This is a genomic window from Paenibacillus aestuarii (assembly GCF_027789125.1).
GTDB lineage: Bacteria > Bacillota > Bacilli > Paenibacillales > NBRC-103111 > Paenibacillus_E > Paenibacillus_E aestuarii.
In genome coordinates this window covers 57,672-115,342 of the sequence record NZ_JAQFVF010000005.1, presented here as the reverse complement: position 1 = coordinate 115,342, position 57,671 = coordinate 57,672, and the positions used below count along the sequence as shown (strand labels likewise).

Genomic DNA, 57,671 nt, shown 5'->3' with positions numbered 1-57,671 from the left:
ACCCGACATATCCGTATGTGGGTGGGAGTTTACATCCGACGGTCGGCCGTGAGTAGCCCAGCGCGTATGCCCGATTCCAACCGATCCCTTCAACGGCTGCTTGTCCAGCTGATCCGTTAAATTGGCCAGGCGTCCTTCCGCCTTGCTGATCTTGACCTGATCCTGCACCAGTACCGCGATCCCCGCGGAGTCATACCCTCTGTACTCCAGCTTGCTTAATCCGTTCAGCAGAATCGGCTGTACGTCCCGTTGTCCAATATACCCTACAATGCCACACATCGTTATTTTCTCCTCTCTATTCTATGATGGGTTTAAACGCCTACAGCGATCCTCACTTCTTGCTTGCGAATACCCGTGCCCAATTTATAAATATTGTCAGCTTTCATGTCTGCAAAAGCGTTGCGCGTATCGATGATCGGCACGCCCAGCTCCGCAAGTTCACGGTTATTGAAGCAGCGGTGATTCGTGATCAGCACCATGCAGTCATATTTGGCAAAAGCGGACAGATCGTAGCTCACAGATTGTACCGTATTCTCTTCTTTATCGAGGAAGGAGACGGCATGCGGATCATAATATTCCACCTGTGCTCCACTCTCCCGAAGAAGCTCGTACAGCTCCAGCCCCGGCGATTCACGGAGATCATCCACATTCGGCTTATACGCCATGCCCAGAATAAGAATCTTCGAATTACGGATGGATTTCGCATACATATTGAGAACCTGTGAAGCTTTATACCGGACATACTCCGGCATATTATCATTGATGGATTGCGCCAGCTCGATAAACTTGCTGTAGAAGCGGAACTCCTTTGCCTTCCACGACAAATACATCGGATCCAGCGGGATGCAGTGACCGCCGATGCCAGGTCCCGGATGGAACGGCATAAAGCCGAATGGCTTCGTCGACGCAGCCTTAATGACCTCCCAGACATCAATATCCATTTTGTCGCACATCATGGCCATTTCGTTAATGAACGCAATGTTAATACTGCGGAACGTATTCTCCAGCAGCTTGGACATCTCCGCTACTTTCGGCGAGGAGACAGGTACGACGTCCTTCACTACATGGCTGTATAAAGTCACGCCGAGGTCGATGCACGCTTCCGTCGTACCGCCGATAACCTTTGGCGTATTAAAGGTGTTGAATTGGGGATTACCCGGATCGACCCGCTCCGGCGAGAAGCAGAGGAAGAAATCTTTGCCCACCTTGAGTCCTTGCGCTTCTAGCTCGAACTGGATGAGCTCCTCCGTCGTTCCCGGATAGGTGGTGCTCTCCAGGATGATCAAAGCTCCGCGCTTGAGATTTTTCTTGATTTCCCGGACTACACTCTGAATATAAGAGGTATCCGGATCTTGGTTTTCACTGAGTGGCGTCGGTACGCAGATGCTGATCGCATCCAGCCTTTGAACCGTATGGTAGTCGTCAGTCGGAATAAACCGGCCAGACTCGACCGCTTTCGCCACTTCTTCGTTCGGAACGTCTTGAATATACGATCGGCCGTTTTGAAGTGATTCTACCTTCCGGAAATCGAGATCGATGCCGTATACCGTAAACCCGCCCTTCGCCATCTCCATGCATAAAGGCAGCCCTACATAGCCGAGACCGATGACCCCAATTTCGGCCGTTTTTGTCTGAAATTTATATTTTAAATTGTTAAATGTGTTCATGATGATTCCACCCTCCTATGTTTTTACCTTTATTAGCCCACACGGGAAATCAGCTTTTTGATTCTCCACTCCAGCTCCGAAATGGAGAAGGGCTTTGTCACATAATCGGATGCGCCCAATTCAAAGGCACGGTCCATACTTTTCGGCAGCTGCTTATCCGTTAGAACGATGACTTGTCCTTCGCCGGCATAATCCCTCTTGATTTTGTCGATCAACTGGTACCCGTCAAGAATTGGCAGGTTCAGCTCCGTGATCACCAGGTTCGGCATTGTTTTCTCAAATTTCTCGAGCGCTTCACTGCCATCCTTGGCCTCTTCTACCTTGTAACCGTTGATCTCAAGCCGCAGCTTGACGAACTCTCTGCTCACTTCGTCCGGATCGGCGATAAGAATCGATGTCATTCCCTGCTGAAGTCCATGATTCATGAACAAGTGAATATCTCTGCTCTCCCCTTTCCCTTGCAGTGACATATGGAGCAGCTGTGACAACGACTGTTCCGTCAACTCCCCACTCTCCGGGAAACTGGCGACTATCATCTGACCTTCGAGCAAATCCTGCTGTTCCAGGAACTCTTTGAGCACGAGCGATGCATAATGGGCATTGATAAGCTTTTGCCCGGACAGAACGATTCCAAGCAGGCTGCTTTGTTCCAAGTAGAAGCAATGAAGGGGTATTTCCGGCTCAAAGCCGCTCATATAGGACTGCATTTTTTCCAGCACCTTCTGATTGACCGCTGCGCATGGCGCAAGGATCATCCCGCATGGAGCACCCTTTTCATAGGAAGCCTGAACTTGTTCTGCTAATTGCAAAATTGCTTCTTGAATCGGATCATGAACTAATACCGCCATCTTCTCCACTCCTCTTGTCTCTGTTTAGGATTGCTATTTATTAAAATTGGTGCGGACCATCGTTCCCCACGAGTTGTTATTACGCAGGAATTGGACATGTCCGTTTAACCTCCACCAAACACCAATTTGCCGATACCCTGCAAACATTAAGAGAGAATACAAGATCATTTTGTTCAGGTCACCCAGCTTGGGATATCGGCTGAAGGCCGTCTCTTCAATAAACAAGGCCCCCAGGCTTAAAGCAAAGCAGGAAAATAAATTGACTAACGAAAAGATAATGACGGTGTACCAATCCGTCATATTCAACATCCAGTAGCCCAATATAGCTAACAGGCCGCTGAGGCGGAAATACGGATTCAGTGTTTCAAACACAATGTTATATGGAAGTGTCAGCATTCCGAATACTTTGTATTTCGGGCGCAGCACCATGTGAATACCTTCCTCAATCATATTTTTCAGGTTTCCCCGCCCCCAGCGCTTGCGTTGGCTGCTCAAGATCCGGTACGAATCAGGGGCTTGTGTCCAGCAAACGGCATCCGGGCAAAACGCTACCCGGTATGGGATTTTATTGTCTAAGCAATGACGGTGAAGCTTAATCACAATGTTCATATCTTCACCGGGGTAGCCCCCACGGTAACCGCCGACTGCGATGACCATCTCCTTTTGAAACACGCCGAAGGCTCCCGAAATAATAATGAGACCATTGACGGCGCTCCAGCCGATCCTTCCGCCGAGGAAGGCTTTCGTATATTCGACGTGTTGCAGTGCCGGCAGCAGCTTACGAGGAAATTGAACATCCTTAACAATGCCGTCTTCCACCGTGCAGCTGTTAACGATTCGAACATTGCCCCCAACGGCGACCGTCTCTTCGGGGTTTTCCATGTATACCCGGGCAATCCTCGTTAAAGCGTCCTTTTCAAGCAAAGAGTCCGCATCAATCGTTGAGATCAACGCATAGTGGGAAAGGTTGATGCCTGCGTTTAACGAATCCGCCTTCCCTCCATTTTCTTTATCCACCAAATATAGATTGGGATACTCGGGATTATGGTACACCCCTCTGATTTTTCCGGTCTTAATGCTGCTGGAATGCACCGGATGAATGAGCTCCAGCTTGAATTCTTCAAGCATGCACTTTAATGTCCGGTCCTGTGAACCGTCATTGACGACGATCACCTCATATTCAGCATAATTGAGCGCCAGCAGCGATCTTACGTTCTCAATAATGGTTAACTCCTCGTTATAGGCCGGCACCAACAAGGAAACCGGCGGGAGCTGGCTGGAACTGGACAGCTTATTGATTCGATTGTACTGGATCCCCCGCTTGATCGAAAAAATATGCCGAATCGAAAATCCGAAGATAAAATAATAGAGCAGTGTGACGAGAATAACGTAAAAGAGTGCGACGTAGCTGTAATAGAGCAAAAACTCCCTTAGCCCTTTCAAGAATGAATCCAACATCACTTGATATCCGAAAACCCACATGTTTACGCAACCCTCCTATACGACACGATATATACGTTTAGATTTGTGAAATATTTTGTCATAGGTATACATGAGCAGGTTATATTGCATGAGCTTATTCCAATTGTACAGCTGCATATACAGATGCTTGATCTCATCATCAATCAGCTGCTGCATGAATTGCCCGCGTTCCGTACTTTGAACCGCTGCGGCACTCTCACAAAGCGCCACCATACCTTCTTCTCCCATACGGAGCAACCCTTTGGCCGACGCATACACGATTCGCTGATCAGCGTCGCTCAGACTGGTTTTCATCAGCCCGACGTAAGCCGTATTTTTGATGTCGGCCAAAACTTCTATCGTCAATCGGCGAACGTTGAGATTTGGATGACTCAGCAGCTTGCTAACGACGTTTCTCGGCAGCAGACGGGAGCTTTTCAGGTACAAATCCACCGCTTTGATTTGAATATCCTCATGCTCGGAATCTATGAGACGGTAGACTGCAGAGGCCGCTGCTGGATCGGTGTAGATATTCAACCCGATCAGCCCAATCCGAACGTAAGCCGGGTTCTCATGGCTCACATAGCCCGTGTACAAGGAACCGGCATCCACTTCTGAATCGGCTATCATATTCACAATCAGCTCGTAGCATTTCTTGTTGTGCTGAAGTAGCATCTGAACCATGGCTTCGAGCTCCTGCTGGCTGCGGGCACACTTGGCGACAGCTCGGGCTACGACAAACAGAGCCGAATTGAGCGGATGCTCCTTGAGCATGTCCAGTAAAGCCGGCACCGCCTCCTTCACCCGCATGCACCCCAAATGATAAGCGGCATCCAGCTTCACCCGATAAGATCGGCTGTTAAAGCGCTCCAGATGGTGCTGCGCGAGCCCCAAATCTACGCAAAGCCGCACCAGCTTGTGCCGCTGTTCGCCAGAGAAGCATTCCATCATATCATTCAGCTTCTCCTGCATCGCCTCCCTTTCCACCGGGTTCATCGTCCAGGGAGGGACCCTTAACGGCTCCATCCCATCCAGATTGGCTTGAACATAAGTCAAGTAATCCTTAAACTTCGTTTGGAATCGGTCGTTCAGCTTTCTCTTTCTTATGCTTCTCAACTTAATGGCATAAATGATGGCCACACAAACCAGATTAAAAGCCAAAATAATATATAAAGCTTGTATGGCTGCATTAAGATTGGTGTACACGCCTGCACTCTCCTCTGCTTCAGCTGTCCGATTGATCGGTACTGGTCACGGGGCCGTTGATCTTATGCAACGCCTCTTTCATGATGTAGTAGCTTTGTTTCGGCCGTTCTACGTAATTCACCTTATCCTCCCAGCGCTGCCATGTGTATAACGGCATAGCGGTCACCGGAAGCGGCTGCGCCGCAGCTGAGTTATCCCGGCCAACAACTTGATCATTCTTTACAATCCACGGAACAAGACGAACACCTTTCACTTGCGTCACTTCAAATTTGTTCTTGCTCGGCGGATTATAGTTGATAACGCTCAGAGAGCTTGGATCACTGAATCCGAGCAGCATCCATGGTATACGCATTTCGAGCACCTGCCCTTGAACCTGCCACATCGCCTTCGAATTGTATTCAGGACGCGCCGGATCGCTGTAGCCTCTCTCTAAGAGGCCAACCTCTACATCCCCGAAGGGGTGGTTCACCCGGGAGTCGGGATATTCCAGAAGATAATTGACAGCAAGTTTCCAAGGCTTGAAAATCCCCGAGTCATCCTGCTTTTCCTTCGGATCGATGTCCGGCAGTCCGGAATGCTCATATAAGCGGGCATGAATATCGTAGTTGGAAGCGATCGTCATGTGTCCTTTATTTTCATCCGACAGCTCGATTAATGTTTCCAATCCTTCATCTAGTGTCATGCCGTGAAGCTCCGGTCCGTGACGATTGCCACCGGGCAGCGTATCCGCCCCGAAATAGATGCTTTCCTTTGATGGGTCGAATGGCTCAGATAGCTTGGCCATTAAGTAAAGGTAGCCTTCGTCATGCGAGGCCCAAATCTCCTCAAAGCCGGGAGCCTGCACATCGAGCTTCTTCTTCCCATTCCCCAGCTTGTTCCAATCCAAGTCGTCCCCATCGATGTGAATATCATCGTCTTTGCTCGGGAACATCCCGAGTACCCCGAAGAAAGACTCGTTCGTGAGCGTGTTATACCAGTACGCCCGGCGATCCGCTTCATCGTAACGTTGGGTGTTCCACGTCTTCTTAAACCATTCGTCCTGCCACGTGAACAATATCGCTCCGGAATAGCCGGACTCGTGGATCTGCTGCAGTAATTCCGCATCGATCTCTCCCTGCTGCGTCTCGTTATGACCGCCTTGATTGCGGCCGAGCGAGCCCAAGTGGGCTACGCCCAAGGATGCCGGCACGCCATATTCCGTAATCATGACTGGCAGATTGGGATGTGCTTCTTTTAATTTATTCAGATAGGTGTAGTAACTATCGATTTGCCCTTTGCTGTTGGTCATTTCCTGAAACGACTTATCAAAAGTAAAAAAATCCGGATAATACGGATACACATGGTACGAGGCAAAATAGCCCGCCTCCCAATCCGCCGCCTCAATATGCGTTGGATCGACGCTAACCAGATCCTCTTCAACCAACGGCTCGCCCGGATGCGTGAGCGGGTCCGTCGTCACCCAATTGGCGAAGGCCATGGGATGCTGCCAGCCAAACTGAATTTCCGTTTGCGCCGCCGTGTCCACCATCAAGGCCAGCCACTTTTCAAAGGCGTTCGCTCCCGGTTTATTCCGAAAATATTTCCCTGTGTAATCTGCGGTGTCCGCGTGCAAATTATTGGTCCCTTTCACCATCTTCGGATCCCATTCCGTTCCGACAATCCAGCTCATGAGATAAGGACCTGCATTATACTTATAAGCACCTCCTGCTTTTCCTGAGTGCGGTTCGGGTGTGAGTGTCGTTTTTCCATAAACCGCCGCAACCGCATCCTTAATCTCTTGCTCGAATTTTTGCTTGATCTTGGGATCGAAAGCGTCTTGCCCTTCAATCAGCTGTTCCTCGGGGCTCCAAATGCCCTGCAGAAAGAAAAGCGGATTTTTCTGATGCTTCATATTGTATTTGGAAAGCGCCTCGTAAAACTCGGGCATCATGATTGTATACACCCGGATCACATTCGCCCCCATGTCCTGAATCATGCCAAACCATCTCTCATATTCGTCCTCGGAAATGGCCAGCTCACCAGGAAAATGCCCGGGGACCGTTGCCCCCATATTTACCCCCTTGGCGAAATAGGGCTGCCAGGCTTGATTCGTGTATTCTTCTACATTCGTTCCCTGGGTCCTAAACTTTACATGTATGCCGCTAGCCAGCGTCGTGCTTTCGATTCTGACCAAAAGCGGACGCAGCCCATAATAAAGCGCACCGGCTACAATCGCAATGACAAGACCTATCTTAAACAACAATTTGAGCCACTGGCGCATCATATTCACCTTCGATAGTTTGCTTAGTTCTGCTGTCTATTGTCATGGTACGACAGGAAAGTGCAATTGTCTGTTTTCAAAGTATTAAACATTGTGAGCAATTCAAGAGCATTGTTTTCGAAATTTGAATTGTGTTATCAAAGATTTAAAAGATTGTGAGCAGATTGTTAAAAGGGGATAATTTCATGTAAATAGAGTAGTTATTGAAAAAATAGGGAGTAAATTTGGCGGATATTGCGTTTGGCCGTCCCATTCTCCAATCTGTCAAAGCAGAATAAGTTTGACGCGGAGGGCAGAGAAATGCCCTTGGAGGACTGAGTTTGGGAGGCGAATTAGATTTGGTAAACGCTTAGGGGAAGCATTTACCAAGCTTGAGAAGAATAATTAGAGATCGGATTGCGAAAAAACTGTGTAAACAATTGGAGAGGTACCAAAAGGAGAAAACATAGAATTGGCAAGGGGTTTGATTTGGGCTCTTAATCATCAGAACTAGAGAATTGAGATTAAATCAGGGTTTAAAGTTGCCACGACGGATGATGGGTTTATCAACCTGGTAGATCGCTCTCGAAAAGAAAAAGCCGATCGAATATCAGGACAAATGCCTGATTTCGATCGGCTCTGAGGTAAGCTTATTTTGCTCAGTGGCAGATATTAAGTGTGGAGTGGCAAGCTAATTTTGATGCGTACATTTCATCCCGTACAAGTAGCGCCGCCGATCCTACATGCACCGTATGCGAGTCAAAACGCGAGTTTTGTAGAGACTGTTATAGTCAGCTGAAGCCTTGATTTTACTGGACTTTTGACGTACCCAATATGTTCGCTTAGGCTCGTTTTGTTAGTTTAGGAGAAGTTTTTTCATCAATTTTACACCAACTTTTCACCAGTTTTACACCAATTTTTTTACACCAATAATTACACCTGGATTTACACCATATTTACACCAATATTTACACCAATAGTACCAAAAATGGCACATTACTGGATACATGTTCCCATAGAAATCTGTATGGGTTCATTTAAAGGAGACATGAATATCATTTTGGGTGCATGTAGGTTTACAACATGCACCCAAAGAGATACATGTTGTTAAAAATCCGCGAAAATACATTCTTCAAATGTAATTGCACGTTAGTTTCGGGTGAAATACTAAAGAATATAGCACCAACTTTTACCGCTTATCCCCAATTAATGCCTTGTTCACGGAGCTGCTGAATGTAGATTTAGAAAGGGCCTAAACTACTTTTGATTCCTTTTCTACACCAATTTTAGTTAGTTGAAAATAGGTGCATGTAGTTTGGTTCAAACATCATACTTGCAATTGTGCGGCTAAGTCTTCAGCGTATATGCTTAAACTCATGACGAGGCACTGTTTTTTGCGTCAACTTAAACTTCTAAGATAAATTGAATGAATACGTTTTGAATACAATGAGGGTATCTGATCGATACTGAGATGTTTCATTCTAAGAAAAAAGGAATCCTTCCAGTACTCCGGAGAAACAGGACACATCTTTACTCGGAGTCTTTTCACCGCAGAAATATAATAAACAATTTATATTCACTGTCGGATTATGTAAGGGCTTTTGAAGAACGAGCTCCACCTTGGCGAATTGGTTTCTTTGGAGTGGAAGAATACTGATTTGATAAGCAATGTATTGTAATTCGTAATTCATTGAAATTCATATTTCTATTGTGTATCTAACAATGGAGCTCTCGTAAAAAATGTAATTAAAAACAGCCAGGGAAGGAATTTATATTTCCTTCTCTGGCTTGTTAATCTAGTTTATATCAATTAAATAACACAAGTCACTTTACCGCACCTATGTACTTTTTCAAACTATCCTCAACACATTCGGCAATTAATTGTACGAATGGTTTTAAATTTTCCCCCATACTTGCTAATTCTAAAGTTTCATAATATCTCAAACGAGCATCATTTGCGGCTTTAACAATAGCTGGTGGAAATCCATATTTCATTAAAATTAAATTCATTAAAAGCCGTGCTGTACGCCCATTACCATCAGAAAAAGGATGGATGTATACAAAACGGAATTGAAACTCCGCGGCTAGTTCAACTGGGTGCAATTTATCTTTGTGTTCATCATACCATTGAATCAACTGTTCCATTTTTTCCGCGAGCACTGAAAAGTTTGGGGGGATATGCTCAGAGCCTGATATCAAAACGTTGATCATCCGATATCGCCCTGCATTCTCATCGTCAATGTTTTTAAGTACTAGATGATGAATTGATTTTATGACATACTCAGTCAATTCCATGTTTCTATTTACTACATCTTGTACGTAATTAATCGCTTCTGAATGGTTAACGACTTCAAAATGCTCACTCAGCTTTTTACCACCTATTGTTAAACCTTCTTCTAAAACCAACTTGGTTTCTAAAAGTGTTAATGTGTTACCTTCAATCGCATTAGAGTTGTACGTCCATTCGACCCGATATACTTGTTCCAAATTTCTTACAGCAGCTGCTGGCAGAGGACGTAATTTATCTAATTCATTTTTTAATATATCTATTTTACCAAAGTTCAAGTTAGCCCCCTCCCTACTCTTATTACCATTATATCACGATTAACACGAATTAGACGCTTGACTGATTACTCTCTGGGGAAAAGCATCCTATCCTTCTTTTACATTCAAACCAAGGTTATTAATGTTCACCTGAGCTCATCTGGGTTATTCCGTTAAAAATTCTAGGGTAAGAACACTACATTTGAATATGCATGAAAACCATTTTCTCCTGATTTCTTGGACTCGAACGAAATCGAGCTAGTCACTCTTTGTATAAAAGGATGAATTTTCCGGGAATTAGGAGTGGCATTTATATGTAACGTTTTTGTGTCCGGAAAATAGTGAATATTAATATGATGATTGCCAATTTTTGCATTAAATCCATTAGCTGAAACAACACTTATTTCGTACAAATCTGCAAACTCTTCCATCCATACTTTAAGCTCGGGTCGTAGTTGATCGTTTTCTATAATTAAATTCTCTGCTGGGATAGAATCGAAATATAGTATCTCTGCTCTACCAGAGAAATGTTCAGATTGGTATTCTACGTAAGGAATTAAACTTTTCCAATAAGCCTCAGCAGTTTCCTTTAAAGGAATTCCAGAATAAATGCCAGAATACGGGCCATCAACAACATCCCCCCAAATCCGATCCGCATGATTATAGTCACAGACGTAGAGTTTATCTAAATTAAGGTCCGCTGGATCGACAATAACGATAATATTGTCTGCGGTAATATAATTTGTCGGTTCAGGATGCAGAAATAAGCAATCCTCTCGCTTAATTAAATTCGGTAAGCTATCGGGACGATACTCAGTTAAGACCATATTTATTTCATTCGAACTTGAATAACTCTTTTTTGTCTGTTGGCTTGGAACACGCAACCCTTCTTTCATGATACTCTCCCGCTTAGAATAGGAAGTATAATGGTACAAATGGTTTTGCATGTTATTCCTCCTATTTAATCAGTCATATAAAAGTCCCTTATACCATTCCTTAATAACTTACTCAAAATCCACAAAAGAATTAATGGTTTTCTTAAATTGTTTAGAGTTGATAATTCCAATTTCCAAAAAATTATTTAAAGAGTTAATCTTTTGTTGATTTTGTTTCTTTTCATATATAACTCTAGCTATTCTTGATACAAGATAGCGCATAAATTCTTCAATACCTTTTGTATTGGGTCTAGGAACAAATACTTCCCCCTCATCGTTTACGAAACCTATCATTTGGTCAGCATTTCTCAAACAACGTTGTGCATAAAAAAGACACGCGCGGAGAATCAGGTAAGTATCCATGTTCATCATAATAAGTACCGACAAGGCTTGCAATCTCACCACAGTCCTGCCCCCAATATTTATAACCGTCAAAAGTTAGAGCAAATTTAGTTAGCTCCATAATTTCTTGCTCTGGTTTTGGCATACGTTCTAATAACAATTTTTCATTAGGAATTTCATACGGCATGGCAATCCCCCATTTATTATTAATCACAATTTTGAAGCTACAAGGGCATACTGCTTGTTTTGATTTAATTGCTTTATGAAATGAATATGAACTTAATAATTTCATTTGGATATAACAGCGCTACCCATGCCCCTTCAATATTACCGATGTTCATTCTACTTTTGATTTTATAACACATGACCATTAGGAAAAAGATCACTTTTCTTTTCGGAAAATTACCAATCTAGTATTGCCTTTCCATTCAATAATCGGATTGTCACGTCCCCCATCATCAAGTAAGGACAAATTAATCACCCCTCTGGGATTGCATACTGCGTTATTCTGCTGCAGGGAAATCGACCGAGAGCGATTGCCATGATGAATAGTTTTTAAGACAATTAGTGTACTAAAAACTGTTCTAATCTTATCAAATTGCTATGACAGCATATTGTCATGGAGCATTTGTTCGGATATAAAAAATCCCATCATTTATTTCGGACAATTGCATAGTAATGGCGTCCACCTTGAGGACGATTAGCTTGGACAATTTAAATTATGCTATCATGAAACGTAAGAAATATATTTTACTAAGGGGGCGTCGTAATTTATGAGCAAAGGTACAGCCCTGCTAAGACAGCAAAATGAAAAACGGACATTGGCGATCCTTCGCACAGGGAAACTAAGCTCCAGGCAAGAAATAGCTACAGCTTTGGGCTTGAGTAAAAATACCATTTCGTTAATTGTTGATAAATTTATAAAGGACGGCATCATTAAGGAAGTCGGCATTGATGAACAAGGAGGCGTCGGCAGGCCCCGCATTCAGCTGAGCCTACAGACGGAAGCTTATAAGAGTATCGGGATCTTGATCCAAAACTCGTATTTCCAGTATGTTGTCACGGATTATTGCTCTACTATTTTGGACAAGGGCAGTATCGCGATGGATGGAGATGATCCTGATCAGTACATTGCAAAAATTATTCGTGTATGTAACACATTAATAGAGCAGCATCCAGAGGTACTTGGCGTGGGCATTGCTGTCCCGGCCCTTGTCGATCCGATCGAAGGGGTTGTCTACTTTTCCTCCCATTTGAGCTGGCGAAATATCCCGCTGAAGGAAAAAATGGATGCCGGGCTTCCGGTAAAAACCAAGGTTCTCAACCTCGTGAAGGCCGCTGCCATCGCCCCCTCTACCGGAATGCCAACGGAGAATGGATCTAACTCCTTTTATTTGCGTATCGATGAAGGTATCGGCGGGGCCCATATTATGGATAGCCAAATCTACAGCGGCGCGAGTTGGACAGCAGGTGAAGTGGGACACTTGTGCATGGAACCAGACGGCCCACTATGCAGCTGCGGTCAAAGGGGCTGTCTGGAGGCTTTGGTCAGTATCCCTGCGATTCTTAAACAAGTTCAACAACAGCTTCCTGAGATAAAAATCGACGGCGATCTTGAGTATTATTTAAACAGCAAAGGAACACAGTTCCCTGCTTTCGATGAGATCATGCGTAGATCCGGTCAGTACGTCGGCATGGCCGTTTCGCAAATTATTTTACTGATAAACCCAGGATATATCGTAATTGATAGTCCATTTGAAAAGCTGGACGCCTTCAAACAGTCGGTACTGTCCTCTGTGGAAAGCCGGGCGTTAATGTTTCCAAAGGAAAAGACAAAGATATTGTTCATCAAAAGCCACTTCGCCTCCAGTATCGGGGCTGCTTTCGCTGTTATTCTTGATTTTGAAAAGGAATAACAGCTTTTTTGTGTAAAGTGACAAAAATGTGAAAAGTAGATTGACATGCTGAATGTATGCGTGTTAATTTTAAATTAACAATTAGTCCTAGTCTAGGATTAATTGCTAGGTTCATATAAAAATGTAGAGGTGAACTCCATTATGGCAACGTTGGACTGGATCGTTTTGGGACTTTTTTTCCTTCTCATGGTGGGCATCGGGGTTTGGTCTTTTCGCCAAATCAGCGGTACTCAAGACTTCTTTGCGGCAGGCGGTAAAATGCCTTGGTGGCTGTCCGGTATTTCTCATCACATGTCCGGTTATAGTGCAGCGGTCTTCGTCGCCTATGCGGGAGTGGCTTATACCTACGGGTTTACTCTCTATATATGGTGGGCCGTTCCGGTATCCATTGCCGTTTTTGTAGGTGCTGCCATTATTGCTCCAAGATGGGCTCGCCTGCGTCAACGCATGAACATCGAATCCCCCATGGAGTATCTTTCCACTAGGTACAATGTCCCTACGCAGCAGCTTATGGCGTGGAGTGGCGTGCTGCTCAAGCTTTTTGACGTTGGTGCCAAATGGGCGGCCATTGCGGTCATCTTGAATGTATTCGCAGGGGTTCCTTTGGCAGCAGGCATTTTCTTATCCGGTCTGATCTCCCTTGTGTATTCGGCAATCGGCGGCTTATGGGCGGATGCATGGACGGATTTTGCCCAGTTTATCGTTCAATTGATCGCAGGAGTGTCCATGTTCATCATCGTTGTCATGAAATTAGGCGGATTGGGAGCGATTACAGGAATTTGGGATAAACTCCCTGCGACGCATAGCCAACCTCTTGCTGGTCCTTATACGATGGGGTTTGTACTTGCTTATATCCTGATTGATTTTCTCAGCTATAACGGCGGCACATGGAATCTGGCGCAGCGCTACATCGCTTCTCCAAGCGGTTCTTCAGCACGCAAGGCGGCTGTCCTTTCTGGCGCATTATACCTGATTTGGCCGCTCATTTTATTTTTCCCGATGTGGGCTGCCCCTCTCTTTTACCAAAACTTGAAAGATCCGACCCAGTCCTATTCTATGATGACAATGGATCTGCTGCCGCACGGCTTGATCGGGTTGGTGCTGGCCTCCATGTTTGCTCATACGATGGCCATGACCACATCAGACGCCAATGCGATTACGGCAGTTATTACACGCGATATTTTACCTGTTATCTCCAAAAAATACCGTACACTCAGCGAGAAGGCCGCGCTTCGAGTAGCCCGTGGGGCGATGGTCACTTTCGTCGTGCTCACCTTAATTATCGCGGTGTACTCCAGTACGTTTGGCGGTATATTGAGTCTACTCATCGTTTGGTTCGGTGCACTGGTAGGTCCAATCTCGATTCCGATGCTTTTGGGCTTGATTCCCGCCTTCAAACGGAGCGACTCTAAAGCAGCTATTGTGTCGTGGGCTGCCGGGATTATTACGTTCATTATTGTAAAATATGTCCTTACTGTTAGCACGGCCACGCTGGTTGCTTCTCCTGTACTCGTGTCGGCTATCCTGTTTATCGGCATGGGCTGGTTAAATCGAAACACACCGGTCGCACCGAAAGTGGAGAAGCTGCTGGATTCACTAAGCAGCGATGTAAACGAAGCGAACACTCGTGAGCATGGAATTAAAGCATAAAACGAACGTTTCTTTGGGAGCAGGCCCGAGCATCCGAACAGATGAACGGACCTGTTCTTAGTAACATCGGGAGGGATTCGGAATGAGCATCGTGAATGAAGCATGGGATACCCGCGCGCTGCAACAGTTTTACAAGCGCCATTTGCTCGATGATTTGCTGCCTTTCTGGAGCAAAGCTGTGGATCAACAGCACGGCGGTATGTATACCTGCTTTACAAATTCGGGAGATAAGCTGATTAGTACGGACAAGTACACCTGGTCACAAGGAAGATTCATCTGGATATGGTCCCGAATCGCGCGGTTAATCGAACAAGGTGATCTGCCCGGCGACGCCGCAACCTTTAAGAAGGAAGCAGAACACGCTGTAGCTTTTCTCAGAGACAACGTTTTCTTGGAAAACGGAAATTGTGCGTTTATATTGACGGAGGACGGACATAAGAAAGAAAGCATTCCCGGTGAAGGGTACGATACGAGCTTTTATGCGGATTGCTTCGTTGTGTTGGGATTTTCTGAATTTGCTAGCGTTAGCGGACGGAATGATATCGCTGAGGAGGCTCTCGGATTGTATGACCGGATTCGGGCCCGCTGCAGCAGCGGACATATCCGCAGCGAGCCCTATCCCATCCCGCATGGCCTGAAATCCCATTCCGTCTCTATGATTCTATTGAATATTTCGGAGCAACTCATGGTGACCTTGGGAGATTTCCATCATCCCGCATACGAGCGTCTAAAGAGGGATTGCCTTGCCTATACGGAGCGAATTATGACGGAGTTCCGGATGCCCGATCACCGGATTGCCGAACTGCTTCCTATAGAGGGCGAGGTGCCACCTACCGTTCTTTGCCGGCATACTAATCCGGGACATACACTCGAGTGCATGTGGTTTGTTATTCAAGCTGCAACCCGACTCCATCGGGAGGATCTTGCCGCACAATCTCTTCCGGTCATCCAGAAAGCGTTCGAGCTGGGATGGGATACGGAAAAAGGCGGATTGCTGCGCTTTGTCGATCAAGATGGCGGGCTGCCGAAAGGGGAGCAAACAGGCGACCCCTACGAAACGTTAATTTTAGAAACATGGGATTCCAAGTTATGGTGGCCTCATTCGGAAGCATTGTACTGTTCTTTAATGGCTTTTGAGATATCCAACGATACAAGATTCAAAGATCTCTATGAAAAAACGCACGACTACGTCTTCAGGATCTTCCCCCATCCGGATCAGCAGATCGGGGAGTGGATTCAGATTCGAGACCGCGATGGAAATCCTATGGATAAAGTTGTCGCGTTACCCGTCAAAGACCCTTTTCATATCATTCGCAACGTGCTGCTTATCATCGAGCTTTATTCTAAAGCCTCGGATTAATGAAAGGTGAACCGATGAAGACACCATTAAAGTTAGGCACTGCTAAAATGGATATCACCCCAGTAACCCCCATTCCACTCGCAGGCTTCGCGCATCGAACTGGGGAATTCAAGCATATCGCCCACCAGTTATACGCAAGAATTCATTGTTTTGAACAATCGGACGACTTGGGAACCAAGACTACAGCGCTCCTGGTTTCCGCGGATTTGATTTGGTGGGGAACCGACCTCGTGGAAAAGCTGACGCCCAAGCTGAAGGAACGCTACGGATTTCAAACGGTGGTCCTCCATGCGACCCATACCCATTCCGGCCCCCAAACCAGCGACTGCTTCTTGGAAGCTCTCGGCAAGCCCGATCCCCATTATTTGGAGGCTATGGAGCAAAGGCTGCTGGTCGGAATCGAACAGGCACTGCAAAATATGGAGCCCGTAACAATTCAACGGGGTACCGGGCAATGCCTGATCGGCATGAACCGTAGAAAAGAAGTCGACGGACAAATCGTCATGGCCCCGAACGAAAGTGGACCTGTTGATTCGTCCGTAACGGTGATTCGATTTCGCGCGTTAAGCGGCAGGATCAAGGGGCTGTTTGTCCACTATACCTGCCACCCAACAACGACCGGGGATAACGAAATTACTTCAGAGTACTGCGGTGTGGCCATGGAGCGAATCGAGCAATCCTTGGGGGAGTACGTCGTCGGCGCCTTTTTACAAGGATGCTGCGGGGATATTCGGCCCGCGCTTGTCAACGACGGTGAATTTTATAGAGGCCACCGCATGGAAGTCGAGCGCTTCGGAAGTTGGTTAAGCGAGGAAGTGCTTCGTATCAATAGCTTACCGATGGATGAGCTTACCCCTGCTGATCTAAAAAGTACGACGATCGTGCTGCCGCTGGCTTTCCAATCGGTTCCGACCGTTAACGAGCTTGAAGAACAAGCCAATCGAACAGACGTCCACGGTGAGTGTGCCCGCCTCCTGCTCCGTCAACCGCAACGCAGTAAAGCGAGTATTCCCTTAGAAATTACGCGGCTGGACTTGGCGAAAGAACTGTCATTCCTAACGTTTAATGCGGAAATCGTGGTCGATTACGGTACTTTTGTCAAGGACACATCCCATGGAAGAATACTTCCCCTTGGCTATACCAATGGAATGATCGGGTATGTACCAACCTCGGAACAGCTTGCTCAAGGGGGTTACGAATCCCAAGGCTCCGTCCCTTATTTTGGCTTGCCGTCGCCCTTTCACCCTCAAGTTGAGGGTATCATCTGCAGCACTATATCCCAACTCATAGGAGAGGAACAGAATCATGAATGAAACCATACAACCACTGCAAATTACAACCGTTGATCGGTTACATGTACGTATATACGAAAACAGAGCGGAACTTGGAAAAGCAGCCGGGAACCATGTGGCCGATAAGATGAAAGAGCTTCTGGGCAGCAACAACCATATTCGGATGGTTTTCGCTGCAGCTCCGTCGCAAAATGAATTTTTACAAACCTTAAAAACCATTGATGGGATTGACTGGTCTCGTGTTACGGTTTTTCACATGGACGAATATATCGGTCTTGCCAAAGAGGCGCCACAACGTTTCGGAACGTTCCTCCAAGAGCGGCTGTTTGACGAGGTAAAGCCGGGGGAAGTCCATTTGATCGACAGCTCCGGTGATCTTGATGAGGAATGCCAGCGATACGCAGGGTTGCTCGGAGAGGCGCCCATCGATATCGTTTGCTTAGGCATCGGAGAGAACGGTCATATTGCATTCAACGATCCGCCTGTCGCTGATTTTAACGATACATCACTGGTGAAGAGCGTTGAGCTTGAACAGTCTTGCAGACAACAGCAGGTCAATGACGGCTGCTTCGCCAGCCTGCAGGACGTTCCAAGTCATGCACTTACGTTGACGATTCCTGCCCTATTCTCGGGCGCGCACTTATACTGTATGGCCCCAGGTAAGACCAAAACCGCGGCAGTTCATCAAACGCTGAACGATGCCATTTCAACGGCATGCCCTTCCACTATTCTCCGCAAGCATCCGGACTGCACGCTATATGTGGACACAGACTCATATGATGGAAGCATCGGTTAGGGGATGAATGATATGTTGGGAAGCGTAACGACGGTAGAAGGAATTCATTATAAGACAAAGGAACCCGTTACGATTCACATCGAGCACGGCCGGATCAAGGATATCCAACCGATAGCTCCGGATAAAAATAATGATTCACTGCCCTGGATTGCTCCTGGACTGGTGGATTTGCAAATTAACGGGTACTACGGCTCTGACTTCAACACGATCCCTATTGCCAAGGGATCGGTCGAGAACACTACGCGCGGGCTTTGGAAAGAAGGCGTGACCTCCTACTATCCTACGGTTATTACCAACGGGGATGAGGAAATCGAACAGGCGCTGCAATCCATTGCAGCTGCCTGCGACGGAGATCCTGTTTCCCAGGCTGGAGTCAAAGGCATTCATCTGGAGGGCCCTTTCATTTCGCCCGAGGACGGTCCCCGTGGAGCGCATGACAAGAGCTATGCAAAAGCGCCGAGCTGGCCTTTATTTCAAAAGTGGCAGGAGGCCGCCCGAGGCCGAATCAAAATCATTACGCTGTCACCCGAATGGCCAGGGACGATTGATTTTGTTGAGCGTTGTGTGGATCAAGGCGTTACCGTATCGATAGGGCACACTTCAGCCTCAGCCGAGCAAATCGACGAAGCCGTCAAGGCCGGCGCGAGAATGTCCACTCATCTCGGAAACGGCGCCCACTTGATGCTGCCCCGCCATCCCAACTATATATGGGAGCAATTAAGCCAAGACGGGCTATCGGCTTGTATCATTGCCGATGGGTTTCATCTGCCCGAATCGGTATTAAAGGTTATTTTGCGCACCAAGGGCGAGAAGACTCTACTTGTTAGTGATGCCGTTTACTTAAGTGGCATGGCGCCCGGAACTTACGATAATCATATCGGCGGTCGAGTCGTGCTTACACCGGAAGGAAGACTGCATCTTGCGGAAAATCCCGGATTGCTGGCAGGATCGGCGCAGCTGCTTCCCTGGGGCATATCCCATCTTGTGAAAAATGGTTTGGCAGCGCTGGAGGAAGCTTGGGACATGGCCTCGGTCCGTCCCTCCGCTTTTATGAATTTGCCTTCCCAGAACGGACTCACTATCGGTGCGCCAGCCGATCTGGTCTTGTTTGAACTGATAGAACAACGCATGACCATCGTTCAAACCTACAAGCAAGGCAATCGAGTCTTCGATTTGACTACATCAACCAAGGAGTGAAGCGCATGAGCACAGCCGTTATGACGCAGTACCTTCATAAAATTATTCATCACCTGGAGCTGCTTCATCAAGAAGAACAAGATTCGGTTGCCAAAGCGGCTCAAATGATGGCGGAACACATCAAACAAGATAACATCGTTTATGCTTATGGACCGGGCGGACATTCGAATCTCGGCTCCCAGGAGATTTTTTTCAGGGCTGGCGGACTTATGCATATCAGTGCCATACTGGATGAAGGCACTCTGCTCAGCGGGGGAGCGCTGCGATCCATGGCAGTCGAGCGGACACCCGGCTATGCCAACATCGTGATGGACGATTATGGGCTGAAGCAAGGGGATTTATTAATCATCATCAACGCCTATGGCATCAACTCTGCTACCATTGATTCGGCCTTGGTGGCCAAATCGCGCGGAGTCAAAACCATCGGGGTCACTTCTGTCAGGCACGCGCTCGCCACACCCGAAAACCATGTGGCCCGTCATCCATCCAAGCAAAACTTGCATGACCTGGTCGATATTGTACTCGACACTAAAATTGATGTAGGCGATGCTGTGGTTGAAATCGAGGGACTTGAGCAACGGGTTGCCGCCATGTCCACCTTCGCTAATGCCTACCTTTTAAATGCGCTCGTGTCGGAAACGATCGACCTACTGGTCAAGGACGGCATTCAACCACCCATTTGGATGAGCGGCAACGCAAGCGGCGGCGATGAGTCCAATGCACGCTTCATTCAAAAGTTCAAAGGCAGAATTAAGAAACTATAAGGCGGTCGGTCACAAGCGGCTACGTATCACAAAAAGCAGTGGTAGCAGGTACTAAGTACCTCTGCCACTGCTTTTTAAATATTTTTCGATAGACCCGTTGAATTTTCATACCAAACAAATTGTGGTTAAATCATAGTTGGTCGATGGAGGGTGGTTATGCAATAGATTCAGACTTTTAGAGAAATATGTATTTCCGGACTTATCACGAATGTAGTTCTCGCACCACAACCTCTGTTTGTTTTGGCTTCCCATTCGTTATAATCGATATGAAATAACCGATAATGGCAAAGTTCAGAACGGCGAGTATTAAGCACTGAGCAGGGGTTAACTCTAACGCCCTTTGATTGCTTTTCAGTGTAAAAATGAAAATATTGCTCAGCAGTAAATAGATGAGCACGTTCCGTCCCAGGAAAGTCAAAGGCTTCCTGAGGTACGAAACAAATTCAAACCTCCTTGCCGCCAGATAATAGATATACAGAAACAAAGACGGTGCCAGGATCCATTCTAATGATGGAGGAAATCGACCGGGTAATTTTCCTTTCTTCATGAAGAAAACCGCTGCTACTACTGTTGAAACAGTAGCCCCAATCAAAATTCCTAGATGAGACTTCACTCCATACCGAGCCAAATACATGCCAATTAAATAAAAAGGCATATACTGCACAATAGGAAAAGATGCAAATTGCTTTGTTCCGATTAATAGACCTATTTGGTTAATAGTGATTTTGCTGTAGTTCATATAAGTCGTTACTAAGCAAAGAGCAAGGACAAGCCAAAACACCCACTTTTTCTCTACCAACAGTTGAAATGGCTTAAAGAATACGAGACCGACGAAAATATACAAAGTAAAGGAGATTAAGAATTCGGACCAGCCGGGGATATCCTGTAAAATCAGTATTTGGCGAAAAGTGTCCCACTCAAAACGCTTATTATCGATAAGAATTCGAAAATATGAGCCGGAGATATAAAACGCGACTAATGTTTTTAAACCATTAAGCGCCATTTTTCCGGAGGCTGCTTGAAATGACTTGTTGTAATAAGCTTTTTGGCAGACAAACCCGAAACTGAAGACAAAGCCCGAGAACGTAATGATGTTCACGTAATTTTGAAATACTTCCGCTAAGTGATGCTTATCGAAATGACAAAAGAATTGTAGTATATGGGTGTAGACCATCCCCAATACTAAGAGCCCCTTAAAAACATCAATCACTTGGTCTCGCTGCCGCAACTCTAACCCTCCTTTGTCATGTTTCTACTAACAAATTGTGCTACTAATCTCACATTCATTTTTGCATTTTGAAATTATTACGGGTTCCTTCCTTTCATTTCTGAAAAGAAGAAACCCGAATAAGCGTTTTGACTCAAACCTTTATTTACTTCCAGCGAATGATGATGTCAATGGGATAACGCCCCGTATTCCGTCCATAAATAGCGATTCCACCTTCGCCTTCAGACGTGCCTTCCGGTACGGATAGCCGTAAAGTAAAGCTGTTTTTTTCGATAATACGGGCGGTTAGACGGCTTGGAATACAGATTCGCTGAAGGTAACCGTAAGAACCGGCCTCTTCCAGCTTGCGGTCATTCGACTGATAATGCCACGATAGTACGCCTCTGCTGTCCGCAGGATCGTCTTGCAAACAGATCGTGCGAATAGGTTCCCCGTCCACCAAAACATCGACATAGGATGGATGGCAGCTTTCATCCGACATGAAATAAGAATTAATGTTCATACCCGGATCCATTTTGGCTCCATGCATATAAGAGATATCGCTTGGTTTGTACGCAATCATCTCCTTGTCTTTACCTAAAACCGCTTTGGCCCCGGCTTCGAAAATTACTTCAATATCGTTTACTGATGCATTTCTTATACCCTCAGGCAAAGCGATGTCATATTCGAAAAAGCCCGTTGAAGCTCCGTTCACTTTGTGATCGTCCAGTGCCTTCCATTCATATTCCCACTGGGATGATGTGTAAGCCGCCGGGCGTACGCTTAGCCACTCGCCCTCCATGGCGTAAATGCCATTAGAATGACCGCTCCTCACATCGAAAGTAATAAAGTTGCGGGCAATTACGGTTCCTTCCAAGGTTTGTAAAACTACTGTAAGAACTGCAACGGCATCAACCTGCGGCATCGTAAGCTGCAGCTCCTGCAGTGGACGTACCCCGTATCCATTCCATTCCATATTGACAGTTTCTGTCCCCGCAATCGCTTTATCACCGAAGTTGTCGTAATATACTTCCCACTTTAATTGCAACGTTTGCCCATGGTAGCGGTCCGAGTAGCTTGACGCCAAGAGTGGCACTTCAACGGCTTGGCCTGGTAATACCGTGCGGCAAGGAGGCGCATCAATCACGATAAAATCAGGTGAATGCAGATCTCGCAAACTCATGTCCGAACAGAACGAACTATAACCGAAATCCTTCTCCTGACGATCCATCCTGTAATACCCGTTAAACTCGTTAATGACATCGTGAAACTCGGTAAAAATAAACCCACACATCTTGTCATGTCGACGGAATTCGTTAATCATGTAGCGGTAATGCCATGCGAGGTCACTGTCTCCTGCGCTTCCTTCAATCCCCCATACGGCTCCGCACTCGCTATTCATTAGGGGTGCGTCAGTCTGCAAATTGCCGCCGATGTAGTTAAAATCAGACCCCACATAGGTCTTATCCACAACTTCCTGCACATGACTGCGGACTGCTTCGTATCCGTTTAAATAGAAATGCCATGTATTTAAATCTGACTCGACATGGTCATAATTACAGGGGGAATTATCTTCAATAAGCCTTGTCGGATCTTCCTGCTTCGCCCATTTGTAGACGGAACGCACCCATTCCTGCGTTTCCGGGAGATATTTTCTTTTATCTTTTGTATCTTTCGTGAACAGGCCCCAAGTTTCATTGAAAACAACCCAGGAAATGATCGACGGATGATTGAAATCGCGCTGAATGATCTCTTTGGCTTCTCTTTCATAGGCATCTCGGGCTCTCTCATCAGGTTCACCCCAAAAACAAGGCATATCTTCCATAACCAGCACACCAAGCTTGTCGGCCCAATAAAGCTTTCGCGGTTCCTCCGGTTTGATGTGAATACGGACAAAATTTAAACCCAGTCGCTTTAGTCTCCATATTTCATCTCGAATGTAGTCCTCGCTTGGGAACGTAAAGTAACCATCCGGGATAAACGATTGGTCCAACGTACCATTCAGAAATACTGGCTTTCCATTTAACGTAATCCACTTATGGTCCCGTCCGTCAAACTTCGCCGTACCAATCTCACGAATGCCGAAGTAGGTTGAGATCGTATCGTTTCCGCTAATGGCTGTCTCACTTTCAAGCTCTACTGTTCCTTCATAGAGATACGGCGACTCTGTACTCCAAAGATTCGGTGAATCCACTTGAAAGGATGTCCGAAACTGATTTATCCCTTCAGACAACTCCAGTTTAAGGCGATGGTCTACAACGCCATTATCAAAAAAGAATCGAAGAACAGCACCCACCGGACGATGGGACTGCACCGTACCTGTAATTTCAACACTCCCATCGATACACGTATAGAACCGCGCCGATGCAACATAATTTTGCGGGCGGGACTCCAGCCATACCGTCTGCCAAATACCACGAATCTCGCCATAACCTTGTTTACCGCGAGTTTGATAAGCTTCATCATCATCCTGAACGCGAACTACAATTCGATTATCTTCTTCATGGTTCCATACATCTGTAACGTCAAATTCAAATGCACCATACCCGCCTTCATGAGTACCTATTAGAATTTGATTAACCCATAAGTCGCAACGGTAATCCACCGCACCGAAACGGAGGAATACACGGCTTTCCTGCTGCTTAGGAGCCCAGCGCACATTTCTGCTATACCAGGCGATTCCTTTTACATCCTGTCCGATTCCCGATAGAGGACTTACCCAGGAAAAAGGTACATGGATCTGCTGAGCAAATGTCGGACAGCCTGCCAAATACCATTCCTCGTTGTTGCCTTTATCCTCGCTATCAAACATGAAATCCCAGCTGCCGTTTAAATTCAGCCAATCGTTTCTTTGCCAATCGGGTCTCGGATACTCAGATCTTGGAATTTGCTTTTCTAGGCTCTGACAGGTTTCAGCTACCGACACGTTCTACCACTACCTTCTATTAGAATTGTTTTTAATGATTTCAACAGCCTTATTGGCCACCTTTTCTTCGTTGGTCAACCTTTGATTCCAGAAAGTGTTATTCCTTTTACAATATATTTTTGGAAAATGACAAATACGATAATAATCGGAATGGATGCGTAGGCATTGATCGTCATAGGCAGTGTTTCGTCCTGGGTATAGGAACTGTTAAAGAATGGGATACCGACTGGCAAGGTCATTAAATCTTCTGAAGTAATCGATAAAAACGGCCATAAAAAATCATTCCAGGAGCCTAAAAATGCAAAAATCATCAAAGAGGCAATAACAGGTTTGGATAATGGAAGGAAAATGTTCCACCAAATTCGAAACATGCTGCAGCCGTCAATCTTAGCGGCATCCACCAACTCATTAGGAAGTCCATCAAAAAACTGCTTAAGCACAAGCACGCCTAACGGGCCAGCCAGAGAAGGTAAAATTAACGCAAAATACGTATTCAGAATGTTCAAGCTATTCGAAACAATATATAGTGAAATGATGGTTGCTTCACCTGGAATCATCATCCCGCTCAAAATAATCCAGAAAGCAATTTTCCTGTAACTGAAATCTATTCTAGAAAGGGCAAAGGCGGCCAGAGCTCCCAGCGTTAAGCTAAAAATGGGTACAACACAAGACACAATCAAACTGTTCATGGTCCATTTCAAGACAGGCGCGTTTTCGAAAATATATACGAAGTTATCTATGGAAAACGGTGGTGAAAACCTTTGACTGAGCTCTGAAATTGGGCTGCCTTGCGGCTTAAAAGAAGTAACAATCATCCAAATAACCGGAAATGCTATTCCAGCAGCCAAGGTGTAACCAAATGTATACAGAAGTATTTTCCCTATAGAAACTTTTCGATTTCCTGCGTATTCGTTCATTATTTTCCCCTCAGTCTTTCTTTCCGCTAAAAAATTTAAACTGCAAAAATGAAAGGGTAATTAAAAGGACAAAGAAAATAAATGACATGGCCGTTGCGCGTCCAAGTTCGTTAGCTGAAAACCCCGTTTCGTAAATATACTGGATCATGGTTCTGGTCTGATTCCCGGGTCCTCCGTGAGTGACTAACCATACCTGACCGAATATTTTAAAATTAGCAATGACCTGAAGGACGGTTAAAAGTACAAAAACCCCCCGCATCGCAGGCAATGTGATGTATCTTAATTTTTGCCATGCGCCTGCACCATCTATTGTTGCCGCCTCATAATGCTCAGTAGGGATATCTTGCAATCCGGCTAAGTAAATCATCATATTAAAGCCTTCGGTCCACCATAGAGTAATCATAACGATCGAAATCCATGCCAAACCGGGTTCGCTAAGCCAAAATAATTCCTGCTGTATGCCGATTTTGTGCAACAAAGTATTTAATAATCCACTATAAGGCTGAAGCACGAAAATCCAAACACTACTAACAACGGATACCGACAAAATATTGGGTGTAAAAAAAACGGTTCTCAGTAGCGTCCTGCCTCTCATCTTTTGGTCGATTACGAGAGCAAGTACGAAAGGAATAGTAACTAATACTGGCGTGGAGATCATGACGAACAAAGTTGTATGCCAAAGCGATAACCAAAAATCTATGTCTTTAAGCGCATAGATATAATTTTCCAGACCGACAAAATGATCTTTCCCCACCAAGGTCCACTTATGAAAACTGACCCACAGACCATAAAAAATAGGAACGATCGAAAAGATGATAAAGAAAATAAAATAAGGAGCAATAAATGCCGTGCCCAACATTTCATTGTAAATATTTAATTTTCTTTTATATCTGGCTGTTTTGGCAGATTCTTGATTCTCCATCGTCGTTACCGTACTCATGTGACTACCTCCAGTATTGCATTGGGGTTACCGCGTAACCCCAATGCATGACACCAATTATTGTTGAGACACAACCTTCTCTACATTTTGTACGGCCTTCTCCAATCCTTTATCCACCGGTTCTTTTCCCGCCCAAATCGCATCCAACGACTGTACAAGTTGATCTTTGGCCGGCCACAATTTCGGGGATTGAGGCAAATAAACACCATCATTAGCGGCTTTGAGATAATCAGAACGCAGTGGCAAACTCTTGAAATCTTGGGATTCTACAGCAGTAGTTGAGGCTGGAATATGACCAGCTTTCGCCCACATCGCTCCTTGTTCAGTAATCCATTTCGCAAAGGTAATGGCCGCTTGAACCTTCTTCGGATCTTTATTTTTTTTCTGTATCGGGATTACCAATGTATGGGAATCGATCCAAGTAGCCGGTTTATCATAAATTTGGGGGAATGGAATGGCTCCAAACTCAAGCCCCTTTGTCGCTTCGAGTGTACCGGTAAACCATACCCCGGATGGTAAAAGTGCTGCTTTTCCCGCTTGGAACGTTTCCCCTATTTTTTGGAAATTCTTCGGAATAAGCCCCTTATTAAAAAGATTAAACACGTATTCTGCTGCTTTTTTACCTTGATCGTTGTTAAAAGTCGCTTTTGTACCCGACTGATCCAACAAACCAGGACCGTTCATTTGATTATAGAAAGCCCACCAAAGTCTATAAGGATCCTCACCCGTGGAAGAAAGCAACATAGGATAAATACCTTGAGGAGCATTTTGTTTAATTTTAGTTAAAAAACTCACGAATCCATCAGGACCTGGCTCGATTTTCGGTTTTCCATCATCGCTAAGCAAGCTCATATCTTTCAAAATTTTCTTGTTGTAGTATAAGATAAACGGATGTGCATCCAAGGGCAAAGCGTAATGTTTTGAATCAAAAATTGTCGCGTTCAAGATATTTTGGTTATATCCACTCCAAGAGACCCCACCGGCTTGGGCATATTCATCAAGTGGCTCAATAATTCCGAGTTTAACCATTTCAGACAACTTGGAAGTATGCGAAATGCCTACATCTGGAGCTACCCCACCTGCAACTGCTGTTTGAAGCTTTGTGTAATATTGTCCCCAGTCTTGCGTTAAAGCTTTTACTTCAATTTTATCCTTGAACTCATCGTTAAATTTCTTAACCATTTGATTCATGATTTCTCCGTCACCGCCACCAAACAAGTTCCAGTAAGTGATCGTTACTTTCCCTTCTTTATTGGAAGCGTTGCCATCTGCAGCCTTATCTGTGGCCTTTGCATCTGTAGCCTTTGCATCTGTAGCCTTATCTGTAGCCTTATCTGTAGCCTTTGCATTAGTAGCGTTATTGGCAGTGTTAGAACATGCGCTTAAAATAGATGAAACTAATACAATACTCGAAAATAAAGTTAAAATTTTAGATTGTTTCAATGAAATTCCTCCCATTCAAAAATTTTAATCCAAGTTTCGTATTATTCCACTTCAAGTCGTAAAACAACGGGGTCAGTCTACATGGAAAATAGTCACATAAATAGAAATGTATTCGCTTACATAATTCTTTATTTACGTTACTGATCCTTGTCCTATGCTCCTCCATAGCCCCCCCTCGAATCTACCGAACCGGTTGATGTGTTTTCTTTAGCGTTCATGTTAACGTTCCCGGTTTCGTTAATACAACTTTACCCAAGTAAGTTTAGCGTGTCAATGGTTTTTTCTCGATTTTATGTTTGTTACAAAATATCCGTAATGATTCATTATAACTAAACTATTTTCCATTATATGTCTCTTAGAATCCGACAAAAAGAGCCATTAAGTTTCACCGATAGTGAAATCTCAATGGCTCTTTTCTATGGAATTATGTGTATATAATTCTCATGATGATATCCTGATCGTGATCACCCAACTCTTTTCCAAAAAGGTTAATCCCGCCTATATGCTCAGCAGTCGGTTTATTGCCTACTCGAAAATGAATACATGTATTCATTTTGAGCTGAATATCATTCAATGTTACTTCAGATATTTTCACATCATCCAGATAACTTCCCGATTCGTCCACCTTCCATGTTTTTAATAAGCCGTATTGTGTATGATTATCAGGGAACCAATGTGGATTTAATTTTCCCCTTCTATCACCGAAATCTCCCGGACAGGTCCATGTACCAATTTCTTTATGATTAATCCATACGGTAATATCCGATGGCCAGTTGTGATCAAATCTCGGTGCTTCAGAACATAACTCCATAGAAAATTGAATGGATTGAATTTTGGCATTAGGTACCGTCAATGTTGGGAATTTATACTCAACGAAGCCTCGACGGAACCAAATCATTTGAGCGGACATTCTTGTCGGATGAAAAAAAGCCGACGGTTCGTCGTCAGGTTTTAAAACTCCGTTATTATTGATTAAACCACACGTCGGATGGATCTCACAATCCGTATAACATCCTACAGGCATTTCAATTTGGTAACAGTTTGGGTTATTATAACCGACATTAACATTGAGATTCATATGGATGTCATCAAAAGTTCTAGCACAAACTTTCATTGTTCCTCTTGAGGCACGCCGGATCTCCGTCATAATTATACCCGCATCTTCCATTACTTTGACATTGGAAGCAACTGTTGATATAGGTAGATTTAATTTTTCTGCAATATCCACAATATTTTCTTTTCTATTGTTCAAAAGTTTTAAAATATTAACACGAACCTCCGAGGATAAAGCGTGCGCAACTTTAATCAATCGATCCGGTGCGTCTATCGTTAATTCTAACATGCAATCACAGCTCCTACCCTAATCTTTTCCGTTATCAGTAACCGTAATATTCATTTTACCTTATTTTTCAAGTGTTGCAACATGAAACAAAAGCCTGTTTGAGTTTGAAACTCAAACAGGCTTCATCTTGGAAAACCTCATTAATAATCTCATGCATTCGGACGATTGCTTGTGATTTGGATCATATTTGGATATATCTTATGGGAATATATTATTTTTTATGAATCATACACAATTGCATTATGTATGTTTCATTAAAAGAGGCACAACCCTCCTTGTATTAGGTTACGCCTCATATGTCCAGCGTCACGATCATACTTTCCTTTACGACATGATCATGCATCATATCATAAAAGCGCCTCAAATATACATCCCTACATAATTAAAAGAAACGACCTTTTTTTAGGTCGTTTCTTTTTTTCTATTTTTCCGTCTCTCTAAGTCACATTGCTTGCAGCCGTTTCCGTAACTCCGATTTGCTATGCGCGATTGCCATTCATGACCTTTTTCGCAAAGCCACCACACTTTTTTCGCACCGACCGGTGGCACATCAAATGGCGTCATTTCTCCGTTTTTTATTGGGTGCCATTCTTTCGCTAACTTTGGATTAACAGCGCCAAGGCTTGTTTCCATTGTGATTATTCGATTAGAACATATTGGACAACCATTTCGTCCACCTTTCCTCAAATTTGGGGACGTGTACCATTCATGCCCTTTCTTGCACAGCCACCACGCTTTCTTGTTGCTTTCTTCAAAAACCTCGGTCGGTTTCTCTTTATTTTTTGTTGGGTGCCACTGATTGGCCAACTCTGGGTTTGTTAAAGCCAATGAGTTTTCTGCGTTAACTTTTTTGTTCGCGCAAAAAGGGCATCCTGTTCCTTTTCTTTTTCCGTTATTTGTACGATGATTAATGGTACTCGGCCATTCGTGACCTTTTTCGCAAATCCACCAAACTTTTTTAATGCTATTGAGAAAAACGTTCTCAGGGAGTAACGAACCATTCTTTGTCGGATGCCACTCTTTCGCTATATCAGGGTTTGCTTCCGACAAATTTCTCTCTTTCACGGACAGAATGTACTGTTCGAGTATATTTCCCCTATCGGCATCCAGTTGAGCATCTCTTTGTTTTATCATTTCTTTTATTGTTGTTTGGGACAACACGAACTCGCTTCGGATGAATTGAAATATTTCTTGTACTACACTTGTAATTTCTTCTTCCTTGTTCGAATACTGAGTAATTACTGATGATCCGAATGCTTGTAAGTCTGGAAAGTCTGCACCTCTTATTCGAATTAATCGGATTCCGTTTAAGTAAAAAAAACGGTTTTTTCTCTCGTCCTTTTTGATATTTCCGGACTTTTTATGATGAAAACCATCATATTCGATGGCGAGGTTCAATTCGGGAATGAATATGTCTGCTTCGCTTTTCTTTCCCATAAACTCGATTATTTCCCGATTTGATGCATTTGCGAATACTCTTTTGATATAAAAATAAAGAGCCTGTTCCATAAACGACGTCTTGTTTTCCGCCGAACAGATCGGACAGATATCATCTTTGTCAGAACAACTGTTGACCGCGACTTTTCTTTCATGCCCTTTTTTGCATATCCACCATACAGCTTTTCCTGAACCAGGAGTCACGTCGTAGGGAGTCAAAGTGCCGTTCTTAGTTGGATGCCATTGCTTTGCTAAATTTGGCTTTGATACAGCCAAACAGTATTCAGGACTCGCTAGTTGCCCTGAACAATACGGGCAACCGTTTCCGTTCTTTTTGCTTCTACTCGAAATAATCGCCTGCCACTCATGACCGTTTTGGCAGAGCCACCATACTTTCTTCGATGAACCTATAAATACGTCATTCTGAGTCTCGCTACCATTTTTTATCGGGTGCCATTCTTTTGCAAGTTCAGGCTTGGAATTAGCTAGAGATTTTTCTTCGGTTAATATGTAACCTGAACAGCGAGGGCAGCCCGTTGCGTTTTTAGGTTTAGCTCTATTCCATACGGATGCTTCCCACTCATGTCCCTTTTCGCATTTCCACCAAAATTTTCTTTTAGTTCCACTCACAACATTCCTTGGTGATAATGTCCCATTCTTGGATGGATGCCACTCCGCGCTTAACTCTTTGTTTTTGGTTTCTAAACAATTTTCGAGTGTCGCCCGTCTCCCAGAACAATATGGGCAGCCGGTTTTCCCTTTTGTTCTGTTGTAAGGAGTCGCTGACCATTCATGACCTTTTTCGCAAAGCCACCATATTTTCTTTTCTGAACCGCATCCTGTGTTATAAGGCGTGTGGTCGCCGTTTTTGGTTAAGTGCCACTCTTTGATCAATATCGGGAATTTCTCACCTATACTTGTCCCTATTGCTATTGCCATGTCTCTCCCCCTTTCGTAAACGCTATTCAAAATCACGACTGATTCATGCGGTTCAACGAATATTAATTGCTCCGAATACTCGCGAGCATCAAAAAAACACGAATAAAGAAAGTATGTTTTTATCGCGCTCTTAGTAATGAAGTAAGTTTGCGTCGTAGGCTTGCGACGCAAACTTACTTCTTTTCATTTAATAATCCTTTTAGCAACGTGTATTTGAATGATAGCATGTTTGTGTCGCTACACATCATAATAACCATTATTCATTATTCAACTGGGGTTAATGTTCTCATAATAACAATTATGTGGATTTAAACGTCGTAAAACGGATCTTTTTTTCCTTGCAACTGAACGAACGAGTGTTAGAGATTTTTTTCGATTATTTAAATCGTTTCTTCTTTTATGTAAACATCGATGTATTTCTTTAACAATTCTTTTGATTCTTCTAATGTGTAAAGCCTCAAATGTTTCCAAAATAAGGTCTAGATCAAACCTTCTAAATAAGAGATTACATTTTGTTTGATTAATTACAATTGGCTTACTTTAAACTCTTTAATGAACTCATCGATTTGTTCAGTTCCGGCAAACATGTAATTACTATAACCGAAATCTGGGTTGTCTTTTATACCCAAACTAAATTCTTGCATTTGTGTAAAATAGTTAGCATCATTTTTGTAGTGAAGATATTTTAGATTACAAGTCCAAGTAATATGGTGCATCTAATAGCTCTTCTAAAGTTTCCATTCTATCTTTCTCACCTTTCAAACAAAAAAAATTAGCAAATATGGTTAAAAATTAGGGAATTTTATTTTACCGGCATTGTATGTGTTTTGAAGCAGATACGACGATTTTCCTTTACAAATCTATTGCTTTTACTATTCGTATCGTGGGGCACTACTTCGTTTTGTTTTTAAGCATTTTGTTATATGTCGAGTTTATCATACCTTCCGATCAAAGGAAAAACCCATATCATTAGAGATATGAGTTCATAAGTCAGAAAATGAATATATTATTTTTCATGAGAATCCTCTTTATTAGTTGTCTTATGATGCATACTAGCCCAATTATTCGCATTAGTATTAATAATTTCATTAAATCTATCTTTAAATTTCTCAAGGTCTGTCAGTTTTATATTAGAATTATCTTCTCCAACAATATAAAAATCGATATTCGTTTTTAGCTCAAGAAGTTCAATGTGAGCTTTTGCTTCTTTTATCCAAAGTTCTTTATGATTATAAAAGCTTTCTATAAAATTAAGAACTGTAATAAACGCTCCCAGTCCAATCGATATGTTCACCAACAAGTTTCCTGCATTAATATCTTTTAGCCCTAAAAGTACAGAAATTAAAGCAGAGCAAATTATAGTTAATAATTTTATATAAAACGCTTTTTTCTTATTTCTTCTTTTCCGTTTTTGAAAAAAGAGAATCATATCTTGAATTTCCTGTTGCAAAAACTTTGCCTTTTCATTAGAGCTCATAATTTCACCCAATCATAATAATTATTAAAAAACATGTCTCTCGGTTTTATCTGATAATAATGACAGAATTTTTTCTTTTGGTAATATTTCATATATTTCATTATTATCTGGGGGTATATTATCTTGCATACAATTATCTGAATCCAAAAATAAAACGCATTCGACCACCCCATCCATCATAGAACTTGGGTAGATAATTCCATACAATGGATCACCATCTGGCGTCCGATAAATATGTCTAAAATATTCAGTAAAAATTTGAGTAGGAACGTAATCAATATGTTCCGAGCCGTCTTTTTTTACTTCTTTACTAAAATCCCCCAAGAATGATCTTAAAAAGATGATTCCCATCCTCTTAGATCGATTATCTTGATCGAAAATGCTTGGAACTGGTGGTAATGATGTTAAATCCATAACTTTTAAATCCTTTACACTTTCAAAGAAACCAATTGTTACAGCATTTTCAAACGTTCCTTTGTTCTTTGTCATGTGTTTGTACCAATACTTTAAAGGTACATTGTGATCAAAAAATCCGTAAAACATAGGAATTCCTGCAGGACTCATTCTATTCGAAAATTTCGCATTCCCCTTAGAAGGAGGACCTATATCCTTGTAGCTGTCGAAATATTCATTTTCATTATGTCTGCGAAATCGTTTGATTACTTCTCCCTTCGGAATTACACTAAATAACGTTAGATCAGAAACCAAATCACATATTCTGTCTAAAATTTCATATGGTTGGGAGAGCTCGTATGGGTCATGTTGAGGGTTTTCCACTCTATAAAACACAAACCTTGTTTTATATTTTACTTGATCAGAAAACTGCTGCCAGTTATAATAATCTTCTTGGTTTCTTCTAAGAGAATAGGGATCTATTTCACAAAATTCTCTATCAACCAAAGCTGACCTTATGTCAGTTATTAAATCATCGTTTTCCGAAAACGGATCAAGTGCATCAATTAGATCCCAACCATCATAAACATCGGCACCTTGCCAACCGCCTTCTCTACCATCATAACCCATCCAATTTCCCGGTTGATCCCATTCTGAATCAATACCTTCCAAGAAAAATTCCATAAAGTCATCAAAACTAACTACATTTGTGTCTTCGTTTTCGCAATAATCACAGAATCCTTCATTACCATTGGATTCAATATATTCTTTAAGTGCATAATCATCAACACAATCTGAACAAAGATGTTTATCTCCATTCGAATGGAAAAGCATCTCGCGTTCTAACAGTCTCTTAGAATGTCCCAAGCAAATACCGCCTTTATTAATTAATAATGTGTTGTCACTGCAAACTAGAGCATAATTTCCCCATACAAGATACATCAGTACAAGGATTGCATTTTTCAAACAGAATATTATTCACCATCAGTTGATGATATAAAGCTACAGGAAGTACTACATAAAAAGTCTCCATGGTTCTTGAGTAAATGGTTTGAATTTAAAGAGATAACCACACCGCAGAGTCCCAAAGAATATGTTAGCGGCGGAAAGTTCTGTAGATCATATCGACTCAAGGTTCTAAAGTTGGAAGCGGACCCCTCACCTTCTCTTATGTTTCAATAAGGCCGCTTCAATGCTTTCCGTATCTTCCAAATTAACCAATACTGAAGTTACTGAGCGTCTGCACACTCTCATTGTTAACTGGTATTGCAACACGAACAAGCTAAGCTTACCGTCAGGCTTGATATATAGTCCCAAGATGGGAGAGGTGGGTTATCTCTTGTAGATTCTCTCCCATTTTTTTTGCTTACTTACTTCGGTAAACATGCCTATTAGGACCTTACATTCATCAATATATTCATTTAGGATTTGCACGAACTCACCCTCATCTAATTCATATACTTCTTTATCCAATTTTTTGGATACCGATGTATAAGCTCTGTATTTAGGAGGGTTGTATTTACTAAATTTAGTGTTTTTTGATAAATTCTCAAAATAGTCGTAGACTTCCTGTGGTAACCAACTTGAGTTTGATTGTTTATAAAGGACCGCGCCAATATTAAATTTTAATGTATTATCTTGATACTGGAATCCTAAATTAAAATCAAAACCATTAATTTTATTGTTTGTAGATAAATCTATGTGTAGCAATGCGTTACCATTTGTATTTCCAATGTGATAACTATATTTATTAATATCTATTATTTTCTGAGCAATCTTACGCAAAAAGTGCTCCTGAAACACAGATTCCAAGTTGACACGAGAGATATATTTTTTCTCTTCTGACCCGTAATTCGTATTTAATTTCTCATATTTTTTCTTAGTTGCCTCTTCAAAAACGTTCTGAAAATCTTTATGGTTTTTATCAAATTTTTCAAATGTATCAACTAAGTTAGCGAGCGTTTTTAAATACTCATTAAAAATAATGTGGGACGGATTCCTGATTTCTTCATTGTAGACAAAAACATTCCTCAGCGAATCTAATAATTCCCTATAGATAATATTCTTCCACTCCGAGTGTTTTGATTCCTCGCCTACTAGTGTGAGAAATCCAAATTTTGAAATAGTATCCTTAAACCGACTGTCTTCTTGAATTATTTCCATGTATCTTTCAAGTTGATCGCTATGTTGTGAAGATTTTAGTTTGTTCTCGATAATAAAGGTTATCTTGTCTGTTACAACTACTATATCCATCGATTTGTATTCAGTGTAACAATCTAGTTTAGAAAATGTTGTTTCACTTGTCCCAAATATACTATTAAGCATTCTAGTTTTTTGAGCTAAGTCTAAAATATCTCCATTAAGAATCCAACATAACATTTGTGAGTGGATTTTTTCTAAATGAGCAACTGATAGCGTTTCAAAGAAAGTATCTTCCAATGTTAATTCCCCTTCTAATTACTTTTTTTGATTACCACTCTTTCTTTTCTACAAAAATTTACAATTTCCTCCAAAGTGAAATAGCATTCTGTTAACAAGGATCCTACTTGGGTTACCTAGTACTGATTATGAGACCTTACTATAATACTATTTTATCAACATAACTAAGTTAACTAAGGAACAATCAAGCAAAAAATAGAGCCAGGAACTAATATAATTGCTCCCGTTTCTCGGATAATTAAAGTCCTGTTACGAATCGCGGTTCCTGCCGTGGCGAAAGGATGATGATTTTCTATAAAGAAGTTATTTCGCATATGAAGTCGTACTAAGTATTTGAATGAGAACCATATAAATCGGATACTTTTGTTCAAACAAGATAACTTAACAGTGAGGAATTGGGTGTTGAAAATATTCAAATAATAAAACAAACATATTATAAATTGATTCATTATTGCCTCTCGGAAGAGTAGTAGCAATGGGGCAAATTCTGCTTGTCTCTCTTAATCTCCCCCTCAAAGTCAACATCCGATTACGTTCTACAATATTAGAAGGATTTTCCACCCATTTTGTCGAATTTGTTATATGCTAATAAATGTAAATTGTAATTGTTTAAGGGGAACTATTAATGAAAAAAGCTTATGTCGAATACATAGAGAGCATTATAAAATTAAACCCTGTCTTTATTGTAGGAAGTGGTCTCTCAGCTGGTGCTGGAATTTCAGGGATGGGAAAATTGGCTACATACTTGATCCAAAATGTAAATATCGACAAGTTTGAGCAGGATGATTTAAACGAATGGGAGCAAATTAAGAGTAGACTTATCACGGAAAATAAAGGATTAGAAGAGGCACTTCAAGATTCTGGCGATGCTATCAGTAAGCAACTTCTTAAAGAAATTATCCAACAGACTTGGTGTTGTATTTCGAATGATGAACAAAAACTGATTCTTGATATCTCAAACGATAACGATCCAACTGGATTTGTACGCTATTTTAATAAATTTAAAAACTCGAATACCGAAATAATACATATTATCACAACAAATTATGATCATTTGATAGAATGGTCCGCATCAAATTCTGGATGGAGAATCTGGGATGGATTCCACGAAGGATCTATTGGATCACCTCTTTCTGTCTCTGAATTAAATGAGAGAATGAAGATTGTTTCAATAGTTGGAAAGAAACCTGTGACTAGAAGACACCAACATCTAAGAATTTATAAACCCCATGGTTCACTAAGCTGGTTTAAATTTCCTGATGGTCAAGTTAAAAAAGTGCAAGGTATTGGGAATCATTTACTTCCAATGTTAGGGAGGATTCAGATCATTCCGACTATAGTTACCCCTGGAATAGGAAAATATCTAGAAACACATAAAGAGCCTTATAACATTGTACTCTCGGAAATGAAACAGGTATTAGATAGCAGTAAAGCTCTTGTTTTTGTGGGCTTTGGATTTAATGATTTGCATATTCAAGGGAATTTTGATTCTATTCTTCGAAGTGACTCAGTAAAAAAAGTCATATTAGCAATGGGACTTTCTGATAACGCCAAGGAACTAATTGAGAGCAAAAAAATAAAAAACTTCATCGCCGTCCAAAAATACGAAAATGGTAGCCAAGTGATAAGCGACGTATTCGAACCATTTATAACCGATGAGCCTGAGCATTGGACATTAAAAGTATTACTAAATCAAGCATGGGGAGCTGATATTAGTGCAACAGTGTCTAGATCTGTTTAACATTGCAGATGAGCAGTTTATTGGATTCGTAAATAAAGTTGATAGCTATAGCGTCAATATCTTCACTACAGACGAAGAAAAACTTAGAAGAGTTAACGTTAACGGTTATGTAATAATGCATACTTCTGATCCTAATACTCGGTTAATTGGACGTATTGAGCGAGTTGTAAGGCTTGAATACGAGCCGAATAATTATGACGACGATACCGATGAAGAAAAAAATAACACTAATAATGACATCACTGTAAACGCTTTGGGTACATTAAAAGGACCGGGGGGGGGAAGAGAGACTGCAAAATTTACTCGTGCAGTCGAAAATTTACCTGAAATTGGCGCAAAATGCTTTTTACTTCTTGGAGGGTACCTAACTCTTTTTACTGGATTAATCGCAGACGAGACAGCAAAATCTAAAACTCCTTTAACATTAGGCACCTATACTATGGCTTCTGATGCACTTGCAATTTTAGATGGTAATGCCTTCTTCCAAAGACACGCTATGGTTGTTGGTTCAACTGGCTCTGGTAAATCGTGGACGGTTGCTAAGATTGTAGAACAAGTTGCAGGTCTTACAAATTCCAATATGATTGTATTTGACTTGCACGGCGAATATGAACCATTATCGATCCATCCTCATATTAAAAGATATAGAATTGCTGGGCCTGCGGATTTAGATAATCCTAATGAAGACGTACTTTTTTTACCATACTGGTTGCTCGGTTATGAGGATATGCTGGCATTAATTCTGGATAGAAGCGATGAAAATGCACCGAATCAGGCGATGGCTTTTAGCAATGCAGTCATTAAAGCAAAAAAAGAGGAATTGACAAAAGAAGACATGCAGAAAGAATTAGAGACATTCACAATAGATAGTCCTGTTCCGTACAGTTTAGATGATGTTATTAATGATATTACAGAGTTGAACGAAGGTAAAGTTCAAGGAAAAAACGGTTTGATCAATGGTCCATTTAATGGAAAATTTAATCGTTTCCTCCCTCGTCTCGCCTCAAAAAGAAGTGATCGTAGACATGGATTTTTATTTTCATTGAAAGAAGAACAACTTGCTGTTAATTATTTGGATTATTTAGTCGAAAGTTTAATGAAGGCTAATACCAAAGAAAACGAGGGTGTTAAAATAATTGATTTTAGTGAAGTACCTTCTGATATCTTACCTATTGTTCTTAGTTTAGTAGCAAGACTAGTATTCCAAATACAGCAATGGTCTGACAGTTCAACAAGGCATCCCATTGCAATTGTTTGCGATGAGGCGCACTTATATTTACCTAATCGTTTAGCAGCTGATGCAGCTGAGGCAAGGGCTTTAGCGCATTTTGAAAGAATTGCGAAGGAAGGACGAAAATACGGAGTAAGCCTTCTTATCATCAGCCAGCGCCCATCTGAGCTAAATACAACTGTCATGAGTCAATGTAATAATGTAGTAGCGCTTAGACTTTCAAATCAATCGGACAAAAATGCCGTTTCAAACTTACTTCCAGAAAATCTTGGTGGAATACAGGACCAATTACCAACACTAGGGGTTGGTGAAGCAATTGTTGTCGGAGATTCCTGTTTATTGCCAAGCAGAATCAAAATCCAAGAGCCTGAATACAAACCCAATTCTGGTTCAGTAAAGTTTTGGGAGGAATGGAGTAATGCAGAAAACGAACAGAACCTCAGTCTTGCCATTAAAAATCTAAGAAGACAGAGTAGCGCTAATTCAGATGGATAAATCAACAATCATACTCAATGAATCTGATTGATTCAAAGTATTTAAGCGGATTCTTCCGAATAAGGGAGTCCGCTTCTTTTAACCAATTCAGTTCTAAACCATTCGCCAAAACCGAATACTCTTCTTTAGATCTTTCCCCTAAACCACAGAATTGCCTTTAAAGGCTTTCCATTCAAGTCTAGGAGGAATAAATTCAACTCAAAAACAAAAAAACAAGACTTTCAGACGTTTTAATGAAGGTGTTTTTTGAACCATAAGCATACTACATTCGGAAAGAGCTATAACCGTATATAAAAGCACATCCTATTTCTATTTTACTTTTGTATCTTAGAATGTTAATAAGATAAGGCTATTACCACAGCAACACGTTATAACTACATATGAGATTGGGCTTTACTTTTCACCTTTCTATTTGGGTTTAAAGGAATCAAAAAACTACCCCGCAATTCCGTGGTAGTTTTCCATCACAAAATAATTTATCTGGCAACCAAAGCTTCTTTTGCTTTCGGCCCATAACCTAGCCTACTTATCTTTCGATAAGTTTGCTGGAGCATAGATCCTCAAGTACTCTTTCCCCATCTACCGCGGTGGGCTAAAGCCTAAATTAAAAAAGGCTTTATACATTCAATTGTGGTTCCGTAAAGGTGTCTTATGCTAATAAATGAATTTAAAAGAAGTATTTTTATTAGATACTAGAAAACAACTCCTTTTTCAAAGCTTGTGACTCTATTAAGCTACCTTCCAATAATGAGAACTCTCTTAAATACTTAAATGGGAATGGCATTACAGTTAGCATGCCATATCGGACAAACTCAACACCCATTAATGGTAACAGCTCTTCAAAGAATAATTCCCCATCATCGACAGCTTCGACCTTACGTATCACGCTTGCACGTTCCATAAATGTCTGCATTCCGGCCCCTACAATTCCAACGTTAAAAATAGCTTCTCGAGAATCTATTTGACTGTAATTAATATCTAGTAAACCAGAAAACAGCACATTTCTCTTTTCTTGATTTCTAAGGTACAAGTAAAGAAGTTCACCGGTATCTTCATAAACAAAATCTGTTAATACCTTTCTTGCCGACTTGTTCTTTACTATACTCGTAATGTAGGTTTTATCATACTCTTCATCTGCTACAAAGCGGTCTTTAGCTTCTGTTAATATATCTAAATATTTATCATGCGCATCCCCAGACTGAATCAATCGTTCTATTACATTTATTATATAATTTCCTGGAAACTTTACGTCTTTTGCTGCAAGTACCAGAGAATCGCCAAGTGTCGAAACTTCCGGCATAGTTATCTGATTCGTATCACTAATTATATTAATATTACCTGCCACATCTCTAACCAAACCTATTGCTTGACGATAGTCATGCTTTTTTGTGTCTGCGTTATTACCTAAGTAGTCCATATACTTATCATAATCGGATATATTAAATAAATTACGTTTCATTCGTTTTATTTCAAACGTACCATCTGGATGAACTGTCATAAAATAATATTTCCCACCATCTTGTATTCCAAATATCCAGTCACTTTGATATTCGTAACTTCGCCAGTCCACCAATGAGATTTTTCTGTTAATTAGGTCTTTCTTGATGACCAGTTCTTTTAATACATTCTCTACAGCTGCATCTGCAGCTAATTTAAAGTTTTCTAGTGTTATGTGTTGAACCGCCGCGCCTTCATGGATGTCATTATGAGGATCGTGGGTCATTTTTTCATAGTAGGCTTTATGATGAATCAGTTTAATATTTAACTTCTGTTTAGATACATGTTTTCCCACGGATACTTCTACCGCAGGAAATACCGCTTCTAGACGTTCTCTCAATTTTCTTAAATATAATTCTGATGTTTCATCCTTAACACCATCAAGTAACATAATACCATTAGATAAGACCAATTTATTTACGACATCTTTGAATTTGTTCAAGTCTGATTTCTTGTACTCGAGACACTTACTAACTACAGATTTTTCAAAGTCAACTTTTAAATACTCATTATATTCATTTTTTAGAATCGATAATATGTTATAAAGAACACCTATCTTAGTGTATTCAAATTTTTCCTGATCTTGAAAATTTAAATATGTGATTCCTCCTCGTTCGCCTTCCACTGGCTTCATTATAAAGTTTTCGCTTCGATTTAATTCCTTTTTATCAGCACGCTTTAAGGTATGGTTATGGTCTGTAAAATTATACTGCGGGTATTCATGAATTCGTCTTTTCTTAAATTCCATCTTATTCTTCAAGGCATAAGCGGACAATCGATGGGCTAATAAATGCAAACACATATCATTTCCAATCTTAAGTTCCAAACAATCAAGTCCCCAGATAAAATTCTTCTTATCTGTATTAATCCAATCATTTCGATAACAAATCAGTTTTCCTGTGAGGTTATTGAAGGACAATAACTCATTGTTGGGATTGTTTATACTGTTTAAGAAAAGTTGAACTAGCAAATGCTTCGGTATCTTCTCTACCCGTATACACTCAAACGATAAGGTATCTCCTTTTTCTTCTGGCTGTAGGCTTTTTTTCAGGTCATTAACCATCATCGTATTTTTCGTATAAAGTATATAAAAGCTCTTTCCATATTCATACACGATTGATTTAGCTTTTATTAACGGCTTATCCAATAGATAAGCGCCGCCAGGAATATACTTTTCAGTTGTTGTAATTTTATAAATGTCAAAATCCCTCTGAATGTTCTGTAAAGAAAACTCCGCACATATTTTATTTGTCCGTATTGACTTCAACATGTAAAATAACCTCCATGTCTAATCTGTTCATAGATGGTTGGATCTAATTTTCCCGTACGTATATCACATAGCAGTGGGATTTCTACAATTTTACCATCTCCACTAGTTGTAATTTTATAGTTAGATGCATCAGCCATAATATTAATGATAATTGCACGTTTTCCACCACAGGCTTCCAGCTTCTTAATAATCTTATTCTTTTGCTCTTCGGCATCAAATGAATTGGTCTCCTTCCAAAGCTTAAAGTCAATATAGATATCGTCGCCTAATCTAAAGTCAAAAAACTCAAAGATTTCCTCATTATCAATTTCCTTTAGGTCAAGATGCCAATATTCCTTCAATAAAAATTTGCCAATTACTTCACCTAAAGCTCCTTTGTAAATGTTGTTATATAGTGGAGGCGTAAGGAAATATTCATTAGCTATGAACTCTGTAGCATAATCCATTTGAATAAAATGCTCCCTTATCCTAGGTATCCGCATGAGCAAATTCAATCTCACATCGTTTTCAGACACCACTTGCTTTAGACTCCCATCAAATTTAATGGTAATGTTCTTTTCGTAATCATCTTCTTGTGTATATGTATAACCATTGATCTTCGTTGGAGCCTTGATATATAAGTTTTGTGCCCATGGCATTCTTCTAAGCCCATCTTCTGACATTGTTGGATGCTTAAGACATACACTGCGTAGTTCTTTCCATATTTCAATACTATTCTCATCCCACTTTCGCATCAGATTTTTAATGATATGCACCGTTTTAATTGAAAGAGTATTGGCATTATTTTCATAGGTGTTCTTTGTTTCGTATGTTTCGTCTTTTATTTCACAATAAGATCTTCGCTTTTCTACTATCTTTGCAAACTCCGGATTCAGTAAACGATCGTCCTCAATTTGAAAATTCATTCTAAAGATGCTTTCATCAACATAAAGACAGATTTCCTTGTTCTTAATACCGGTGCGACATAAGCGACCAACCGCCTGAATAAGTACTCGAAGTGCATAATTTTCGACCGATTTGCTTCCATAAACATTCGCCTTGAATCCAGTGAAATTGTTCTTCACTCCACTGAAAGAACGAAATGCATCTTTTATCAGACTAATTCCTTCTACCAATGAAAGTTCTCCACGTTCCATTAAGAACTCAATTTGATAAATATACTTAACTAATTCTTCTTCTTCTAATCCTTCTCTAATATTCACAAGAAGATTTGTTGGTTTCTCAAGGTATATACCATCAAAATCTTTTTCTCCTCTACCTCTTGCGAATTCGTTTATAGTGACGAATTTTTTGTTTACCGGCATTGGATATTGGATGTTTTGTCCTGCTCCAAGGGTTTGATAAGCTGATAGTACAAATACTTTTTCATTATTTTTAAGTCTAGAAATAAGATTCTGTTTTTTGGTATCAAAATCATCACTATCAATTTGTACCATAACCGAATCTATCTTATATGGTTTGTTACATATCCTTATAATATGGTCACCTATTTCTTTCAAAAGTTTTAGATCGAAAAGGCTTTTACCTTCTTTTGCTAACTTATTTGTTAAGCACAAAAAGGACTGCAGATCATCATTGCAAATAAATGCTTTAAATGCCTTTAGAACTTTTATGAAGTTTTCCATGGCATATTCGTACCCTTGATATTGTCTTTCGAGTTTCTCTTTGTATTTTTTCGCGAAGTCTTTACTTGAAAATATCTCCATAAGTTCCGTTTCAATGCTCTGGCAATAGCCCACTGGCTCCACATAGATGTCTACATTCTCATAGCCCTGAATAAAGTCCTGAAACTTTTTATTTAGGCGTTGTTTATCTTTGAAAGACATCTCATAATAACCATCCCCAAGAGCCTTCTTTAAATACGAAACATCATAATTTCCAATGACGGTATCTAAAGATGCAGTAGCAGATATACCAATCACCTTTGCCCGTTCACTTATGTTCACAAGAAACTTTTCTGGTGTATCCGGAAAATCATAGACCATAATCTTCGATTGAAGATTATGCTCTGGCTCATCAATAAAGTCGAAATAACGAAAACCTCGATTATAAATTGACATATCAAAGAAGTCGATAGATAACTTATCATTCTTCGCCTTCTGTTTTCTACTTCTCTGGCCAGATAAAATATGTGAAGTCAAATATCGAACATATTCTCTTGATAAATGAAATTCAGAAAGTAACGAATTAATTGCCTGCTCTAAAGTAAAATCATCATCACCAAGACGTTTTCCTTCATCCACCACATTCTTATAGTTATAGGCCAGCCTACTACAACCTTTTTGGAAATAAGAAATACATCCTTTAACGCTGGATAGAAGATAAATAATTCCGCCATCAACGTTCTCTGGTTTTGTCTTGAGAAACTTAATCCAATTCTGTTTTGCTACATCATCACTTTCAATGCCTATATATGAATTTCCCCCGGAAAATACAGAGTGAAATTGCAAATCATTAAAGATAAAGTTACGCTTTTTATCTTCAACACTTCCCGATGTCTTGTAACTATACTGGATGTTAAACTTCTTGTACGTGTCACTGAAGATTTCCTGAAAACCTGAAACAATTGCTGCACTGGAGTTCATTTTCTTTCTAGGATTGTTCTGCTTATACTCATCTTGTTTCTTTGAATCAATTAATAACTGGTGTGGGAATTCTCTAGTACTAAGGGCAGAATTCACTTGCTTGAAGAGATTGAGATAATCGACACGATTCTCTAGCCCTTTATCAATAATCCTCTTTAATATGGTATCTTTTGTCGCGTCAAACTCATCAATAAAAACAACTGCCTTATCAATTATGGGATTATTATAGAAGCTGTAGGTAGGCTCGATTAGTGTGGAGTTTCCTAACAAAAACTTATCCATAGACATGAACAATATCTTCTTATCTTTTGTAAATACTGCAGGATACAATTTCCCAACCCATTGATACTCTCGATTTGTCTTGATCTGCAATAACCTTTCAACAGGTTTCGAAAATTTTTTTAAATCCTTTTCAATTAAAACACGAAAGGCCCTTTCATACTGTTCAATGATAGCTTTTTCCGTAGTTTTGACAATAGCGGATATCGTCTCATCCTTTTTTTTGTTGGTCCATTCATGTACAAGCTTAACAGCATTAAATAAATCGTGGTACTCTTTACTATCTTTAAAGCGTTGCGGTATATCCTTGTATACATACATGAGGTTAAGAATTACGCCATTAGCATTAGCTTCAATTTTTATACATAGTTCATCAAATCTATCACCGATCCCCTTTTTCACAAAGTGTTCTCGAAGCTCATCAAAAGGGAGATTCTTTTTTAGTGTGGTCAGAAACAAAATTTTCCCTTCTACTCGATCATAATAATTAGTTATGAACTCAAGGACATTGTAAGTTTTTCCGAAGCCTGTTGGCATATCAATAAGAAATATGCCTGTGTCTTTTTCCTCGCAAAAATTCTTGATTAACTCCTGCATAATTAATCACTCCATACCTTATAAAAAATGAGATTCTAAATATTCTATATCTTTCTGATAATAATCATTTTTAATTTTTGAACCGATAACAGCCCGTTTTAGGTTCTGTATTATCCATAATCCAGTTGCCAATATTTTCTGGAATGTATTCCCTATTGTTTCTACAAAGTTTTACATAATCCTCCACTATGCTAACTTACTTTTTAGTTGTTACTAGGGTAACAATATATGGAATCAACTCCTAGATACTATGCATTTAGCGACAGACCACAAAAAACTATGTCGTGATAAAATTTACCAAACAATATTAATTTATTTTCATGAACAGTTATGAATTTACAACGGTAGCTACACTATTTACTCCAACGGTTATATTACCTTAAATTACCTTAATTCTACTAGGACTTTACTGTCTGACTATGTGTTTGAATACAAAAAAGGGGCTGTCTCAAAAATAGTTTGGATCTAAAAGTCGGCGAAAATAAAGAAATGGCGGTGTCAGGGAGACTATCCCTACACCGCCATTTCTGGCTTTCGTTCTATTACTGCCTTCTTGAGCAAATTATGGGCGAGAGAAAACAGCCCGGCCTGAAGGCTTACGTTCGGAAAGCCTCAAAGCAGAAATCGCCGGAATCCCCTGTTATTCTTCATTTGCCCGAACACACTCTCCAACTCAATCATTCGACTAACCGAAGCTTGTCCCCTTCCTCGCTTTTATTTTGCGTAATTGCTGCTTGTATCAACAAGAAATATGGGAAGTAGATATTTACGGCTGCTGTTTCTTCAACCAAGCATCGATCGATTCTTTATAAAATAAAATTCTTCTCCTAACCCGGATGAATGGAATCTGATTCTCTCTTACCATTGCGTACAAGCAATCCTGTGATATCCCCAGATACACTGACAGTTCCTTTACTGAAAGGATAACCTTGGTTGGCATCTTTCCATCATTGTTCTCTACTTTAGAAGTTATAAGTTCGCAAGGTGTATCATTTTTTTCTAGCAACTCCATTTCCCATGCTATAAGTATTTCGAGCAATGTTTGCCTTAACTTTTTATCAACTAACATATAAAAAACCTCCTTGTTTTTATACAAGAAGGTTTGTCATAAGTCTAGTTACATTATCAGGATTCCATTGCTATGGAACAAATTTTGTATATTTCCGAAGACTCAGTTCATGTAAATGCTGCTTCAACGAAACACTATTTTTAGTCAGCGCCCTAAAGTAGATAACTTTTTTTACATTACGAAGAACTGCAGACGTAATAACAATTTCGGAAAAGGATCTATCTAAACAAGATCGGAAATCATGTACTTCAACAGAATTTTCATTTAAGTTATAAACTTCAATGGATTGATATTCTTCGTTTGTGTTAATTCTCGCATATAAATTCTTGGCTTTAAGATATGGTAAATCATTTACTATCCAGAACCATTCTCGATCTGATCTACCGACATGTGAATAGAAGTTGCTCAGTTTAATAGAAGATGAGTTTTGATGATAATTATTATAGTGATTATCTACATGAAGTATCTTTTCAAATGTAATATGTTCGTCAGTAATATCTAATAATTTTGCTAATAACGTGATCGTACCTGGAAATGAATTCGGCTGATTTTCGGGATCAAGTAATGCCGCTACTTGACTACTACTCTTAAAGCCCAGCAAACGAGAAATCTCAACATCTGTTGTAAAGCCTTGTAGGGCTGCGAGCAAATTACGTCTGCCTCCCACTCCTAATTTTCTAAGAATTAGGTCGCAGATTCTGTTATCTCGTAATAAATATTTTGCTTCGGGCCACTGACGAAGTCGAATACCGCTGTGATTTTTAATAAATTGTTCCTCGTTCATCCAGCCATTTGCATAAAAGTAGTCGTACTTAAGAAGCAATTTAGTGTCTAAATTAATCTCATTCGCATGGATTGATGCTAACCATCTTTTCAAATCATCTTCTTGTTCAGGTGTTGCCGGTATCTTAACCTTTATATTCATTTTTATAATCACTCCAACTTTAGTTTAATACAGATTAAATGAAAATAGATGTGATTCCACTCGGATGTAACATTAGTTGCCGATTACGAGCTTTTTCGCAGTTCGACTTCAGGAAGAACTTAAAATAATTACATTGGAATGGAATAATGAGTGTCTTATTACCTAATGGGTATACTTCGAACATAAAAGAAAAGAACACACAGACAAACATGAGGAATAGCGAGAGGATAGATTGGAATAGAGTGATTGCCCACTCTGAGGAATATTAACCCAACTTTGTCTAAACAAATTACTCCGTATTACGGAGCACGTTTTAGTATTTTTGGCACACAAACAGAAACCACCAACAAATGACTGATGATCGCCTAAATTTTACAATATTCTCTTTAATCAGGAAAAGTAAGAATCCACTTTAACTCCAATTAGAGAGACACTTTTAGTCTAAAATGGTAATTATTGGGCATAATAATATTATGGTCAATAATTCTCGTCAGCTAGCGGCTAAGGCAGCCAACCTAGGTGAGTACCAAGTTATGTCTTGAAATGAATTTCCCCCACTTACGGATATCGCAATAGAGAATCGGCATATCCAGCGAATGAGAAAATAGCAATGTTTAACCAAACCAAGAAATGAATTATCCGTTCCTTGGTTGAATTTACAAAATGGCTATTTGGCCAGATCAGTCTTCCAATTTTACGCGGAAGTTAATATTTAGCGTTCAACTATCAACGATTACAATCCGTTTGATAATTGAATTTTAAGAAAAGGCTATTAGTTCAGCCTTTATTTTATCTTCCTGATTTGCGGAAGCAGTAAATTCGGAGCCAACCCACAAACGTGGTAAACGATTATGAGTTGATCCTAGAATAAGGCTTTAGGCCTTCAAAAGAATCGTATTATTTCCCAGCAAAAAGTCTACCCATGACCTATTGTATCTTATTTTAGAGAAGTATGGGAGTAAAAACATCGGAATATTGAATGATAAATCGCAAATAAAGAATAAAGGGGATCAGACCTATGAGTGAATTTCAGTTCATCGAATCGAACGAGGTTGTTATGACTTTCTTAACTTCCGCAACAGTATCAGATTTGCAAAATAAAGCAATAAGAGATGAGGTTTTTACGCTTGCAAAACTGAAGATCAGTCGAGACTATAAAAAATTTAATATCTTTTTGGACGCTCGCTGCAAAGAACTTTTAAATCCAACAATATGTTCAGTGGAGATATCCCAAGAGATTATTTCAAAATCCTCTTCTTCAAATATTGAATATGCATTGGTTTCTGGATTGAATTCACGTAGAACAAACAACTACTATAAACAAGAACTATTCAATGAAAGAAACAACGCAGATGAGCTTAATGGCATTCCTCAAAATCCAGGTCAATCTGACACTAATGAATTTATAGAATTTATTAGGACTATTGGCATTAAATACGAAAAGCGACATGAGGAGAATATATTGAGCTTCTTTTTTTATTGTATTGCAAGAAACATAATAAATAATGAATTATTCGAAGGAAAACTAACATATGGGTTAAAGGAATATAAACGATACCTTTATGAACTTGTACTTGCAAACAAGCTAAAACGCAATGAGTATCACCAACGTTTATTTAGTCTAGATTTGTATTTTAGATTTTTAGCAAGAATTAAAGATCTTGTTTTTACACTAGAAAAACCGATAGCCAACCCACTATATCCATTATTCGATGACCTGGGTTGCACAGCGTTCCGAAAATTTATTGAGGAACTTGTTGATAAAAATCATTTAACAATTGCCTCTTTTATTGTACAAATCAGAATGTTTTTGCGTCATTTAGGTAACGAAGTATCGAAGAATATCGAATCATTACATCCTCGTCATATTCAAACTTTTGAATCTATACTTATGCAGCGAGTTTTATTCGAAGAAATCAAGCAGTGTTCAGCCTTTACAATATTACACCATATTAGAAGATTTATAAATTTTCTATATAGAAACGACTATATTTCATTTCAATATGTAGTTCCGGAAAAGTTTCGTCCAAAGTTGACACGAGACAATGAATATGTTGACGTCGAAAGCCGCGAAAATTTCCTCACATATATACTAAACTCATCAGTAAAAAACCGCAAAAGGGACTTCTGTATCGTTTTACTATTTATTGAAACAGGTTGCCGTCCCCTTGAAATAAGTACACTTAGAATAATAGACATTGATATCAAAGAACACACTATTTCACTTTTTTCAAAAAAATCACGTACACGAACCTTAAAAGTAACACCATTTGTGATAAGCGTCCTTTCGGACTTTATTAAGACTGAAAGAGCCCATACTCTCCCTCATGCACCCTTATTTGTTACTCGTTTTGACGCACCAATAAATACACAAATAATAAGTTGCATGATTAGAAAATATAATCAAGTTGCTTTTAGTGAAACCAAATTCTCAGCAAAGTCATTTCGACACACCTACATCACTGACGCTTTAAATAACAGAAATGATTTTAACGCTGTCTCTGAATCGGTGGGGCACAAAAAGTGGTGTTCGACCATGCATTATTTATACCGCAGTATCCCTACATTGTTATCTCACACCCTACCTTACAATCCAATGACGAAGGGGAACCACTAAATGAGCATTGAAGTTTCTTTAGACTACGACTTAAACAAGGTCTGTGAAGATTTAGGTATTTCACTACATGATTTAATGAATTTTATTAACAATAGAAATAATCATGAGATGCTTGAACTGGAACAGGATATTTTGATTTCCGAAGCTATTCCTAAATTTTTGGAAAACCTTGAGCTACTCGTTCTACGCAAAAAGAGATCTCTTCGTACCCTTGAAAGTTACCGAAACGTGCTACAACGATTAAATAACTTCATTCAGACTTTTCATTCAGATCTAACAGTACTACGTTTAGATGAAATAGTTGTACTTAATTTCCTCGAGACGTGTAAATCCAGAAAGACAACATCCCTATCTACATATACGATAAACACCTATACCGCAATAATCAAGGGACTGATTGCTTATTGTAAGGATAAGGGGTTTATCAACAGGGATATTAGTAAGCGTTTTGACTGGACCAAACCTCCATTGCTCCCAAGATACTTACCAAACTCTCAACTGGATGAACTTCTACGAGCTTCCCTTCAATTAATTAATGGATATCGAAGTCATGCTATTCTAAGTTTTTTAGTAGGAACAGGATTGCGAATAAGTGAACTTGTTAAACTCCGAACATGTGATTTTAATATCGAAAAAAAAATAATACATGTTCGTGGAGGAAAAGGAGATAAAGATCGTTACGTACCCATATTTCCAGAAGTCGAAAATATTATATTAGATTATCTAAATCTTACAGGGATAAGAGTCTGGAGTAAAAATATAACAGGGTTTCTATTCGCAAAAGATTTTGGAGAAGAACGTAGAATCCCCTTAACAAAGGCAGGCATTGAAAAAATGTTTCGGCGCCTATGCAGTAAACTAAGGTTTGAAGAATATTATACTCCACACAGCCTTCGCCATACGTTTTCTGTTAATTGCTTAAAGGCAGGTATGAAAATCGAATACCTTAGCCAAATTCTTGGACATACTGACCCGAAAACAACCTACATTTATTTGCAGCTATTGCCACAGGACCTCGGAGAAGTACTGACCCAAAAATTCCCTTTTGCTTTTAACAAATTATTATTTCAAGTTCTAAAAAGCGAGTAATTTCGTACTGGAGACGGAAAATAATTTAGAAACTAACATTGAAAGGAGCACTTTTATGCGCATGCTTATTAGTGATGCCGCTAATTTTTTCAAACAAGCGCGATACTCATCTGGAACGGATCAAGCCTACCGCAAAAAGTTTCTTCATTTCGCAGAATTTCTAGCATATAAACTGGCTCTCCCCAAAGAAAAAATAGATTTGGAACGCATTTATGTTTTAAAGGATAAAAACGGGGAAATTGTGACATATAAACCCTTGGATCATCGAATTATTGACGAATATTTTCATACTCTATCGTCAACGTATTCTATGTTAAAACAAACCCGTAAATTTTTAAGTAGCTTTTTTCGCTATTTAGAACGCAATTACCATTTTAAAAATCCATTATTAAATATGACATTTAATTTAGATGATATAAAACCAACCATTCGGCAATCGAAAGCATTAACTCGACACGAAATATTAAAGATTCACCATGTTCTTGTACAGCAAAGCGAAAATTTAGTTAGAGACCTACTTCTATTCTGTCTTTTATTTTCAACTGGATGTCGACGGTCTGAAATTTTATCACTACAAGTTTGGCAAATAGATTATGATAACAATAGCTTTAAATTAGTCAACACAAAAAACGGAAGGCAGCGCTTCGTTGCCATGATGGAAAACATGGGAACACTTATAAAAAGATATTGTATATTAGAAAGGATTAATGACAAGGATTATATATTTAGACAAGCTAATGAAAAGCCAATGACCCCTTATCATCTAAAAAAGCTTCTTGATAGTTGTTGTGAAAAAGCAGGAGTTGGAAAATTTCGTATCCATGGCATACGCCATTCATTCGCCACTGTATTATACGAATCAGGTGTTCAACTGCCATTGATTCAACAATTGTTGGGACATCAAGATATGAGTATAACAAAACAATACATTCATCCCAATTATACTAGAAATTATGGTATTCATATAAAGGAAAACGAAGAATTGTTTAGTAGAATCAAGAGAATCTACCTTGAGAAAAATTAAAAATGGTTAAAATGTTTATAATAAAAAGCCCGACATTAATATAAATGATGTCTGGCATTTTATTAGTTTTATATATTTAAATATTGATAACTTGTACTTTCGATATTGCTTCCAAGAGATTTTTAAGCCGAGAATTCCTTCTTCAACTGTTATCAGTAATTGTAATGCTACATTAAGCAAGCCGTTCAAGCGTCGGTTCCATAAAACAATCCAGAAATTCCTCAGTTACGCCGCGGATCTTCCGTCTTTTGCAAAGCGAATAAAGCTCTTCCACAGCCGAGTATGAAAAATACTTGGTATCTAGCGTCTGGAACTGCGGGCGGTTTGACTCACGAAACACTTTATCCCGCTCCTCATCGGGAGCCACGATCACATAGCGCGTCGGAAACGGCGGCAGCGCATCCTGAAGTCCCTTCATGCGCGTAAGTCCCGATGTAACGCCGGTAGAGTGTTCCACCTCCATAACGGCGGGCATCAGCTTGCCGTTTTTAAACCAAATGCAGTCAATCAGCCGAGCAGCACGCTGCGCCTCTTCCCAAGCAGAAATCACCGTTTTGTCGTTTCGGAGCGAACTGATGACGCTTTTCATCTCACCGATCTTTTGATTTTTATATGTAATGCCCTTATCATTTTGCGCAACCCAGGTACGGAACCCGAGCTGCTCACCGATTTCAATCAAAGCAATTTGAATTTGTGAATGCCTGCGACGCGCCATTTCGCTCATATCCGAGGCATGCGCTTCAGCTGGCACAACCAGAGCATCATATACAACTTCCGTCGGGATCTCTGAAATGACCATTTCCGTTTCAGCCTGAACCATTCTCCCCATTTCATGAGGTTGTTCAGGAAGCCACATGAGGTGCTTGTGGCCCTTTTTTATTTTGGAGTTATTGCTGATCACTTCAATTCTGCCTGGGCGGCAGTAATAAAAATACGGTGTGTGCGCAAGCAGCGCCTCTAAAACCGATCTGGTATTATAACTTCCGCCTAACACTCTGTCAAAATTAATCGGGTGTCCTGGCATAAAGGCATTAGCGATCCGCCAAATCAACTGCGATGAGATCGTCTCGGTAGCGGCGCTTTGATAGTTACCGCCTTCTATAGGATTCCAACGTTTGATGTAAATCGGACCTTCGGGTAAAACAACGTCAACAATCTGAATATGGCCAGGATTATCAGAATTAACGTAATAATAGGTTATATCTTTGGGTAATTTCCCGATAGCACGGACAATATCATCGGCTGTTAACCTCATAGACTCTCTCCCCAACCCATATGAAATCAAGCACTGTTTGCGCGATGCCTTTGGCAGCCAAATAGGGAACCCCGTTACCAACCGTTTTGAAGGCGTTTGAGAGCGTGATATCATCTGGGAGGGTATATTCCTTCGGTAACGATTGTATGGCCAACGCTTCGGCCACAGAGATTCTTCTGGCTTCGTACGGGTGCAAATGAACTTCATTATTGCCGTAAGCAGCCGTAGGCGAATATCTCCACCTGTGAAGGCGTTTATAAGACTTCTTCGAATCGTCGCCTTCTGGGATCACTTCAAACTTCGCAAGTCCTGCTCTTGGCTTAAAATACTGCTGGGTGTTCGGATGATTTTTCACATCATTTTTCCTGAACCAGTATTCTACCGTCAACTCCTCTGGTAGACCCTCGGGCATTGGCAATAAACTTTTTTCTGCAAACGGATCCATTGTCGGAAAAGGCATTTTTGCGATGTCTTCCGCTTTGTATTTGATATGTTTCTCCCATGGGAAAATGTCATCGAGTGTCTGGCCCTTCTGAAGTTCAATACCAAGTTCAGAAGCCGATTTTCCGCGGATCCCAAATAAAATTATGCGCTCCCTTACCTGCGGCGCACCGAATTCGATGGCATTGATGAGTTTTGCAGTTGTCATATAACCGTTTTCTTTTAACTTTTGTATCATTTGATCAAAGAAACTGCGGTGTTTTTGTGTTCTCCACAGACCTTTGACATTTTCAAAGATGAAAAAGTCAGGCTGTTGCTGGCAAATGAGCTCAACATATGTTGCCGTTAATTTACCGTTATCACCTTCAAAGCCCCTGTTTTTACCGCCTACAGAGAAATCAGGACATGGCGGCCCACCGATAAAACCAATCAATTCGCCGCGCTTGCGGCACTCCTCTATCCGATGGGACAGTATTGTATTTTCAGGTTCCTGTATAAAATCCGATACATCTTGGACATGATATCCAAATTCAGGTTCATGTAGATTGAAAACATCTTTCATTCCTTTTCTTGCGTGTCTATAAGTGTCCATAAATGGCTTATGGTATTCGTTTACAAACGCAACATTGTACCCACTAGTTTCAAAACCAAGATCCAAAAAACCAGCACCAGCAAAAAATGTAAACAAAGTCGGGGCTTTAAACATAGATAAACCTTCCCTTGTCGAAAATTGATAAACTATTATTATTCTACACGAAAGTCGTTGTTTCCTGCTAGGGTAATATATTATAAATATTATCCACTTAAGATAAACATATGAGGAATAAGTCATGACAGACGTACTGACTAAAGAACAAAGAAAAAAAAATATGAGTGCTATCCGCAGCACTCATACCAAACTTGAAGATAAAGTTACAAACGAACTTTGGAAGCGCGGCCTTCGTTTTCGAAAAAATGTAAAGGACCTCAAAGGCAAACCCGACATCGCAATTAAGAAATATAAAACCGTAATTTTTATCGATTCGTGTTTTTGGCACGGGTGTGAGCTGCACGGGCATATCCCGAAGTCAAACATCGAGTTTTGGGAAAGCAAGATCCACCGTAATAAAGCCAGGGATCTTGAAACGACCCTCTATTACACGAACAAGGACTGGCATGTCCTACGGATTTGGGAGCACGAAATTAATGCGGATATTAATTCGACAATCGAACGAATTATAGAATTTGTATATCTGGCTCAACGGATGATTCGCTAATCCTTAAGCTTTCTTGCGGCATTAAACTTGTTACCGTAATCATACGGCCGGGAATAATTTACTTTGCAGCAATAATGGGACTGAACGTCGCACAGTTGGTTATACTTGATTTCCCCATGTTTAAGCAAGTATTCAGGTGGCTCCTCCACACGGATCACGAACAATCCTTTGCTTTTAACGGATCCCAAACTGTCCAATTCACTGTAAGGATATGCGCTATTAAGGTCTAATATTTTACTTATCTATTTACTTGAGGGTTGTCAATATAGATTGTTGTAGTATTATTCTCCATAAAGTGATTACTTTTTGTGTCCCGGCTTAAATTATAAATTCGTATATTTGTTAGACTTCTCTCGTTGAGAGCTGGATGCCGAGAAGAAACACCGCGAATATAATAATACTTGTTTTTTGCTTGTAATAAAATTCTCTCTTTCCCATTTCCTAATGCTTCTCTTTCAAGAAGAGTACCATAAAGATCCACTTTAGCCCATTCAGTCGAAATATCCTCCATGTTTTGATGATAAAAGTTACAAACAGGACGATAGGTACAATACTTGCAATTAGCTGGTGAGGGAGTCGCTAACTTCGAAGCATCAGTATTCTTACTGATTAATTGGTTTATATAATAGAATTTATTTTTTGCTTGTTGAAATAGTGCCAAGCATTCGTCTTGTGAAAAAGGAACTCTTATTTCGTTCCCATCTACTTGCTTAATTATCAATTCATCGGGCCAAGTTTGAAAATTATCGTAATATAAAGCAGCATATAACTTTAACTGGGTTGTATATTCTGCTTTTAATTGATTTTTATCCCGATCATAAACTGATCCAGACTTATAATCAATTATACGTAAAACAGGACCAAATTGATTTATTTCATCAATGTAACCTCCGATTAAAAGGTCTTGGCTTTCTAACCAGACATTGCTACCATTTCTTCTTCTAAACTTCCCTTCACCAACAGGGGAGGTAACTCTTTTTTCGTTAAGAATTTCCTTCACTCTATTTAAGCAATGCTGACGTTTCACTTCGAAATCAGGTATATTCCGCCTTAAAGGAATTAAATGTTTTTCGAACCAAAGATACTCAATCCCCTCGAGTTCTTCATCGAATTTATTTTCAAATCCGACTAAATCCTTAATGGTACCTCTTACTACCTGATCAATTAATTTGTGTATCAGGTTCCCAAGTTTAGACTCCGGAGACGGAAGCATATGTTCCGTCTCCTTGTCAGCATTCCATAACTCACTTAAAGAGCAGTTCTCTAATTGAAAGAAACGACTTGGGTATATTCTCTGTAATGCTTTTATTGGTAAAATTCGAGTAAAGTACGGTTTCATGCTCTCACTCTTATCTGCTGAATAAGATGTTGGTAACACCAACCTAGTCTGCGTAACAAATTAAATGTATCCAGATAAAAAACATGATTCTGACCAGCCGCTGCTTTTGCTTCGGCCAAAATTCCTTCTGGATCGTTGGTGTTCCAAAATGGATGGACTATTATAACGGTTTTATTTCCATTACGGAATCCAGGCAATGACCCTAACGTTATGGGAGTGAATCTAGACGAGCCATCGTCAAAACGTGTGATAAAATCATCCCTCAGTCTAGTTGCAGTTTGTTTCCAATCTCTAAGTTCAGGCTTACTAAAATCATTATCCAGTCCACATAAGTAAGACGGATTAGATAAAAGCCGAAGATAAGATAGTCCCAAACGCCAATCTAATAAACCATGATAAACCATATTTCTATACACTTTTAAACAATTATAACATGAAGAATCACAATTATGTTGGCTAAGCAAACTGGAGTACTTATCGTTTTCAGGATCCGGCTCACACACTATTTTTAAAATATCTTTGAAATGATCCCCAATGTACCTAACAAAACCAGCCCCATTCGAGAGGCGGTCATTCAAAACTATCTCTCCAAAATATTGACCTTCATCAAAATTTTTCCTAACAATGTGTGCAATCTCGATTTCATCGGGATCAATATCTAACTTATCTGCGACAATACGTTGCAGCAAAAATGCCGCGGAGTAAAGTGCCCCTTTTACAGAGGATTGAGAGCGATCAGGATCTACACAAAGACCGTATGGAATCTGACTAGGACGAATTCGCAGCACCTCAGTTGTTTTCCCTGCCGCTAATGCAATTTTCTCTAATTCTCCAACGAAATCATTACTTAAATATCTGCTATCAATCCACTGATTTTCTAATTGGATACTTGAGCCAACTGGAGGACTATTAGTGATAGCACCTTTAAATAAATTCCCGCCATTATCGTTTATCCTCCAAACTCGTCCATCTTGACTTAGAGAGATAGAACAATTTGAATTTTCTTGGGCACTCCATGACGCTGAAGCAGACTCAGCAAAAAGAGTCGGACTGCCTGTATATACAGTGTTATCCTCCTTTGCATCATCCCCACGAGTAAAATCAGTACGGAAAGCCCGAGGTACAGCAATTTGAAATTGTGTAACCCCCGTAAACTCACTGTGAGGTGCACCACAGTGAGGACATACGGTATCGTCAAATTTATTTGGACTTGTAGCAACTTCATTACACACCTTACATCGCCTCATATATCGCCGAAACGGTAATGGTCCCCCTTCAGCGGTA

41 protein-coding genes (2 of these 41 cut by a window edge) are annotated in these 57,671 nt (G+C 40.6%); 13 read left to right on the top strand and 28 right to left on the bottom strand.

Annotation, left to right across the window (positions count from 1 at the left end; genetic code table 11):
* The 10 genes from glmS to O9139_RS01735 form a co-directional block, all read right to left on the bottom strand.
* Positions 1–279 carry the beginning of a glutamine--fructose-6-phosphate transaminase (isomerizing) gene (gene glmS, locus O9139_RS01780; RefSeq protein WP_270877730.1) on the bottom strand. It extends 1,551 nt beyond the left edge of the window, so the window shows 279 of its 1,830 coding nt (coding positions 1–279); the start codon lies at positions 277–279; its stop codon lies off the left edge, out of view.
* A gap of 32 nt (positions 280–311) precedes the next feature.
* Positions 312–1,667 (bottom strand): nucleotide sugar dehydrogenase, encoded by a 1,356-nt coding sequence (locus O9139_RS01775; protein WP_270877729.1) that lies wholly within the window; start codon positions 1,665–1,667, stop codon positions 312–314.
* A 32-nt stretch (positions 1,668–1,699) separates the two neighbouring features.
* Positions 1,700–2,515: a response regulator transcription factor gene (locus tag O9139_RS01770; protein WP_270877728.1), complete on the bottom strand. Its 816-nt coding sequence runs from the start codon at positions 2,513–2,515 to the stop codon at positions 1,700–1,702.
* Positions 2,516–2,548: 33 nt separating this feature from the next.
* Positions 2,549–3,997 (bottom strand): glycosyltransferase family 2 protein, encoded by a 1,449-nt coding sequence (locus tag O9139_RS01765; protein ID WP_270877727.1) that lies wholly within the window; start codon positions 3,995–3,997, stop codon positions 2,549–2,551.
* A 15-nt stretch (positions 3,998–4,012) separates the two neighbouring features.
* Entirely contained in the window at positions 4,013–5,182 is a 1,170-nt protein-coding gene (locus tag O9139_RS01760) for a HEAT repeat domain-containing protein (protein ID WP_270877726.1), read from the bottom strand.
* 19 nt (positions 5,183–5,201) lie between these two features.
* Positions 5,202–7,445, bottom strand: a complete 2,244-nt coding sequence (locus O9139_RS01755; protein WP_270877746.1) for a hypothetical protein — start codon at positions 7,443–7,445, stop codon at positions 5,202–5,204.
* 1,800 nt (positions 7,446–9,245) lie between these two features.
* Positions 9,246–9,986: a Fic family protein gene (locus tag O9139_RS01750; protein ID WP_270877725.1), complete on the bottom strand. Its 741-nt coding sequence runs from the start codon at positions 9,984–9,986 to the stop codon at positions 9,246–9,248.
* A gap of 161 nt (positions 9,987–10,147) precedes the next feature.
* Positions 10,148–10,861, bottom strand: coding sequence for a hypothetical protein (locus O9139_RS01745; RefSeq protein WP_270877724.1), 714 nt, complete (start codon positions 10,859–10,861; stop codon positions 10,148–10,150).
* 108 nt (positions 10,862–10,969) lie between these two features.
* On the bottom strand, positions 10,970–11,194 hold the full coding sequence (locus O9139_RS01740) for a hypothetical protein (RefSeq protein WP_270877723.1): 225 nt from the start codon (positions 11,192–11,194) through the stop codon (positions 10,970–10,972).
* Between the two features lie 4 nt (positions 11,195–11,198).
* Positions 11,199–11,534, bottom strand: coding sequence for a hypothetical protein (locus O9139_RS01735; protein ID WP_270877722.1), 336 nt, complete (start codon positions 11,532–11,534; stop codon positions 11,199–11,201).
* 481 nt (positions 11,535–12,015) lie between these two features.
* Here O9139_RS01735 and O9139_RS01730 point away from each other — a divergent pair, with 481 nt between their 5' ends.
* The 7 genes from O9139_RS01730 (at position 12,016) to O9139_RS01700 (ending at position 20,217) form a co-directional block, all read left to right on the top strand.
* A complete protein-coding gene (locus O9139_RS01730; protein ID WP_270877721.1) occupies positions 12,016–13,158 on the top strand; it encodes an ROK family transcriptional regulator in 1,143 nt (380 codons plus the stop codon).
* 141 nt (positions 13,159–13,299) lie between these two features.
* The gene (locus O9139_RS01725) at positions 13,300–14,808 is read left to right on the top strand and encodes a sodium:solute symporter family protein (protein WP_270877720.1); all 1,509 of its coding nucleotides are present in this window, start codon (positions 13,300–13,302) and stop codon (positions 14,806–14,808) included.
* A gap of 82 nt (positions 14,809–14,890) precedes the next feature.
* Entirely contained in the window at positions 14,891–16,168 is a 1,278-nt protein-coding gene (locus tag O9139_RS01720) for an AGE family epimerase/isomerase (protein WP_270877719.1), read from the top strand.
* Positions 16,169–16,182: 14 nt separating this feature from the next.
* Positions 16,183–17,481 carry a neutral/alkaline non-lysosomal ceramidase N-terminal domain-containing protein gene (locus O9139_RS01715; RefSeq protein ID WP_270877718.1) on the top strand — a complete coding sequence of 433 codons (1,299 nt, stop codon included), beginning with the start codon at positions 16,183–16,185 and terminating at the stop codon, positions 17,479–17,481.
* On the top strand, positions 17,474–18,256 hold the full coding sequence (locus O9139_RS01710; protein WP_270877717.1) for a glucosamine-6-phosphate deaminase: 783 nt from the start codon (positions 17,474–17,476) through the stop codon (positions 18,254–18,256). Before O9139_RS01715 ends, O9139_RS01710 begins: the two co-directional genes overlap by 8 nt.
* 12 nt (positions 18,257–18,268) lie before the next feature.
* Positions 18,269–19,453, top strand: coding sequence for an N-acetylglucosamine-6-phosphate deacetylase (locus O9139_RS01705; RefSeq protein WP_270877716.1), 1,185 nt, complete (start codon positions 18,269–18,271; stop codon positions 19,451–19,453).
* A 5-nt stretch (positions 19,454–19,458) separates the two neighbouring features.
* Entirely contained in the window at positions 19,459–20,217 is a 759-nt protein-coding gene (locus O9139_RS01700; RefSeq protein ID WP_270877715.1) for an SIS domain-containing protein, read from the top strand.
* A gap of 202 nt (positions 20,218–20,419) precedes the next feature.
* Here O9139_RS01700 and O9139_RS01695 read toward each other — a convergent pair whose 3' ends face one another.
* The 10 genes from O9139_RS01695 to O9139_RS01650 form a co-directional block, all read right to left on the bottom strand.
* A complete protein-coding gene (locus tag O9139_RS01695) occupies positions 20,420–21,445 on the bottom strand; it encodes an acyltransferase family protein (RefSeq protein WP_270877714.1) in 1,026 nt (341 codons plus the stop codon).
* 145 nt (positions 21,446–21,590) lie between these two features.
* Positions 21,591–24,350 carry a glycoside hydrolase family 2 protein gene (locus O9139_RS01690; protein WP_270877713.1) on the bottom strand — a complete coding sequence of 920 codons (2,760 nt, stop codon included), beginning with the start codon at positions 24,348–24,350 and terminating at the stop codon, positions 21,591–21,593.
* Between the two features lie 74 nt (positions 24,351–24,424).
* Positions 24,425–25,267: a carbohydrate ABC transporter permease gene (locus O9139_RS01685; RefSeq protein WP_270877712.1), complete on the bottom strand. Its 843-nt coding sequence runs from the start codon at positions 25,265–25,267 to the stop codon at positions 24,425–24,427.
* A gap of 10 nt (positions 25,268–25,277) precedes the next feature.
* Positions 25,278–26,207, bottom strand: a complete 930-nt coding sequence (locus O9139_RS01680) for a carbohydrate ABC transporter permease (protein WP_270877711.1) — start codon at positions 26,205–26,207, stop codon at positions 25,278–25,280.
* A gap of 57 nt (positions 26,208–26,264) precedes the next feature.
* Complete coding sequence (locus O9139_RS01675; protein WP_270877710.1) at positions 26,265–27,650, bottom strand: ABC transporter substrate-binding protein; 1,386 nt, start codon at positions 27,648–27,650, stop codon at positions 26,265–26,267.
* 424 nt (positions 27,651–28,074) lie between these two features.
* The gene (locus O9139_RS01670; RefSeq protein WP_270877709.1) at positions 28,075–28,992 is read right to left on the bottom strand and encodes an ArsR/SmtB family transcription factor; all 918 of its coding nucleotides are present in this window, start codon (positions 28,990–28,992) and stop codon (positions 28,075–28,077) included.
* A 402-nt stretch (positions 28,993–29,394) separates the two neighbouring features.
* Positions 29,395–31,368 (bottom strand): zinc-ribbon domain-containing protein, encoded by a 1,974-nt coding sequence (locus tag O9139_RS01665; protein WP_270877708.1) that lies wholly within the window; start codon positions 31,366–31,368, stop codon positions 29,395–29,397.
* 1,006 nt (positions 31,369–32,374) lie between these two features.
* Positions 32,375–32,845 (bottom strand): DUF4231 domain-containing protein, encoded by a 471-nt coding sequence (locus O9139_RS01660; protein ID WP_270877707.1) that lies wholly within the window; start codon positions 32,843–32,845, stop codon positions 32,375–32,377.
* Between the two features lie 24 nt (positions 32,846–32,869).
* The gene (locus tag O9139_RS01655; RefSeq protein ID WP_270877706.1) at positions 32,870–34,204 is read right to left on the bottom strand and encodes a HEPN-associated N-terminal domain-containing protein; all 1,335 of its coding nucleotides are present in this window, start codon (positions 34,202–34,204) and stop codon (positions 32,870–32,872) included.
* 366 nt (positions 34,205–34,570) lie between these two features.
* Positions 34,571–35,677 carry a PD-(D/E)XK nuclease family protein gene (locus O9139_RS01650; RefSeq protein ID WP_270877705.1) on the bottom strand — a complete coding sequence of 369 codons (1,107 nt, stop codon included), beginning with the start codon at positions 35,675–35,677 and terminating at the stop codon, positions 34,571–34,573.
* Between the two features lie 625 nt (positions 35,678–36,302).
* Between O9139_RS01650 and O9139_RS01645 the strand changes: the two genes are divergently transcribed.
* Positions 36,303–37,418, top strand: coding sequence for an SIR2 family protein (locus O9139_RS01645; RefSeq protein ID WP_270877704.1), 1,116 nt, complete (start codon positions 36,303–36,305; stop codon positions 37,416–37,418).
* Positions 37,393–39,144 carry an ATP-binding protein gene (locus O9139_RS01640; protein ID WP_270877703.1) on the top strand — a complete coding sequence of 584 codons (1,752 nt, stop codon included), beginning with the start codon at positions 37,393–37,395 and terminating at the stop codon, positions 39,142–39,144. The genes O9139_RS01645 and O9139_RS01640 overlap by 26 nt, the downstream gene beginning before the upstream one ends.
* Positions 39,145–39,829: 685 nt before the next feature.
* Here the strand turns inward: O9139_RS01640 and O9139_RS01635 are convergent.
* The 4 genes from O9139_RS01635 to O9139_RS01620 form a co-directional block, all read right to left on the bottom strand.
* On the bottom strand, positions 39,830–41,911 hold the full coding sequence (locus O9139_RS01635; RefSeq protein ID WP_270877702.1) for a hypothetical protein: 2,082 nt from the start codon (positions 41,909–41,911) through the stop codon (positions 39,830–39,832).
* Positions 41,905–45,372 carry a hypothetical protein gene (locus O9139_RS01630; RefSeq protein WP_270877701.1) on the bottom strand — a complete coding sequence of 1,156 codons (3,468 nt, stop codon included), beginning with the start codon at positions 45,370–45,372 and terminating at the stop codon, positions 41,905–41,907. The genes O9139_RS01635 and O9139_RS01630 overlap by 7 nt, the downstream gene beginning before the upstream one ends.
* A gap of 766 nt (positions 45,373–46,138) precedes the next feature.
* Positions 46,139–46,441: a helix-turn-helix domain-containing protein gene (locus O9139_RS33155; protein ID WP_333742436.1), complete on the bottom strand. Its 303-nt coding sequence runs from the start codon at positions 46,439–46,441 to the stop codon at positions 46,139–46,141.
* Between the two features lie 70 nt (positions 46,442–46,511).
* Positions 46,512–47,366 carry a hypothetical protein gene (locus O9139_RS01620; RefSeq protein WP_270877700.1) on the bottom strand — a complete coding sequence of 285 codons (855 nt, stop codon included), beginning with the start codon at positions 47,364–47,366 and terminating at the stop codon, positions 46,512–46,514.
* A 1,018-nt stretch (positions 47,367–48,384) separates the two neighbouring features.
* Between O9139_RS01620 and O9139_RS01615 the strand changes: the two genes are divergently transcribed.
* Genes O9139_RS01615 through O9139_RS01605 form a run of 3 tightly spaced genes read left to right on the top strand, consistent with a single transcriptional unit; the run spans position 48,385 to position 52,096 of the window.
* Positions 48,385–49,983, top strand: a complete 1,599-nt coding sequence (locus O9139_RS01615) for a tyrosine-type recombinase/integrase (protein WP_270877699.1) — start codon at positions 48,385–48,387, stop codon at positions 49,981–49,983.
* Positions 49,984–51,072: a tyrosine-type recombinase/integrase gene (locus O9139_RS01610; RefSeq protein ID WP_270877698.1), complete on the top strand. Its 1,089-nt coding sequence runs from the start codon at positions 49,984–49,986 to the stop codon at positions 51,070–51,072.
* Positions 51,073–51,127: 55 nt separating this feature from the next.
* Positions 51,128–52,096 carry a tyrosine-type recombinase/integrase gene (locus O9139_RS01605; RefSeq protein WP_270877697.1) on the top strand — a complete coding sequence of 323 codons (969 nt, stop codon included), beginning with the start codon at positions 51,128–51,130 and terminating at the stop codon, positions 52,094–52,096.
* Positions 52,097–52,268: 172 nt separating this feature from the next.
* On the opposite strand, the gene O9139_RS01600 is transcribed toward O9139_RS01605, so the two are convergent.
* Both O9139_RS01600 and O9139_RS01595 read right to left on the bottom strand, forming a co-directional pair.
* Complete coding sequence (locus O9139_RS01600; protein ID WP_270877696.1) at positions 52,269–53,351, bottom strand: restriction endonuclease; 1,083 nt, start codon at positions 53,349–53,351, stop codon at positions 52,269–52,271.
* Positions 53,332–54,498, bottom strand: coding sequence for a DNA cytosine methyltransferase (locus tag O9139_RS01595; protein ID WP_270877695.1), 1,167 nt, complete (start codon positions 54,496–54,498; stop codon positions 53,332–53,334). The genes O9139_RS01600 and O9139_RS01595 overlap by 20 nt, the downstream gene beginning before the upstream one ends.
* A 124-nt stretch (positions 54,499–54,622) precedes the next feature.
* On the opposite strand from O9139_RS01595, the gene O9139_RS01590 reads away from it, so the two are divergent.
* Complete coding sequence (locus O9139_RS01590; RefSeq protein WP_270877694.1) at positions 54,623–55,048, top strand: very short patch repair endonuclease; 426 nt, start codon at positions 54,623–54,625, stop codon at positions 55,046–55,048.
* Positions 55,049–55,286: 238 nt separating this feature from the next.
* Here the strand turns inward: O9139_RS01590 and O9139_RS01585 are convergent, their stop codons facing one another.
* Both O9139_RS01585 and O9139_RS01580 read right to left on the bottom strand, forming a co-directional pair.
* Positions 55,287–56,387: a PD-(D/E)XK nuclease family protein gene (locus tag O9139_RS01585; protein WP_270877693.1), complete on the bottom strand. Its 1,101-nt coding sequence runs from the start codon at positions 56,385–56,387 to the stop codon at positions 55,287–55,289.
* Positions 56,384–57,671, bottom strand: the end of a protein-coding gene (locus O9139_RS01580) for a DEAD/DEAH box helicase (RefSeq protein ID WP_270877692.1). Its footprint extends 4,454 nt past the window's final position; only the last 1,288 of its 5,742 coding nucleotides appear in the window; the start codon falls outside the window, past its right edge; it ends in the stop codon at positions 56,384–56,386. Before O9139_RS01580 ends, O9139_RS01585 begins: the two co-directional genes overlap by 4 nt.

Coding starts and splice junctions, on each gene's coding strand:
- O9139_RS01775 (WP_270877729.1), bottom strand. CDS start 1,667: ATGAACACATTTAACAATTTAAAATATAAATTTCAGACAAAAACGGCC.
- O9139_RS01770 (WP_270877728.1), bottom strand. CDS start 2,515: ATGGCGGTATTAGTTCATGATCCGATTCAAGAAGCAATTTTGCAATTA.
- O9139_RS01765 (WP_270877727.1), bottom strand. CDS start 3,997: ATGTGGGTTTTCGGATATCAAGTGATGTTGGATTCATTCTTGAAAGGG.
- O9139_RS01755 (WP_270877746.1), bottom strand. CDS start 7,445: ATGATGCGCCAGTGGCTCAAATTGTTGTTTAAGATAGGTCTTGTCATT.
- O9139_RS01745 (WP_270877724.1), bottom strand. CDS start 10,861: ATGAAAGAAGGGTTGCGTGTTCCAAGCCAACAGACAAAAAAGAGTTAT.
- O9139_RS01740 (WP_270877723.1), bottom strand. CDS start 11,194: ATGATAGGTTTCGTAAACGATGAGGGGGAAGTATTTGTTCCTAGACCC.
- O9139_RS01735 (WP_270877722.1), bottom strand. CDS start 11,534: ATGAAATTATTAAGTTCATATTCATTTCATAAAGCAATTAAATCAAAA.
- O9139_RS01730 (WP_270877721.1), top strand. CDS start 12,016: ATGAGCAAAGGTACAGCCCTGCTAAGACAGCAAAATGAAAAACGGACA.
- O9139_RS01725 (WP_270877720.1), top strand. CDS start 13,300: ATGGCAACGTTGGACTGGATCGTTTTGGGACTTTTTTTCCTTCTCATG.
- O9139_RS01720 (WP_270877719.1), top strand. CDS start 14,891: ATGAGCATCGTGAATGAAGCATGGGATACCCGCGCGCTGCAACAGTTT.
- O9139_RS01715 (WP_270877718.1), top strand. CDS start 16,183: ATGAAGACACCATTAAAGTTAGGCACTGCTAAAATGGATATCACCCCA.
- O9139_RS01710 (WP_270877717.1), top strand. CDS start 17,474: ATGAATGAAACCATACAACCACTGCAAATTACAACCGTTGATCGGTTA.
- O9139_RS01705 (WP_270877716.1), top strand. CDS start 18,269: ATGTTGGGAAGCGTAACGACGGTAGAAGGAATTCATTATAAGACAAAG.
- O9139_RS01700 (WP_270877715.1), top strand. CDS start 19,459: ATGAGCACAGCCGTTATGACGCAGTACCTTCATAAAATTATTCATCAC.
- O9139_RS01685 (WP_270877712.1), bottom strand. CDS start 25,267: ATGAACGAATACGCAGGAAATCGAAAAGTTTCTATAGGGAAAATACTT.
- O9139_RS01680 (WP_270877711.1), bottom strand. CDS start 26,207: ATGAGTACGGTAACGACGATGGAGAATCAAGAATCTGCCAAAACAGCC.
- O9139_RS01670 (WP_270877709.1), bottom strand. CDS start 28,992: ATGTTAGAATTAACGATAGACGCACCGGATCGATTGATTAAAGTTGCG.
- O9139_RS01665 (WP_270877708.1), bottom strand. CDS start 31,368: ATGGCAATAGCAATAGGGACAAGTATAGGTGAGAAATTCCCGATATTG.
- O9139_RS01660 (WP_270877707.1), bottom strand. CDS start 32,845: ATGAGCTCTAATGAAAAGGCAAAGTTTTTGCAACAGGAAATTCAAGAT.
- O9139_RS01645 (WP_270877704.1), top strand. CDS start 36,303: ATGAAAAAAGCTTATGTCGAATACATAGAGAGCATTATAAAATTAAAC.
- O9139_RS01635 (WP_270877702.1), bottom strand. CDS start 41,911: ATGTTGAAGTCAATACGGACAAATAAAATATGTGCGGAGTTTTCTTTA.
- O9139_RS01630 (WP_270877701.1), bottom strand. CDS start 45,372: ATGCAGGAGTTAATCAAGAATTTTTGCGAGGAAAAAGACACAGGCATA.
- O9139_RS33155 (WP_333742436.1), bottom strand. CDS start 46,441: ATGTTAGTTGATAAAAAGTTAAGGCAAACATTGCTCGAAATACTTATA.
- O9139_RS01620 (WP_270877700.1), bottom strand. CDS start 47,366: ATGAATATAAAGGTTAAGATACCGGCAACACCTGAACAAGAAGATGAT.
- O9139_RS01615 (WP_270877699.1), top strand. CDS start 48,385: ATGAGTGAATTTCAGTTCATCGAATCGAACGAGGTTGTTATGACTTTC.
- O9139_RS01610 (WP_270877698.1), top strand. CDS start 49,984: ATGAGCATTGAAGTTTCTTTAGACTACGACTTAAACAAGGTCTGTGAA.
- O9139_RS01605 (WP_270877697.1), top strand. CDS start 51,128: ATGCGCATGCTTATTAGTGATGCCGCTAATTTTTTCAAACAAGCGCGA.
- O9139_RS01600 (WP_270877696.1), bottom strand. CDS start 53,351: ATGAGGTTAACAGCCGATGATATTGTCCGTGCTATCGGGAAATTACCC.
- O9139_RS01595 (WP_270877695.1), bottom strand. CDS start 54,498: ATGTTTAAAGCCCCGACTTTGTTTACATTTTTTGCTGGTGCTGGTTTT.
- O9139_RS01590 (WP_270877694.1), top strand. CDS start 54,623: ATGACAGACGTACTGACTAAAGAACAAAGAAAAAAAAATATGAGTGCT.
- O9139_RS01585 (WP_270877693.1), bottom strand. CDS start 56,387: ATGAAACCGTACTTTACTCGAATTTTACCAATAAAAGCATTACAGAGA.